Below are 57,671 nucleotides of genomic sequence, written 5' to 3'. Positions count from 1 at the left end.
GTGAATAATTTTGTTTCTTAAGATGTTAAGGATATTAAAACAATCGGTGGTTTTACGGATGAAAAAAAATCTAATCAGAGATTCAAAAGGTAATGAAAGCTTTTATTAAAGGACTTTGGTATCATCGAGACGATGAAATTCAATCTTTAAATGGTTTGCGAGCCTTTGCGATTATTTTGGTTATTTTAAATCATTACGCGCTTGCTTGGAAAAAGCCTGGCACGTTTCAATCTGATTCTCTTTTTTGGTCGGGAGTGGATTTATCTTTTGTTCTCAGTGGTTTTTTGATATCAAAAAGTCTTTTGAGTGATTGGACTCGAAACGGAACGATCGATTTTAAAAAATTTTATTTAAAACGTTCTTTTAGAATTTTTCCTGCTTATTATGTTTTTATTACGTTTAGTTGGATTGTTTCTAAGCTTACACTTAAAATTGCGGAAGAAAAAGGACTCGAAAAAGAGGCATATTTTTTTTCTTTTAAACTCTCTGATGCGTGGGGAGATTTTGTATTTTTAGGAAATTATTTTCCTGGAATCAACATTCATACTTGGTCTTTGTCTATAGAAGAACAGTTCTATTTGATCTTTCCATTTTTTTGTAGTTTGATCTTATTTAAAATGTCTTCAAAATACAGACAACTTTTGCTTTGGAGTTTACTTTTAGTTCCTACGATCAACCGGGTAATCGTTTATATGACGACTCCTTTACCTTTGACCCCTCAATATTTTAATGAGATTTATTTTCCTTTTCACACTCGATTTGATTCTTTGGTGATGGGTGTGATCGTAATGGATCTTTATACAAATCAAAAGGGTTTGATAAATCGATTAAAAACGGATCATCTTTTGTATTATCCACTTTTATTTTTATTTTTTTCTTTCTTATGTATTTCGCATTGGGCAAATATACATACGGAAAGTTTTTTTACTCATACGTTTAAATATAATTTTTTGAATATAGGATTTGCTGGAATTTTATTGTGTGCGATTGTTCGTTCGAAAGATTTTTTAGGACGTTTTTTAAGTTTAAAACTTTTTGTTCCTGTAGCTAGATTGAGTTTTACGATTTATCTTTGGCATTTGGTGCTGATTGCAGTTTCTGTGTCGATTTTAAAAATTCGAACGGAGCCTAACTCTACGTTTGAGCTTTTATTTCAGTTTATTTTCGTGTTGACTTTGATGATTTTTCTTTCGATTCCTTTTTATTTTTTATTTGAATATCCGTTTCAATTTTTAAGAACAAGAATTCTTTCTAAAAAAAGATCGCACGAACAATTACTTTCGATTCAACCCAAATCTTTTTGATTTTGTTCTATATAATTCGTTATCAGGGCGATTAAAAAATCTATTTATTTTACAACAGATCTTACAAATCTCATAGTAATTCCGAAAAAATTTCTGTTTGTCAATATTAGAGTTGTTGAAAAATTCCATAGTTCAATGTAAAAAAATCAGGGCGAATCCGGCCAGCCGGACCGGGCTCTCCTCTCTGGTCAATAAATTGTATATAGAAAACGTAATACGATATTTCAACTAAAGTTACAATTTATTTACCTCGCATCGATCCCTTTCGCGTTAATTCAAATTGACAAAACTACTTCAATCCACCGTTTCAATAAAACAGAGACAGAGATTCATTTTTCAACAATTCTATTGTTTTGAAAGAACTCGTCGCGGTTGTTCAAAATCGGCAGAAGTATTTGCAGGTCTTTCGAAGTTGCGGTAAAACTGGGTCTAGGCTGGAGCCCGGTTCGTGATAGTAATCGATTTCGCTTAACAAAAAGTTTTATAATGTATGAAAAGCAAGATTCTTATGATGAATCTGGCTCGTTAATTAAAATTCATTATGATTCCAGTGAATTCGAAGAAAAAATTGTAGAGCTATTTCGTAAGAAAGTAACTATTCATTTCGAAAAGGAAAGTGGTAGAAATAGATACCAGGTTGTAAAAAACTCTAAATAGTCGTTCCATTCAATTAAGCTTTTACTGCACATTCTTACTTCTGGTAATGCTCGGGGACATACTGGATCAAGCTATTCTAAAAATCTGAGAAATTTAAATACGTTCCACGACTGATTTTATAGTTAGTATATTAGAATATAATTATTTTTAAATATATAGGAATTATTTTGATGAATAGTTTGGCCTGGACTTGTATTCTAAGTAAATGAGTTTCTATAAAACGAACTTTTAATTTGTAAGGTTTTTAAAATAACGATTACATGGAAATTTAATTTTTGCGTAGAATAGATTTTTAAATTTGTGGATGAGTTCTCGCTTAAAACTAAATTTTCGACAATTATTATATTCTCTCTACAAGCTATCTCAAAAATATCTTAGAATAATCAGGATCGGTATTTTAAGGAAAAATAAAGTTTTGAAATAAACTTCTAATTTTAGAGGTATCGATTTTATTTTAAGAATTATTTTTCACTTTTTAATTTTTCGATTTCTCGAATGAGTTCTTCTTTATTTACGTTTGGATCGGATTTTATTTTTTGAATAAGTTCATCCGCAGCAATTCGTTTATTGATTGCTTTTTTATCTACATTTCCTTTTAAAATTACCGGGTCTCCTACGGATACTTGAAGATTTTTCTTGCCGTCGATCGGTTCTAAAATTCCGGATTGTTGAAAAATTTCCACAATTTTGCAAGGAATTTGATCTTTCCCCACAAAGAAAATCATTCCGAGTTTGATAGTTTCCGTTTTTGAAAAGATAGAAACAACACCTTCTTTTGTTTTATAAAATACGGCTCCCGCAATTTCATTATCTATGATTACATTTTTTTGATTTACATTTGTAGTGATTCTTCCTTGAAATGAATCTCCTATTTTAGTAAATAAGATATTCGAAAAATTTAAAGTTCTTCCGTCGGGAGAAATTTCCCCTAATATACTACCACTCAAAGCAACGTTTCCAACTTCTCTTACTTTGGAAGCGACTCCCATCTCGTTCAGTTTCCAAAGTTTTGGATCCGATTCCCTGGTTCCTAAATGTGGTTGGTGAAATTCCTGATAAAGAGATTCTTGTAGTAGAATTTCATTTTCTCCGGTTACAACTCCACCGGTTCTGATCCTCCATTCTTCTCTATTTTCGCTTGCAATAAAGCTGAGTCTTACGATGGTTTTTCTTTCGAAATAAAGTTCTCCGTTTGATTTGGGAAAAATACTCAGTACTTCGATTTTCATTTTATCGTCTTGGGCCCATCTTTGTGTTTCGGAAGAAATATAAAAACCGGCTAAATTTGGATTTGGAGATATTGGTTTTCCTTTGAGATTTTTTCCGCAACCGATTAATACAATGGTATATAATAAAATAAGAATATATTTGATTTTTTTCATTACGCAAGTCTCTGGTGATAGAATTTATTTTGTTTTACTCAGAACATATAGCAAAGGATTCAATATTTTTTGCTGAAACAGTGTTTGCAATAAAAATTTACTATGTTTAATTTTATAGGGAGCAGTAATCATGTAATAAGAAAAAGTTTTTTTTGAGTTCGAATTTTTTTATTTTAAAGAATCATATCTAATTCTATGGATAAATTTTTTCTCGTATTGTTTTCAAATTTTTCATAAAAAAAATTTGTTTTGTATATTTTCTCTAAACTCAGAAAATAATTTAGTACTTTTTTTCTTCCTTTGTAATATTTTTCGTCCATATAGATGGAATATTCCATTCTTATGTTTTTATAATATTTTGAATATATATTCCAATCCTGTCCTAAAATAGATAAATCTGCATCTGTAAATAAATTCGTATCCGGGTCATTGCTTTGTAAATGTGCTTTAGTAGCCAAAATTTGTGATTTGCAATTAGAAATTTTTTTCTCAGGAAACGAAATTGAATGGAGTCTTTTTTCTGCGAGACTTGCACTTTTTTCCTCGTTGTCATTTTTAGATACGTCGTATATTACATTGTAAGAAGAATGAAGTCCTAATCTTGAATCATATCTCGAGTTTCTTGAATCATACAATATAATATTTCAATATGATTTAAGTTGTGATAGTATCTATGTGGTTCTCTGTAATGATCTTCAATTTCTTGCCATAAAGTTTTTATGATTTGTACATTTTCCGAGTATTGGGAAAGAATTTTTATGAATGTTTGTTTTAGATTCATTGTGTTTATATTCTTGATTATTGTTTTTAATGAATTTTTGTTTTTAGATAAGATTGTTAGAATGGTTTTATTTAAAGCTATATTAGGATGATCTAATTTTCTGTTTTACATTAATTTTTGTCTGATCATTTTTAGATAAAAATTCGAAAAGTTTTTTTTCAAAAAACTGTATAATTGCAAACGAAAAATTTTAGTGTCGTAGTTACCACAACTAAAGGAAGATCTTGAACTTTGCAGTAGTTCCCACAATTTAAAGGAAGATCTCGAACTTTGCAGTAGTTCCCACAATTTAAAGGAAGATCTCGAACTTTGCAGTAGTTCCCACAATTTAAAGGAAGATCTTGAACTTTGCAGTAGTTCCCACAATTAAAGGAAGATCTTGAACTTTGCAGTAGTTCCTACAATTAAAGGAGGATCTTGAACTTTGCAGTAGTTCCCACAATTTAAAAGGAAGATCTCAGACTTTGCAGTAGTTCCCACAATTTAAAAGGAAGATCTCGAACTTTGCAGTAGTTCCCACAATTAAAGGAAGATCTTGAACTTTGCAGTAGTTCCTACAATTAAAGGAGGATCTTGAACTTTGCAGTAGTTCCCACAATTTAAAAGGAAGATCTCAGACTTTGCAGTAGTTACCACAACTAAAGGAAGATCTTGAACTTTGCAGTAGTTTCCTCGTACAGAAAAATGGTAGGAACTATTACAATTTACAATCTTTCAAAAAGCCAGTTCTTAAGTTGACTGACAGAGATTCTTTCCTGGGACATGCTATCTCTTTCCCGAACCGTGACCGTATCATCCTTTAGAGTATCATAATCTACTGTAATACAAAAAGGAGTTCCGATTTCGTCTTGTCTACGGTAGCGTTTACCGATGGCTCCGCCGTCGTCGTATTCAATATTTCCGAGTTTAGAAAGATCCGCAAAAATTTCTCTGGATTTTTCAGGAAGCCCATCCTTTTTCATCAAAGGAAAAACGGCAGCTTTTACTGGAGCGATTTTAGGAGAAAAACGAAGAACCGTTCTAGTTTCTCCATCCGGAAGTTTTTCTTCTTCGTAAGCGTTGGTAACAGCTGCGAGGAAAAGTCTATTTGCACCTAACGCAGGTTCAACGACAAACGGAACGTATTTTTTGTTTTGAACCTGATCTTGGTATTTAAGATCCTCTCCAGAAAATTTTTGGTGTTGATTTAGATCGTAGTCGGTTCTAGAGGCAATCCCCCAAAGTTCACCCCAACCGAAATTATATTTAAATTCGATGTCAGAGGTTCCTTCGCTGTAAAAAGACAATTCTTCTTTTTCGTGTTCTCTGACTCTTAGATTTTCCTTTTTGATCCCTACTTGTTCTGTGAGCCAACTCATACAATAATTTACCCAGTGGGAAAACCATTCTTTCTGGGTTCCGGGTTCACAAAAGAATTCCATTTCCATCTGTTCAAATTCTCTGGTTCTAAATACAAACTGACGTGCCATGATTTCGTTACGAAATGACTTTCCGATTTGTGCGATTCCGAAAGGGATTTTTCTTCTCGTGGTAGAAACAACGTTTTTAAAATTTAAAAAGATACCTTGAGCCGTTTCCGGTCTTAGATAAATATCTAAAGAGTCTTCTGCGTTTGCTCCATGAGAAGTTTTGAACATAAGGTTGAAGTCTCTAGCTTCTGTGAATGTACCTCTTTGTCCACAACTAGGACAGGCAAAATTACTTTCTTTGATGACCTGATTCATCTTTTCAAGAGTAAGTCCAGTTGCGAACCCTTCTCCTTTTTGGTCTTCAAGGAACTTATCCGCGCGGATTCGGGTCTTACAGTTTTTACAATCGATCAAAGGATCATTAAAGTTAGAAACGTGACCGGACGCTTCCCAGACTTTTGGATTAAGAAGAATAGAGGAATCAAGACCAACCACGTCTTCTCGAAGATGTACAAAATATTTCCACCAGAGTTGTTTTAGATTTTGAAGAAGTTCAACTCCATAAGGACCGTAATCGAAGGTATTGGAAAGTCCTCCGTAAATTTCAGAACCTGGATAGACAAATCCTCTTCGTTTACAAACGGATACGATTTCCTTTAATGAAGAATCGAGACTTTCTTTTTTTTCCATGAGCCCAGGATTCTGTTCAGGACTTCGGAATAAAGTATTTTAATTCTGAACCGAGAAGGATTTCTTGTTTGCCTGTGCTCCTCGTTTAGGTCCAATGGTTGATAGAGATCCGAGTCTAAGGAGATCTTGTCTGAAAAAGAAATTAGTCATCTTCGGCGTCAATTTTTTGTCCTGGAGTTCCCCCTTTCTGGGACTGGGAATTTTTTTCCCTCTCGGTGTACTCTTTGCCTTTCCTAAAGGTAAAGAAGTTCGTTCTTCCGCCTTTGGGTCATTGCTCTTTCAAATTGTCTGTTGGGTAGTTCTTTATCCGTTGGAAGTTTCGGCGATTTTATTTCCTACCGTAGAGGCTTTTGTACGCGCCCTCGTTATGAATGTAAGAGAATGGCTGATCGCGTTCTACGTTGTTGTAGGATTTGGAATCTTAATCGCCCATTCTTATTTTCTCAAAAAACAAAGAGAACGATTGTCGAAACTTAGTATTCGCGTTTTTGCTCCGGAAGAGAAGATAGAAAGAATTCATTATAAAATTTTAGTACTTCTTGTAGCAGGGTATCTAACTTCTAAACTCGTTTTCCAAGATCCTTATCGATTGGAATACGGACAGATTGGAATTTTAGAAGATAGTTTTCTCTATTTCTTTTCGGTTTTAATTGCAGGGGATACTCTTTTAAGTAGAGGAAAACAATTCTTTTTATTTAGAAGACCTTGGAAACTTTTTGAAAAACAAACTCGGATCGCTCGTTATTCTGGCTTTCAAGGGAAATGGGGACTTCTAAAACAGAAAAATACAAAGTTGAGAGATTGGATTTTTCCGGGTTGGGGGCATATTTATATCGGAAATCTTTGGAAAGGTTTTTCGATTTTATTTTTATATCTTCTTCTTTTATTATTTTTTGCCACTTCTTTTTTCTCTTGGCTTGAACCTGCAGACGGAATCCGTTTTTTAATGTCGATGGGATTAAAACCCGGGATTCGAGATCAAACTTTTTTTAAAATCACTTCAAGCATAATTCCAATTTTAATTTTTATAGGGGGAATTGTAGGAGTTCACGTCGTTTCTAAGTTTTTACTCGGTAGAACTTTTCGTTTAGAATCAGACGACACAACTCCTAAAGACACATTTATTAGTAATTTATCATATAGTGTTTTACTACATCTGATACTGATGTCTTTAATTTTGATCATACCAGTAACTCTTCAGAGAAAGAGTAAACAAAAGGAATTGGAAAGACAAAGAACTCATTTTACTCCTGAAAATTTAGAATTCTATTTTATCGATCCCAATCTTCCGAATGAAGTGAACGGTCTAAACGGAGGGGTTGTATCTGGAACGGAAACGCCTACTCAAAAAGAGGGAGAAAAAATCCCCGAAGAGAAACCGGCGGAAGAAGGAAGGGTCAAGGGGGAAGTCAAACAGGTTCGAGGAAAAAAATTACCTGCTACTTATTCCAATTATATTTCTGCAAAGATGAGAGGTCCAGAGTCTTTTATGGAATATTGGAGAAGGGCTCCTCGAAATTATTCTTCTGTTGTGGCTTATACGGTGACCCCGGATGGAGAAGTAGTGGATGTGGATCTTGTGGAAGCTTCTGGTTATCCGGAACAAGATCAAATGACTTTGGAACTCATTGAAAGTCTTTCTCCTATGATGCCTCCACCTGGAACCAAAGGTTATGTTCGAGTTACGGAACTTTTTTGGAACGGAAGTATTGATCCGGATGCAATGCCAACCCCACTTCAAAAAGAACTGGTTACAATGTATGACGGGCGTTATATGGAGGAGTTATGAGTTTCGATGTTGCGTTACTCGGCTTTCTTTCCATTCTTCCTTGGGGATTTTTTTTGATTTTACTTTTTCCTGGAAAAAATACTCCACAAAGAATTTTGCTCATTCTATTTGCACTTTTTTTAGGTTATCTATCCACGGAGATTGTTTTAAAATTACACCCTATCTTTTGGCCGGACGTAAAAATTCCTAAAAAAAGCGGACATATACTTACCCAAACGGCGCATATCGCATTCATCCAAGCGGGAATGATGGAAGAATTTTGCAAAGGGATTTTGATCCTTTTATCAGGATTACTTTTTGCGTTTGATTGGAAGACATACCAGTTTAAAAAAGAAATAGTTTTGATCGGAGGATTTGTAGCCTTAGGATTTGCTGGAATTGAAAACGCGAATTATATTTTTTCCGCAAAAGAAGAGGATCGAATTTCCATGTTTGTGGGAAGGACGATACGGTCTTCGAATGCGCACTTTCTAATCAATTTATGTTTTGCTTTGGCGTTTGTAAAATCCAATTTAAAAGAAACCAGGGAAAGACCTCTAACGCTATTTTTGGCTTTTTTACTCGCTGTATCTCAACACGGGCTTTTCAACTTTTTTGTACTTCCTCAGTCTAGATTTGGGTCTTGGCTTTCTATGGCTCTTTTTGTTGGAATTTGGGTTTGGATCGTAAAAGACTTTCGAACTTTCATACTTGAAAATGAAAACTTAAATGACGCGCCAGTGGATGCGGAAATTCTGGACGAGACTTGAGATATAGAGAAATCATATTAAGTATTCCTAAAGAGATTGCGGAAGATTTTACCTCTTTTTTGGATGAAATAGGTGTTGCAGGATATTATGAAATCTTGTTTGACAGAGAAGTTCCACGCGCTCCTGACGAAGAAATCATTTCAGACGATACTAAGTTCCGAGTTTATCTCGCAGAAGAAGATAAAGAAAACGAAACTAAAGTTCTAATTTTTTTAAAAGCGAACGCTGGAGAATCTTTATTTTTCGAATCAAGATGGATTGAAACGAAAGAATACGAAGAGGCTTATAAAGAATTTTATAAACCTTTTATCGTAGGTTCTTATAGAGTGATTCCTACTTGGGAAAAAGATACTGCGTTAGGCACAACGCCGAAAGAAATTTTTCCGTTACTTGTCAATCCTGGACTTGCATTTGGAACTGGACATCACGAGACTACACGTCTTGTTTTGGGAAGAATGGGGGATTTAAATCTTTCCGGTAAAAAGGTCGCTGATGTGGGAACTGGTTCTGGAATTTTAAGTCTTGCCGCGGCAAAGTCTGGAGCATCCTTAATTTTAGCGGTAGACGTGGACCCGAACAGCGTGAGATCTGCCTCTTTTAACCGGGACGAAAACGAGATTTCTTCGGAAGTTTTGGTTGTGGAAGAGGGTGGTTTCGATCATAAAAAAATTCAAGAACAAACTTGGGATTTATTGATCGCCAATATCACGTTTGCAGTATTAAAATCGAATATTCAAAAAATTGCATCTATTAAAACAGATCATTTTCTATTTAGCGGAGTAATTACCGAACGAAAGGAAGAATTTTTGGAACTTCTAAAAAATACGGTGAGAGGGGAATGTGTATTTTTTAAAGAAGATACAGGCTGGGAATTGATTGAATGGAAAAGAAAAGGATAAATCGATGAGACACTATGACGTATTTGGAGTTGGAAACGCACTCGTGGACATTTTAGTCCCGACTGAGGACGTATTTATCAAACGTTTGGGATTTGAAAAAGGAATTATGACCTTGGTAGAATCTGAAAAACAAGCCGGGGTTCTAACCGTTCTGGAAGGAAGTAAAAAGGAACTTCGTTCCGGAGGAAGTGCGGCGAATACTATGATTGCTCTTGCAAATTCCGGAGGAACCGGAACTTATACCGGCAAAGTTTCTAAGGACACTTACGGAGAATTTTATAAAAAGGATATGGAAAAAGCTGGGATTTTTTTCGAGGTGACTCCCGAAGATCAGGGTCATACAGGAACTTGTGTTGTATTGACTACACCAGATGCAGAAAGAACGATGCTTACTCATTTGGGGATTTCAATTACATTACAAAAATCAGATATAGATTTAGAAAAATTAAAATCTTCTAGTATTTCTTATATTGAAGGTTATCTTTGGGATGGTCAAGGAACAAAAGAGGCTTCTCTTTTAACAATGGAAGAATCCAAAAAAAATGGCGTAAAAGTAGCTTATACTTATAGCGACCCGTTTTGTGTAAATCGTTCCAGAGAAGATTTTGTTCGTTTAACAAAAGAATATTTTGACATCGTGTTTTGTAACGCGGAAGAGGCAAAGGCACTTTCTCAAAGAGAAGATAAGTTGGAAGCTCTTAAGTTTATTTCTGGTCTTACTAGTCTTGTATTTATGACAGATTCCGCAAACGGAGCTTACTTTGCAGAGAATGGAAAAATTTCTCACGTAGACGGTTTTCCGGTCAAGCCGATCGATACGACAGGCGCGGGAGATTGTTTTGCGGCGGGAGTTCTTTACGGATTGACTCATGGTTTTAATCTGGAGAAGTCCACTCGTTGGGGAAACTACGTCGCCTCTAGGATTGTCCAGGAAATTGGTCCTAGGTTAGGAATTAAACTAATGGGGCGTCAGGACGAAATTTTAAAGTAACCTTTTAGTTTGACGTTTTTCTAATGTAATGGAGTCCGGCGTTGCCGGACTGCGGCTTTCAGCTATAGTCAAGTTATTAGAGTTTCTATAGTGGATATTACCAAAACTGCTTCAATTATCCATTTTAATACAACGGAAGCAGATAACGAATTACTCTTTCAACAACTCTATTCTGTATTTTACATTTGTACATTAGATTTTTGTAATTCTACTAACTTGATTCTAAAACACAACTTACTACTTGGACGTATGAAAATAGTATGACTCTTAAATCTGTTTCAAAATTTTAAATGTGAAATCTTACACAAAAAAGCCAACAACTTCAAGTTAGATATAATTTTTTGAGGATTTTTGCGTTTTTGTAAAATCGCTAATTCATTTTTTATTATTATTTTCATACGTCCGAGTAGTAACACTGTGATCCTTATCGAGCAGTGTTATTGAATTCGAGACGTTCTACTGAGTGTAGGAATTCCATCTAAATTTTGAAATCTGCCAAAGCTTATAAAGTGCAAAGAAACATATTCTGTGGGAACTCTCGTATTTTCTTAGACATTTGTCTTATCTTTATATTTTTTTTAAGAAAAGATAAACTCTTAGTTTGATAAGAATCGGTAAGGGTGATAACTTTTGGGGATTGTTTCTGAACTCAGTTTTTATCAAATATAAAAAAATAATTATGTTCTTATGTATCTTGATTGTGTTTTAAGGTTTAATTGGTTTATCGAAGAAAATCCAACGTCTGGATTTAATGACAGGGATACCCTGCTTCCACTTTTACCAATCGTTCGTTTCGAAAGCTAAAGTAAAAACCGCAGTCAGGACGTGCTGACTCCGGACAATTGGGGATTACAGAAACGTTATATACTATATTCTTTTTTTTCGAAGAACTACTTTTTGTACATTCGAGCGAATTATTTCGATTGCATTTTTTGGTAAACTCTGAAATGGTCATTCCTTTTGGAAAATCTTCTCTAAGTTTGAGTAAATTAGAATATTCGCAAGACTCAGTAATGTGATAATCATTTTTCATCTCCATGCCAGCATAATGATCATACCAAATTAGGTTTGTGAGTATAAAACCGGAAAATAAAAAGATGTAGAGAGTGGATTTTTTCATTTAGACTTGTTCTTAAAAACTTGGGTTTAGTGAAATGATTTTTGTTTTCTGAAACTAAAGTTAGTTCTATGCAAAAAATAACTTGTGGGAACTCATATCTGAACTGGATTACAAAAAGATGAGAATTTGAAAATTTGTAAAGGAATAAAATCTGCGGGAACTACTGTAAATAACGTGAGTCCGGTATAGTTAATGCGAAAGCAGCATTGAGGTTTGAAAATTCCGAAGGAATTGGAGTGAAAAGAACTCAATGAAACGTTTTTTATGAAATCGTTTTGAAACTCAGTAAAACGCTCTCTACGGATTGCGTTAACTCAGCGTCTCGCTTCTATTGGCGCTCGACAGGTCGCGAGCCATTATAACTTTAAAATATGCGACGTTCTAGGAAGTTGTGCATTGATTTTCTTCACGAATTCACGTTAAATATGAAAATGGTCGTTGAAGCCCCTTAGTTAATCTGAGATATGCAATTTTTCAAAAATTCTATTTTATTTTTTAAAGTGTTTTTGCAAAAGTGAAATTACTTGCAAAAAGTATAATTTTTTAATAAAGAAAAATCTCCCGAGTTTTCACTTAAACGCAGAAGGGCTTTTGGGGTATCACAGAGGTTTCGATAGGTTTATTTTCAGATTCGAACTTGTAGAGGTTTTCTATAATTGTGATGAGTTCTCAGAACACTGTTCTCTTTACGGATTTGAAAAAATTATCTTGCTTCTATCTCTATCTTTTCGTCTTTTTCTTCTTCCGTTAAGATAGGGCTGTCTAATTTATCTAAAAGATTTTGAAGTAGAAAAAAATACGGATTTACTTTGGAGGCGATTTCTTTTCCGTAAAGTTGTGTATATGTGTTAACCAGAGATTGATTTTCTTCTATATTTTTAGAATAAGAATTTTCAGCTAAGGCCTCCCATAAAACTTCTCCTTTTGAACATTTTAACACTTTGCCGAGCGCACTAAGTTCAACTTTATCAGAGGTTTCTTTTTCACGGATTTTTAATTGAAAAATCGCCTGAACTTTTTTATCGGAACTACCACAGATTCCATTTCCAGAACGAAACGGATATATGATAAATTCCTTATGATGAGAAAGATAATTTTCCGTAATTTTTGCGGCTAACTGTTTTTCCGAATTGCCCGCCTCGCTTTCCAAAGGAACGGATACTACTATACGTTTGAACGTGTTTAGATCTTTTTCCCAGGTTGGGCCTGCCTTTACGTATTTGATTGTACAATTTGTAATTGTAAAAATGAGGGAAAAAAATAGTACAGAATATCTTAACATTCTAATATAATCCTTATTTCTTTTTGGGAATGGTTTTTTTGGGGACTGTCGTTTTTTTCTTAACGGATTTCTTTTTTTGGGTAACCGTTTTAGAATTTTTAATTGTTTCCGTTTTTAGGTCTTCGACCTCTTTCGTTTTAGGCGCGAAAGATAAATTACCAGAAGAATTTGATTCTTCTTCATTAAAACCGATAGGTTTAGATTCTTTTTCCTCTTCTTTTCTAGAACGATATACGATTTCAAGAACCGCTGGAACTAAAGTAAGTGCTATGATCAGAGAAGAACCGATTCCAATACTTGCTACGATCCCAATCGATTTGAGTCCTTTTTGATCTGCGATTAAAAGAGAACTCCAGCCTACAAGGGTGGTTAACGTAGATGCAATGATTGCAGGACCGACCATTGCCATGGCACGAATTACGTCGTGGTCTTCTCTAAATCTGTAGTAGATATAAATTCCATTCTGGATTCCGTAACCTATAATTACAGGAAATACTAATACGTTCATAAAGTTCAGTTGGATTCTAAACGCAGCCATAATTCCTAAAGTGACAAAAATTCCAAGAACCAGAGGAATCAAAGAAATTAAAGCGGGAACAATTCCTCTGAAGAACAGAATCAACACGATAACTACAAGAACTAAGGTGCTAAGAAATGCAACCACACCTTCTCTTTGAACAATTTTGATTAGATTTGCAAAAAGAATTAAACTTCCTGCAGTATTAGAAATATATTTATGAGATCTTGCCTGTTCTAAACTAGAAAAAGGTCTGGTTTTTAAAATAAAAGAAATTGTACCATCTAAAAGCCCCAGATTTTTAAATTGAGAAGCAGAATGTGTATTTAAAGTATTTACGATCAAACGTTCCTCATTTTGAGTCCATTTGTCTCGGATAGGATTTACGGTTATATGTCCATTTGAATCGTAGAGTAGAGTATTCAGTACTCTTCTGGATAGTTTAGGATAATGTAATTCTCCTACTGCGTCAAAAAATTTGAGAAGTTTTTGTCCGTGCCAAAGAGCTACTTTAGGATAAATGAATACAAGATGTCCTTTTTCCTTAGATCCTTTTACTTCCGTAAACTGAGAACTAAAATAAATTGGAACTTCGGAAAGGGAATATTCTTTTACGTTTAGATATTTTTTTACTACTGGAAGATATTTTCTTTGTTCCGGTTTTAGAAAACTGGCTTTGACAGGTTTCATATCCGACTGTAGTTGTTTTAAAATTTTTAGATTTGCCCTTTGTTGTCCTTTGGGAGGTACAAAGTTCCAAAGAGAAACCACTTGATCTACGGAGCCCGCAATTTCGTCGGGAACGGGGGTCATATAATCGAAAACAGCTTCTGATTCTTCTAAAGTATCTACTACGATTACTTGTGGATCTGAACTAATATCAAATCTATCTCCAATCTCATCATATAGATTGACCGAATCCAAATTATCTACCATTAGATCTCGCCCGTTGTAATTGAACTGAATTCCAGGACTAAAGTTGAAAAATGAAATCATCAAAACGATTACAATGACGACTAACGTTAGTAACCCTGGTTTTTTGTAAAAACGGTATAGAAAAGGAGAAGTGGATTGTTCCTTTACCGAAAGAAGAAACTTGCTTTTTATAGAAGGGAATAAACGAAAAAGAAGAGTAATTTGAAGAGCTGTCACTCCGTACATCGAAATTGCTATGATCAAAATTCCGTATGTAGCGATGATTCCAAATTCGCTAAAACCTCTAAACTCCGAAAACGCAAGTACTACAAATGCGGAAGTAGTCGTCAGAGCAGAGATAAAGGATGCGATTCCAGTGTGATAGATCGTGTCTTTGATAGAACGAAGAGTGTTTTGTTCTCTGGTAAATTCTTCTCGGAAACGATATAAAAACTGAATTCCGTAGTCGATTCCGAGACCCATCAAAATGGAAGCGATGATACTGGTTACAGAGTTGAGTTGACCGATTACGATCGTGGTGAGCCCAAAAGAGAATAAAATTCCAGAAAGAAGAGAGATGAGAAGAATTAGAATAAAAAGTGGATTTCTAAAAAAGAAAAGTAAAAGTAATGCGATACCGATAAAGGAAGTGATCGCGATTGGCTTTAAAGCCGCCATCAAAGTTTCGTAGTCGTCTAAATGAAGTCTATATGTTCCGGTATAACCGACTTGAATTCCATTTTTGTCTAGGTTAAGATTGGCTACGATTTCTTTAATTTTTTTGTCTAATTCTATATTAAACTCTATGTTGGTAAAAGAACCGGCGGGTTTGATCAAAAAGATTAACATCCCCTTATCTGGAGAAATATTATATTCGTCGAATATATCTCTTTTTGCAAGCTTTTGATACTTAGAAAGAATATCGTTAAAATCCGGATTGTATTCTTCGTTTGAAAGTTTGATAAAAAATGGATTGGCCCTTTCTACTTCTTCGTCGATTTTTCTTTTGACTCTTTTTCTGACTTCGACTAAGTCTTCGGTTTTTAGAAATAGAGGAAGTCTATCCTGTAAAAAAGATACGTTGTAACGATAAGAAATGTATTGAACAAATTTTTTCTCTTTTAAAAGTCTTTCGTTTAAAATATCCGAAGCCTTTTTAATTGCATTTTCTCTTTCTTTGTAATAAGAAACGTTTTGTTGTTTTACCTTTTCAGCTGCTTTCAGTTCTTTTTCGGCGATCTCAGGTTGTCCTTTTTTTCTTGCGGCAAAGGCTTTGACTAGATGATCCGTCATTCCTTTTTCGTCTTTAAATTTGATACTTAGGATGTAGAAACCGTTTCCTCCGATCATCTCGATTACTTTTTGAGTTTTGACTACAGAAGGATTATCTTTTGGAAGAAGATCTAAATTGTTACTGTTTACTGTAAGTTTAGAAGCTTGCCAAAAAGAAAGAAGAAGTAAAACGGCAAGTATGCTACAAGAACGAATCGGATTGAGTAAAATTGAATCTGTGATTCTGGAAAGGAATTGTTTCATTTCGGTTTAATTTTTTGCTTCTTTTTTGATCAGAGCGATGGTTTGTTTGATTCCGTTCTTTTTGATAGAAGGATCTATAGATTTGACTCGATTTGTTTCAGAAGCGTATTTGCCTTCGTTTAAGAAGTCAGTTACATACCAGTTTCCTTCTATCTTCATTAGTATCCAAGAAAATGTAATTCTTTCCGAACCGTTCCAAATGATAGAAGAAGCAAGAGTTGCGTTATCTCCTTTTAAAACTGGTTTTTCGTAATTGATGTCTATTTTATCAAAGTATTTATGAGCGATTGGAAAACTTCTGTGAATGATAAATTCGCTAATCGCTTCTTCAAATTCTTTGCGGTCTGAGTCTCCGATTTTGCCTGAAGATTTTAAGAGTTGATTGCTAAACTGTTTAACGTGTATGAGGACAATCGCCTTATCGTTTTTTTTATAACGAATAAAACCAATGAGCTTTTTAACAGCAGAAACGATTTGTTCTTCATCGGAAGGAATTGTTTCGTTTGTTGCAGGAATGTTTCCCGTTTCGGTCGAAGTAGAATTATCCGTCGAAGTTTGCGCAATTAAGGAGGGGAATAGTAAGGATAAAACGAAAAGAACAAAGATTATTTTTTTCACAAATTGTACCTTTATAGATTGAAGTTTATGTCTTAAGGAATTCATACAATCTTTCGGATCAGTAAGAGGAAGTCAACGGAATAAAATCTCTCAAAACAAAAGAGCGGCTTTTCTTTTAGAGCAATAAGATCCATCTATTTCAGTTTAAGTTAGGAGTCATCTTTGTAAATCTTTCTATAAGAGTAGAATCAAATTCTATGATAGTATCGTTTTTTGCTTATTTGTTTTTGGAATTTTTATAAAATGAATCTTGAATTTGATTTTATACGGAGGTTGTAGTTTTGATTTTATAAAGTTGATCTTTTTGAAAAATGGAATGAGCAGTTTTATTTTAGGACATATTTCGAATCGTAACGACAAATTGAAGTTATACGAAAATATATGTTACTTTTTTGTATGATAAATAATGTGAATGCCAATACGAAAGAGATTATTCTGTTGTGCCTCATTGAAACACTCGTAGGAGTGAAATGTTAAGTTTTTGTTCGCGGTCAACTTTGTTAAGTCATTGTATGGCGGCCGTTTAGATTTATTTATAGATCGGCGTGAAACTTAGAAAATGTCTTTCTGACTCAGTGTGTTGCGGGCCTGCTGTCTGAATTCAACTCGGCACATTTGTCTCAACGTAGGATTGTGATTCAGAAAATACATTGGGTTTTTTATTCGCCAAAACTTTTGACACAGAACTGACGTTAATTATTATTTTCCTTACAAAAATAGATGCTGTAAAAGACACATGAAAGTAATGCTATGAGTTTGTTTGATAAGAATTTCCTCTAAAAAGTATTAATTTATTATATTAAAATATATTACTATTTTTAATTATTTATATAAATTATTGAGAGCTTCTGTGGAAAAGAAATTCAGTTTGGTTGATTTCTGTGAAATTGATCGCCGTTGATTTTTGCTGCAAAACGCTATTTTAATATAAAATATTGGATGCTCATTTATTTAAACCTAAATAGTGCGGCTAAAAGTGGTGTTTTGTGTAAAGGTCTGGTTTTATTGGTTTCTGTAAAGTTGAGCGCTTTGAATTTTATCTCAAAACAAAATGCCCGTTGTATATAACTTTCAATAAGATGATTCTTTTTGGGTTTGATTGAGAAATTTAGATTTGAACTGAATTGGTTTTGAAGATTTCTGCAAAATTCAGAAAGGACAATCGTCTGGTCAAATTTATTCATATAATCTTTGTTTTGCGATTTCTATCAAATTAATAGCTATAATTTATAAATACTTACTTTTGGTATGATCTACTTGGGTAATTGATTTACTTATATAATAGATTACTAAAGTTCTAATGTATGTATATGATAATTTGTGTAGAATTAATTTTTTATTTGATGTCTTGTTAGTTGTACATAACGTGTCTATAGTTTTATTAGAATATTCTAAATAGTATAAAATTGATTATTTAGAATCAAAAGAACGATAAAAATAAAAATGACGTTGTATGTTCCCTTATTCAATTAAGAGACCTAGCTGCTACTATAAACTATAGAATAGAGTGATGGAGTTTTATTTCTAAAGGGAGGCTCGTATCAAAATTTATTCTATAGAGATTGGTAGTGACACGTGCAGAATAACTAGTTCGGACAGAATTCGTTAGGATGTCGTGTTTGTCCTATGTGTTTATGGTTGCATACAACGTCTTAATTTTTCAAAAGAATGGAGAGTATAAAATGAGTCGTTGTATCGCCCTAAGGGTATTTTTGTTAGCCTTGATTGGAATCGGTTTTGAGTATGGAATCAATCATACATCAGTAGATGCCTCATCAAAGAGTGGTTACTCGATAGCTCAAAAACCTACAGATCAACCAAAAGATAAACCGATCAAAATTGTTGTAAGTAATAAGGGAAAGTATTGTTATTCTCCTATTTTTACCAAAGGTGAAGGTTACGTTTGGATTGATAACTGTAAGGATAACACTGCTAAAGCAAGATACGATGTGTTTCAAAGAATTTCTTATTATATCAATGACACTTGGTTATGTATTACTGCTCCAGAAACAGTTATTCGTGCAGAGGAAAACTGGGACTATGTGAATCTCAGACCTTGTACAATCAATGATCCTCTACAAAGATGGATCGTAAAAGACAATTCCTTTTGGACTGCAGATGGGCGTTACCGATTAAAAGATACAAATTGGTATGGTTATATTTCTAGAAACTCTGGAGATAAATATGATCATACATTAGATTCTTCGATGGATGATTGGGTTAAAACAGTAGCCACTCCTGGAAACATCAGTATCAAAACTTCCATTGCTTGGGATTTACAAACTACTCAAGGAAATGAACGCTACTTCGTTCGTTGGGGAGGTTCGGATAAAAATACTACGCCTCTCTACTACAATCCTGAAAGTGGGCATATTGCACAGTATTATCCTTCAAGTGGTTCTCTCTATTGTATGTATTCTAAGATGGATGATAATGATCAATGGGACTGGGTGAAGTGGGCATCCTGTAGTGATGCACCTATTAAAAAAGATAATCCAGCTTTTTGGAATATATTTTTTGAAACCGACAAAGAAGGGACGATCACAGACTACAAAGGCAATGTGCTCAGAGTTACCAGATACGGACCCAATTGGGGAGTTGTATATACAGTCCAACCTTCTTATTTAGAAAAGGACACTACCAACAGTCCCACTTCTTTGTTTGTTCTTGATAAAAGCTTATTAGATTGGACACGTTATACGGCTTCTAATCTTGGTAAGACAGATCAGTATTGTCCAGCTGGTAAGAACGAAAGTTTTGGACATAAAAGAGTCAAAAGGACCTTGACCTTACCTTCTGACTTTCAATTAACGATGCAGTGGATTCAAAGGTTTTATGATATTGCTAGATCGAGTATATCTCGTACGATTCCGAGTCGTGGGATATGTGGTGTTTGTATGCTTCATAGTTACCAAATGATAGCAGAGTTACTTCAATATCATTCTAGAGAACCTCTTACGAGTGGAGGATATTTCTTCGATACGGCCCCAAATAGGAATCCTTTTATCTCGTTTGGTCAACGTTATCCGGAATTGAGCAGGTTGCTAACAAGTGTGCCCAGTTATGCTAGCAGGCTCGGATTCGGATCTACTCTGGTCATGTTACCTCAGTATGAATGGACGTCTTCTGACACAATCACTACTCGGTCTGGTAGATTATTGCATGCTAGATCTCTCATCAACTCTCCTCCCGGAAGCATTTGGTTGGGATTATTAAGAGGACGAAGTGCTGACGGGTCTACTTGGGGGCATGCCGTTCCCATTCTGAGAACTTCTCAGGGAATAGTGATAATTACAACGAATTCGCCTACGATCTCGTTTAATGACTACGTTCAATCTTTAAGACCTACTATGGATCCGAACGAGGTAATAAATAGGTTAGAGGCGGGAGATGAAATGACGGAACTTATAACCATACAGCCTGTAAGGCTTTACGATGTTCCTTTTAGCCTCACGGTTTCTAGTAGAGATTGTACTGGAGATGGGGACGGCAGAAGGGGTTCAGGCAGATATCCAACCAGTTCATTGATAAATCAGTGTAAGGGAGGCAGATGTATTTTGCAGTAAGCCATTGAAGAAAGAAGAACAAACTTTCTGGATGCCTTAACAAAAAGAGCTGTTGACGTAGATAACAATTTTATAAATAGAAATCTGCGTCAACGCTACAAGTAAACTTTTATAAATAGAGTTGTTGAAGAGTTCAGAATGACAAAATTGCTTCCATCGACCGTTTGTATAAAACAAAAATGGATGGAGAATTCATTTTTTAACAACTCTATTTAATTATTTAAACAACTATTATATTCAAAAAGTATAAATACAAGTTAGTATTCAGATTTGAGGAGGATTTGAAACAATAGATCTGTTTGTTCTTGTCTGAGTTTTTCTGAAGTAAAGCTGGATTTGGAAAGTTATAAACCTAATAATTGATGTGGTAGTGTGGTTTTAAAAAATATGTCTGTTTATTTTTTATTCTGAAAAGTTACTCGAATCAATTGATCGTGGCGATTATTGAATCAAATTTCTGTTTTGCGATCTCTATCAAATTAATAACTCTAATTTATAGAGACTTACTTTTGGTATTTTTTTGTTTAATCTTTCTACTTGAGTAATTGATTTGGATATATAATAGATTACTAAAGTTCTAATGTATGTATATGATAATTTGTGCCTTATTGAATTTTTATTTGATGTATAATTAGATGTGTATAACGTGTATATATTAAATAATTTTTATTAGAATATTCTAAATAATAGAGAATTTCTTATTAAGAATCTAAAAGAACGATAAAAAATAAAAGTGACGTTGCATGTTCCCTTATTCAATTAAGAGACCTGGCTGCTACTTAAACTATAGAATAGAATGATGGAGTTTTATTTCTAAAGGGAGGCTCGTATCAAAATTTATTCTATAAGATTGGTAGTGAACACGTGCAGAATAACTAGTTCGGACAGAGTTCGTTAGGATGTCGTGTTTGTCCTATGTGTTTATGTTGCATACAACGTCTTAATTTTTCAAAAGGATGGAGGTAAAAAATGGGTCGTTGGATCGCCCTAAAGGTAGTTTTGTTAGTTTTGATTGGAATTGGTTTTGAGTATGGGATCAATCATACATCAGTAGATGCCTCATCAAAGAGTGCTTACTCGATAGCTCAAAAGCCTACCGATCAGCCAAAAGATAAACCTATCAGTATCATTGGGTATGGTGAAGAAAAATATTGTTATTCTCCTGTTTTTACCAAAGGTGAAGGTTACGTTTGGATTGACAAGTGTGGAGATAAGACTGCTAAAGCAAGATACGATGTGTTTCAAAGAATTTCTTATTATATTAATAAAACGTGGTTATGTGTTACCGCTCCAGAGGCAGTAATTAAAGGAAATGCAAAATGGGATTATGTAAATCTTAGGCCTTGTGCTATCAATGATCCTTTGCAGAGATGGATCGTAAAAGATAAAGCTTTTTGGACTGCTGATGGAAAATATCGTTTGAAAAATGTGAATTGGTACGCCTATATCACAAAAAAATCCGAGGACAAGTTTGACCATACCTTAGACTCTTCTATGGATGATTGGATTAAAACAGTAGCTACTCCTGGAAACATCAGTATCAAAACTTCCATCGCTTGGAATTCAGGTTGGGGAAATGGAATTTGGAATATAGATATGGCGCCTAGTACCTACTATATTCATTCCAAAGGTTCAAGTAAAAATATTACATCTCTTTACTACAATCCTGAAAGCGGACATATTGCACAGTATGATCCTTCAAGTGGCTTTCTTAGTTGTATGTATTCTAAGATGACAGATAAATATGATTGGAATTGGGTTTACTGGGGATCATGTAGTGACGCGGCTATCAAAAAAGAGAATCCAGCTTATTGGAATGTGTATTTTGTAGCGAATGCAGGAGGGATGATTACAGATTATAAAGGAAATGCTTTAAGGGTTACTAAGGAAGGATCTAATTGGGGAATTGCCTATACAGCTAAACCTTCTTATTTAGAAAAGGATACTACTCATAGTCCTACTTCTTTGTTTAAAGTCGATGTAGATTTACTGAATTGGATACGTTACACAACTAGTAATCTTGGAAAAACAGACCAGTATTGTCCAGCTGGTAAAAAAGAAAGCCGTATCTATAAAAGAATAAAAAGGGAATTACCATCCGATTTCCGACTAAGTGTTGCTTGGATTCAAAGACTTTATGATATAGCTAGATCGGCTACATTTCAATCTGTGAATCCTAGTGCAGCTCCGCAGAGGCATGGGGCATGTGGTGTTTGTATGCTTCATAGTTTCCAAATGATAGCAGAGCTACTGGAATATCATTCTAGAGAACCTCTTACGAGTGGAGGATATTTTTTCGATACGGCCTCTAATAGAGATCCTTTTATTTCGTTTAGTCAACGTTATCCGGAATTGGACAGATTATTGACAAATGTACCTTTAGATTATGCTAATAGAGGTAGGGTGCTTGCATTCGCATCTACTATGATCATGTTGCCTCAGTATGAATGGACGTCTTCATCTCCAATCACTACTCGGTCTGATATGTTATCTCATATTAGATCACTTATCAATTCTCCTCCTGGAAGTATTTGGCTGGGATTAATGAGAAGACGACGTGCAGACGGATCTACTTCGGGGCATGCCGTTCCCATTCTGAGAACCTCACAGGGAATAGTGGTTATTCCAACGAATTCTCCTACGATCTCGTTTAATGATTACATTCAATCTTTAAGACCTACTATGGATCCGAACGAGGTAATGAATCGATTAGAAAATGGAAGGACTCTGACAATACTTACGACTATACAGCCGGTAGGACTTTACGATGTTCCTTTTAGTCTCACGGTTTCTAGTAGAGATTGCTCTGGAGATGGGGAGGACAGAAGGGGTTCAGGCAGATATCCGACTAGTTCATTGATAAATCAATGTTCTGGAGGCAGATGTATTTTGCAGTAAGCCATTGAAGAAAGAAGAACAAACTTTCTGGATGCCTTAACAAAAAGAGCTGTTGACGTAGATAACAATTTTATAAATAGAAATCTGCGTCAACGCTACAAGTAAACTTTTATAAATAGAGTTGTTGAAAAGTTCAGAATAACAAAATTGCTTCCATCGACCGTTTGTATAAAACAAAAATGGATGGAGAATTCATTTTTTAATAACTCTAATATAAAAAGCCGACCTCTATAAAATCAAAAGACAAATATTATAAAAATAAAATATACCTAAAATTGTCGTTTGGAGGATGATTCTATGAATGAAAAGATTTATAGAAATAATAACCGTATTTTCTGCAGTAGCCGCAATAGGTTTCCAATCTAGATTAAAGTTGTTGGATGAATTCATATTAACAAACAATTTTATCCATTTGTTTTAATGAAAAAAACAAAAGAAAATTAATTTTTTAACAACTCTATTCAATTATCTAAACAACTATTATATTCAAAAAGTATAAATACAAGTTAGTATTCAGATTTGAGGAGGATTTAAAACAATAGATCTGTTTGTTCTTGTCTGAGTTTTTCTGAAGTAAAGCTGGATTTGGAAAGTTATAAACCTAATAATTGATGTGGTAGTGTGGTTTTAAAAAATATGTCTGTTTCTTTTTTATTCTGAAAAGTTACTCGAATCAATTGATCGTGTGGATTGTTGACTTCAATCATGGTTATTATTTACTTTAACGTGAATTAACGCGAAGAGGATCGATATATTATGTTTCGACTGTAGGAACAATATGCAATCAATAGAATATTTCTATTTACGATATTACTTCAGGTGCTTTGCAGATTAAGTTGAGAGGTCGGTCACGACTACTCGTGACAGCTGATTCGCCCAAATTTTCCTTAAGTTGAACTTGCATTACTTTAGATTTTTATTGAATCCATTGGATTTTACAGAATTTGAAAACCTAATTGTATTTTATCACATCTGGCTTGAGTTCAATCCAAAACAATTTATTTGGTGTTAGTATTCGATTTACGATTACATTTTAAAAAAACTATCTATTGTTTTGTAACAAATCTAGGTAGTTTTTAAAAAGTTTTAAATTCAAATTTATTAAATAATAGAATCCTGATTGACTGTCGTTGCCGTTTAGGTAATTTTACCGGAATCTATTTTCCAAAGTAGAAATTGCAAGGATAAAACTTTTTAATAAAAAGATCTCAAAAATGAGTTAAAATGAAACATTACTCGGAACTATAATAATAGAGTTCCCCAATATTTTATATTGAAATGGGGTTTTACGATTAAAATTCCCGGTACTCAGTTATAGGAATTGATAGGTCAAAAAACTTTTTTAAGATTGTTTATAAAAAAAATTAAACTTTGTACAAACTTTCAATGGAACTATAGAATAGAAGGTACAAAAATTTGCGTTGTGAGTGGAAGATTCGTCTCAAAATTTATAACGTTCTATTGTTATGGTTTCAGAAAAATGAATGTTCTATTGAAAGTTGAATTTGGAAAAGTAATCGAATTTGAGGGAGATATGTATGAAAATTTTTCATAAATTGTTTTCTGTGGGAATTTTTACAGTTGTATTGATGAACTTTTTGTTTATCGGAGCTTGTAAGAAAAAAGAGAATGACGACGATCAGAATAACGCGATTCTACTTTGGTTAGCAACTAGGCCTTATGTAGAACAAAGTAAGACTGGTTTTTTTATTATCGTTCCGAAAGGCATTGCCGAGTGAGGATTCAATGAAAAGATTACTTTTTATTTTTGCGTTAGTCGCCTTTTTAGGATTGGGACTTAGTTTTCGTTCGGACAGAGTTCCTTTTTTTGTGAGAAAAGATTCTCCTAAACCGTTTCCTGTAAGTTTAGAGTTATTACAACCTTTGAAAGCGAATGCAGATAGTTGGGGATTTGTACGTCAGTCCGCAACTTGGGCCAGGGGAAATTCTCTTTTTATGGATGAATTGATTGCTGGGATTCGAAAAACTTTTCCTGCGGGAAGTACCGCGAATATCACTTTAGCGAATCAGAATTTTAACGGGCAGTCTTATACTCTACGTTTAAAATTGAATTCGGGAGATGTATCATATCAACCGAGTACTTTGGGAAGTGCTGCTTCTTATACGAACTTTTTCGAACTTCGTTCTTCTTCCGATAATCAACCGGCTCTTCAACTTTTTTTCGATGACGATCCTAGAAACTCATCCGGAGATGGGGCCGTGCTTGTATATCAATTGAGTAGACTCGATCCGACTCAATGGGTGGGGGCGACTGCAATTATAGAAAGTTATGTGGTTCAACCGGTGATCACTGGATTTTCAAATCAGGGTTTGATTCAAACCTATTCTTGGAAAGGGTCTTTGGGTGCAGATGCGCTTGGACAAGATGCGGACACGGGTAGGGTAATTTTGGAAGAGATGGATAATCGAACCGTGTTTTGTTTTAAATCTGTTGTGAGTTTTCATGGAACCACCGATCTAGTTCCGATCAATGCGGGAACGCAGTCGCTTGGTTATGGGCATAATCAAGGGCTTTGTCCGGGAGCGGGAAGAGAATATTATAAACTTGCTTATAGTCAAAAATTGGATGGAAGTTTGAACGTGACTGCTAAAGCGGGGTTGGAACAAACCACAATAACTTCCGGGCAGGCGATTACTTGTAATTCGACCGTAAATCAATTTGTGAATTTTGCTCCTGCTTATGGTTTATTTAACTTTAACGGATTTGTTTCGGAAGGAGTTGCGGCGAATGCAATTCCTTCGGACTTCATTCAAGCGACACGAGTGGATGGGTTGTATGATCGAGTTGGAACCGTAGGTAAATCTAGTGCGACTACAAGTCCAGCTGCTTCTAACTGGGATACTTTAACAAAAGCTTATATAGATTCAATTACGATTAGTTTCGCAAACGTTCCTTAGAATTAAGAAAATCAGACCCAGTCCGGGCGGCCCCGGACTGGGCTTTTCAGTTCTGGTCTATAAATTACATGCAGAAAACATTATGCAACATGTCATCATCAATTTCTGTTTTATGAAAACGGTAGATTGAAACAGTTTTGTTAATTTGAACTTTCAACAACTCTCTATTGGATATTTGTTAGTAGTTCAAGGATTCAACTTTTTACAAAACTCAGTATTATAAAAAGTTAATTTTTTGCCAAACTCACGTAAAAGTAAATTCTATATAATAAACTTCTAAAATACCATTTTCTACTCGGAATTATATAATAGAATTGTTGAAAAATTAATTCTCTATCTGCTTATGTTTCATGGAAACGGTAGATTAAAGCAATTTTGCTAATTTTCACTATGAAATTTTTCAACAATTCTAATATAGTTTCCAATATTTCGTATTGAAACAGGGTTTACGATTAAAATTCGCGGTACTTAATTTTATAGAAATTAGTAAAATGTCCTTCAACTTTTAGTCATCTAACAAAAATACTTAAGCGGTTCTTCTAAGAATTTCACCTACCGGGTCGATTTCCTGAGAAAAAGCGAAATAAGTTCTATACGTAATAAACCAAATTGTGGAAATTACACTGAGAGCAAGAGTGCCTAAAGTAATACTCATTTCCGACGAAAGAGCATAAGCGCTTCCTACTAAAATGACTAAACGAATCGGTTCTGCAAAAAGAGCCCAACGTCTTTTTTCTAAGATTCCACCAATTGTCAAAAGAGAAATCAAAGAGACAAAACTAATGACACTTATATTAAACCAAGGAAGGGATTGAACTTTAACGAGCATTCCGAATGTAATTACTACGGAAAGGATAAACCAAACGAGAGAATATAAACTCAAACCTTTAGGAAGGTCTATATCAAATTTACGGAATGTTTTTGTGGAAACTTCAGGAATCGGATATTGACCTCCGAGTTCTTTTGGTCTCCAACCTGGAACTGCAAAAAAGACCTTAAACTTATCCGACCAGCGAGGGCAATTCCAAGCGAGTTCAATCATTTCCCACCAATAATGAAGATTGGCCCAAATCGGATTAAAACTTTGGAGAGGTTTAACGGTTCCGTAAACAGGTTCTTCGGATTCAGGCTCAAAGGTTCCGAACCACTTATCAAAAACGATCAGAGTTCCTCCGTGGTTTTTATCAATATATTTGGGATTAATTCCGTGGTGAACTCTATGATGAGAAGGAGTATTAAAAATTGCTTCGAACCAACGAGGAAGTTTATCTATTGCCTTAGTATGAATCCAGAATTGATAAATAAGATTGAGTTGTCCGTTTAGAAGCATTACGACTGGAGAAAAACCGATCAAAGCCAAAGGAAGATAGAAAACCCAAGTAAAAAGACCGTGAAAACTTGCCTGTCTGAGAGCGACTGTGAGATTGTATTCTTCGCTTTGATGATGCACAACGTGTCCCGCCCAAAGAAAGTTGATCTCGTGACTCAGGCGATGCACCCAGTAATAGGCTAAGTCGTAACCGATAAAACAAAAAATCCAAACTACTACTACAAGAGCCCAGGCCCAAGTATAAGAGCTAAGTCCTAACATTCCATTTGGAAAAATGGAAATGGCTTCGCTTGGCCAAGAAGGAAGATTGAAAATCCTAAAATTTTGATAAACGTAAAAGTAAGCTGCTAAAGTAATGGTTTTAGAAAAAACTCCTACAACCTGGCTAGCGGTTCCTGCAGACAAATCGTTTATGGAATCGTTCAAGCGATAGAGTTTACGTTTGTGATATGCGGAGAATCCAATTTCTAGAAAGATCAGTAAAAAGAAAAATGGAATTGCGATCGTGACAAGATTGATTTCCATAGAGCCATCCCAGTAAGTTCTACTTTAAGTTTATTCTTCTAATTCGTTCAAGGTCAATTCAAAAACATTGTTTAGGAATGATCATTTTAATATCACGATCGTTATATGAAATGTGGATATTCTAATTTCGAATGTCGTGTAACAAATTTTAGGAGATCACCTTAACACTAGTTTGGTGTGAACCCTAAATTTGGACCTGAAAATTTTCACTTACTACTCGATGTATAAAAATAATACTATGCTAACGTGAAGTTCGATGTAAAAAATCAAGGCGAATCGACTTGCTACAGTCAGATTGGGCTAATTGTATATAGGAAACGTTATATAACAATTGTCTTTAGTTTTAATTTATTATAGAGCGCGATCTGTCGAACGACCTGCAGAGTGAGCGACCCATAGGAAGCGATGTATTGAGTTCAGGGAGTGATACGCTTTAGTTTGAAAGAGCGTTCTGCTAAGTTCCCTTTCGTGTTTGTTTAAGAACTATATGGGTGTGGGATTTCCTTTAAAAAAACAATAGTTCTTGAGTTTGATATTATTTTTTGAAAACTTCTACGTCTTTGATAAAATTGATCGTTCATTTTAGTGATCGTTTTTATGTATCCGGGTAGTAAGTCGATATTTTCTAAGATTCAGTCTGTTTTTGATCGTGGCATTTGGATTATCCTCTTCAATTACTTCACCTCGTGAAACCATTGGCGCTACCGATTCAAGCACTCTACCACGATTGTAGAACGAATCTTTCAGACCGATTCGTTTTACAAGTTCCGGTAACGTCAACACACCTCCTGCACTTTCAAGTTCTTGGCGAATCAGCGGTTCGAATTTTTTTCTGCGTCGGTTTGTCACCATCTTATGAATTATCAATTCCCAAACAGACTGAATCATTTTTATAATGATTGGATCCATGATGAACTCGCATTAAAATAGATTTTAATTTTTATGAGAATCGAAAAACTAAACGCTTATTCTTTTAGGATTTTATAGAATTCCCTTGGAATCAGCGTTTTATAGACGGTCCGTGTCAGAAAGATTTTAGTTTTTAGAATCAGTTTTCATTCAAATTTACTTTAGTTCTAACGAACATAAAAAATTGAATCAATCTAAACGAAATTGATTCATAGGAAACTTTTGAGTCATTTCTTGAATGCCACCTTTGACTTTCGTTTTGTTTTTATCATCGTTAGGATGATCTAAAAAGTCGCAGATTAAATTTCCCACAGTTTCCATATCTGTCGGTTTTAGGCCTCGAGTCGTAAGCGCGGGAGTTCCTAGGCGAATTCCAGAAGCGACTGCAGGAGGATTTTTATCAAAAGGAATCGCATTTTTATTTACGGTAACTCCTACCTCATCTAGTCCATCGGCCGCCTGTGCTCCTGTAAGTCCTTTTACGGAAACATCTAAAAGAACCAAATGATTGTCCGTTCCGCCGCTTACTACTCTGTAACCTCTTTTTACGAAAACTTCCGCCAAAGTTTTAGCGTTTGCAAGAACGATTTCAATATATTTTTTATAGTCTGGATGAAGGGCTTCCTGAAACGCCACCGCTTTAGCGGCGATCACGTGCATTAAAGGTCCGCCTTGGATTCCAGGAAAAACACGAGAGTTTAGTACTTTCTCATTTTCTAATGTAGAAAGAATTAAACCTCCTCTTGGACCTCTCAATGTTTTGTGAGTGGTAGTAGTCACAAAATCAAACATACCAATCGGAGAAGGATGATAACCAGTAGCAACAAGACCCGATATATGAGCGATGTCCGCCATCAATTTGGCGCCTACTTCTTTTGCAATTTCCGCAAACTTAGAAAAGTCGATCGTCCTTGCGTAGGCGGAAGCTCCCGCAACGATCAATTTCGGTTTATGTTCTCTGGCGAGTTTTATGATCTCGTCGTAGTTGATGGTTTCAGTTTTTGGATCGACACCATATGGAATTGGTTTATAAATTTTTCCGCTTACATTGACAGGAGAACCGTGAGTTAAGTGACCTCCGTGTGCGAGATTCATTCCTAAAAAAGAATCTCCAGGTTCTAAACAGGCAAGAAAAACGGCCATGTTTGCTTGAGCACCGGAGTGAGGTTGAACGTTTGCGTATTGAGCACCAAAAAGTTTTTTCGCTCTTTCTATGGCGAGTGTTTCCACTACGTCAGCGTTATGACAACCGTTGTAATATCTTTTACCTGGATAACCTTCAGCGTATTTATTTGTAAGTGTAGATGTATAAGCTTCCAGAACGGCTCTGGAAACGAAATTTTCAGAGGCGATCATTTCCAGGTTATTTTCCTGTCTTTCGTCCTCTTTTTTTAACGCTGCGTATATCTCTGGATCTGCTTTTGGAAGAAACTGCATCTGGGCCTTCTTTCTAATAATTCCGAGTAAAAGTCCGATTTAGTCTCTGAAGATAAAATCCATCCTAGAATATTTGTTTTCGAAAAGCAGTTTTGCTTCTTGAAATACAACTTTCTGAAATCGGAGATCACTCTCTGTGCCCATTTTGGAAAGACCCAAGGATTCGGCAAATACATGAGATAGATCCTGGCTAAATTTTACGGTAGAAAAATCTTTCGGAAGAGAGGTTACAAAATCGGAATGTTTTCTATTTTTTCTGTATTCCGGTTCTTCGGGGGGATGTTTGAGGAGTTTAGAAACCCTTTCGATCAGGGAAGGTTTTAAAATTAAGGTTCCATGATGAACGACCGCACCTTTTTTTCGAAACTGAGCGTTGCCTGAAATTTTTTTTTCCAATCCGTTTTGTAATACTGTGAGATCTGATTTTCCACGGAAAGAGGCGTCTAACGTTTGTCTTTTTAATGCTCGTAATACCAAACTTAGAAAATAATCGTAGGATTCTTTTACCTTGTAGAGTTCTGGTTTTACGTCTAAAGAAATAAAAAACGTAAAGTTCAAATTTTCTCTGGGATGATGAACTACGGTTCCGCCTCCGCTTGCCCTTCGTACAATCGATGGAAATTCTTTTGTAAAATTGTTTTGGTCTTCTATTTTAGATTTTAGATCTTCCGACAAAATTTTGGATTCTTGAAAATGTTGTAGTATTTCCGGTAGTATTGTATCTTCCGCTTTTTCGGAAAGCCCGAGTATAATGGAAAATGAATTTTTCCAAATCCTAAGTCCAGCTCCATATCCGGAAGATACTAGATGAAGCCCAATTGCTTCTTCGATTGCAAGGTTAAACGCCGCGGGTCGGAGCGAATTTTGAATGAATGAAAAAGTACGCATCGTAAACGGTTTCTATTTGCAAGTTACAGACTCTTAGATTTTTATGCAATCGGAATGATTCCAATATGGCTGTGGTTCCGACCAGGGGATTTCTGCTAAGATCTTGTTACAACAAACACTAATTCTTCCTAAAAACAAAAATAAAAGAAAGAGTAAAAAGAAATCCTAATATAGCGACTAAACCTAAAAGAGAACGTTCTGTAGACCAGGTTCCGTTTTCTATCTTTCGATTGACTTTTTGTGTTTCCATGTCAAGAATCGGCGCTCCGCCAGAAACCGAAATAGAAACTTCAAATTTAGGAGAAGGATAACTTACCTTAAATGCTTTCATGTCGGAAGGCGCGTCTTCTTGGATTCTTTCTTGTTTAGAGGCACCTATAAAGGAAATTTCCATATCCTGTGGCTTTGAAAAAATGGCTCTAAAACCTTCTTCTTTTTCAGTGAGCATTCTATCTTTGAACGTAACCGTGGAAAGATTACTTGCCGGAATCGTATAAGAAATTTGTAATTCAGAATTTCCTGGAAGAATTGCTCTATCTAACAATTTTCCGTTTGGTCCGTCTCGAAAGGAAAGAGGAATTGGCATTTTAGAATCCCCTTGGGTCAATTGACCTACAACTTCTGTCGCTTCGGAAGGAACAAAAATTTCAAAAGGATTTTGTTCATCCTGAAAACTTTTAGGAGGAATTGTATTATTAGATATTAGAAAAATCTTAAATACTCTCAGAAAGTCTCTTCCTCTGGAAATTTGCATAGCCGATCTGGTTCTTAAAAAAGATTTATCTTTGGTTTTGTCGTAGACTACTATTTCCTGAATTCCGGAACGAAGGACGGGAACCGGAGGGATCATCTTGTTATAATTTACACCAGCATATTTGGCTTGAAGAAGGATTGGAGTTTGATCCGGAACGGAAAGTTTTGGTATAACGAAAGAACCATTGGAAGATCCGATTTCTTTAATGGGGATCATACCTTGTTGAAGTGCAATAACTCTAAGAGATTCTATGTTACCTTCTTTACCGGTCGTACCGTTTTTGATACGGATTTTGAGATCAAGTTCTTCCGAATCAGTTGGTGTTTGTATTAAAAAAAGAAGGAATAAAATCTTAAAGAATGTCTTCATTTTAGGCTTTAGAACCAATTTAATTTTACCCTTTCAAAAAGAAAATCCTTTACACCCGCTTTTCTTTTCCTTAGTTGTATTCTCTTTGAAATGTGCATCTTCCGTTTAGAAAATTCTTAAGGAGATTCCAATGGGTTGGTTGAAAAAAATAACGGCGATATTAGGAATTCTTTTCGGAAGCCTTTTGATTTTGATCTATGTAATCACATATCATCCAGATCAGGCGGAGTCTGCAGAAATTGTATGCAATGAAAATGCCCCAATCTTAAAAGAGAATTCTAAGATCAAAGTGTTGGTCTGGAATGTACAATACCTCGCCGGAAAAAAAAGAATTTTTTGGTATGACCTGCCTAAGGGAGATGGGCCGGACACTGGACCTTCCAGAGAAGAAATTGAAGAAACACTTAAAAAAATAACCGATTACATTCGTTCGGAAGATCCGGATGTGATACTTTTTCAGGAACTTCACGACGGAGCAGAGAATACGTTTCGTGAAGATCAGTTGGAAAGAATTCTTTCTAAGATCAACTCCGCTTATGTTTGTAGAAGTGAGGCCTTTTACTGGAAATCTACTTTTGTTCCACATCCTAAAATTTTAGGAAGTGTAGGTATGAAACTGGCAACGGTTAGTAAATATAAAATTTCTGATGGAATTAGACATTCTTTGCCTCTGATGCCTGCAGATCCTATTTCTACTCAATTCAATTTAAAAAGGGCAATTCTTCAAAACGATTTACCGATCGAAGGTGGGGATAAGTTTACGGTATTGAATACTCATCTAGATGCGTTTTCGCAAGGAACGGACACGATGCATAGACAGGTGGAAACAATTACGGGATTATTAAAAGAACTGGATCTTGCAGGACATTATTGGGTTTTGGGGGGAGATTTTAATCTTCTTCCTCCTGGGTTCGATCGAAAGTCTATGCATCCTAATGGAGCTTTCTTTTATTCGGACGAACAAGAAATAAAACCTCTTTTTGACAGATGGAATTCTGCCGTTCCATTCAAAATTTTGAATGGACCTGAAAAAGAAAAATATTATACATATTATCCAAACGATCCTGCAATTGGAAAGCCGGATAGAACCATCGATTATATATTTTATTCTTCTAATTTGAAACAAACTGGGTATAAAGTAGATCAGAAAGAAATACTTTGGACCGTTTCAGATCATTTTCCTCAGATAGGAATTTATCAAACGACTCATAGGGAGTGAGTAGCTTGAGCAAGTAGCAGTCTCTTAAGAAGTTAGGTTGTAGGCGCGAAACAAAGATGAATGAACCAGTAAATTCAGTTGATTGCAAGTCTAAGAATGTTTGAATATAATAGAGTTGTTGAAAAATTCCATAGTTCAAATCAACAAAACTGCTTCAATCGATCGTTTCCATGAAACGCAAACGGATAGAGATTCATTTTTCAACAATTCTAATTTTAATCTCATCGTGTTCAAACGCTTACGGTTGACAATTTTCTTTTGTTTGGTGAAATTCACTGTTACGACTTCAAAGTCAAAATAGATTTATATGAAATTATCTGTTGATCACTAAACTAACGTGAGTTCGGCATAACAAATGCGAAAGCGATTATTATGCTGCGATCCATAGTGAGCAGCATTGAGTTTGAAAAATTCCGAAGGAATTGGAGCGAAAAGAACTCAGCACAACGCTTTCCTATGGGTCGCGTTGTGGGTCGTGAGCCATTTTAACTATGAAATTTGCGAGCGATTCGCCCCGATTTTCTTACGTTGAACTCACGTTAAACTAAGTCGGGATACTGGAAAGTCTGATGGCTATATCACAAAGTAAAAAAGCTGAGATATTCCGTAATTTGCATGAGCGGGGTACTTTCATTATGCCAAATGCCTGGGATGCGGGAAGTGCGCGTATGTTGGTTGGTTCCGGATTCTCGGCGATTGGAACTACCAGCGCGGGGATCGCTTTTGCTGCTGGTTTACCCGATCACCAGATTCTGGATCGCGACGTTATGCTTGAATGTATTAGAAATATCGTAGCTTCGGTTGATGTTCCAGTAAGCGCAGATTTGGAAAGTGGATATGGAATAGAACCGAATAAAGTTGCTGAAACCGTTAGGCGGGCAATAGAGGTAGGCGTAGTAGGTTGTAATATTGAGGATTTGAGTAGTGATCATTTATTGTTGAATGCCGAGTTGGCTACCGAACGTATTCATTCTGCGCGCCAAGAAGCAAACGCAGCCGGTTTCGCATTTACTCTAACTGCTAGAACTGATACGTTTCTAACGAATCATCCTCACGCTTTAGACGAAACGATTCGTCGAGCCGATATGTACCGCAAAGCAGGCGCAGATTGTATTTTTATTCCGGGAGTCAATGATCTCGAAACGATTGGTAATTTAGTTCGTTCCATCGATTGCCCGCTCAATGTTGTTATGGGACTCGGTAAAAATAATTTCACCAAAGTCGACTTACAGTCTTTAGGCGTAAGACGAATCAGTATCGGGGGAAGTCTTGCCCGCGCTTGTTTTTATTTGATTCGCCAGGCAGCGCTTGAGATGTTCAGCCGGGGCACTTTCAATTTTGCAGAAACACAGCTCACTCATAAAGAACTTTGTGATTTTTTTGCAGCATTTGAGATAAAAGAAAAATGAAATCTTTTGTTGTAAAGATACGCGGTTTATCTAACTCGTCATATTAAAATTACGATATTGAACGGTATAACTCTCAGCTATAAGATAAAAATAAAATGATCCACTTTAAATTTACAAGAACCGAAGTGATTGATCTGTTGAGGAGTAAGCAGATTTCTTTGAAAGATTCTGGCTTTTAGAAAGTTTGATTAATTTTGCATTTACTCATCTTATGATCGTTTTACTTGCTGCGGATCGTTCTAAAGATTGAAGTTGCCAACCCGAACGAAAGGAATTTTTTGGAACAAGATAAGATTGATTCATTGGAAGGAAAATCATGAGACCTTTTAAAATATTAGGAATTCAACAGATTGCGGTAGGCGGAGAAGACAAAAAAAAATTAGAAACGTTTTGGGTGGATATACTTGGACTTGAAAAAACGGGAACGTTTCGAAGCGAAAAAGAGAATGTAGACGAAGATATTCTCAGAATAGGTAAGGGTGCCTATGCCGTTGAAGTAGATATTATGCAGCCGATTGATGTAAATAAAAGCCCGAAAGTACACGAGCCAAAACTCAATCATATAGGACTTTGGGTGGATGATATTCATAAGGCAGTGGAATGGTTGACCGTAAAAGGAATTCGTTTTACTCCGGGTGGGATTCGCAAAGGTGCGGCGGGATACGACGTATGTTTTATTCATCCTAAAGGAAACGAAGAATTTCCGTATTCTTCTGAGGGTGTACTCGTAGAACTTGTACAAGCCCCAGTAGACGTAATTAAGGCGTTGAGCTAAAAATTTAAAACGAAGTCGCTTATAAGTTTCCGTTTTTATTTTTTGCGAATTTTGACGCCGTAGTTATTATGATTTTTAAAATATTTGAATTTTATAATATATTGATTTTTTGTAGATAACGATTTTGTTTGAATGGTCTTATTTTGTGTGGTCGTCGATTCTTTTTTTTGACGTGGATTTGTATGGAGAATTTATGATTTATTAAAATGGATGCGGGAACTCTTACAAAGTTCGAGTGTTAGAACACAAAAAATCAAAAAGCTGGCTATGAAAACCAGCTTTTTGATTAGATTTTTTTGAATCGCCAAAAAATAGATAAACATTTTGGCGAGTATTTTAGTAAATTAGAATTTACTATTGTAGATTATCTGCAACTAACTCTGCGATGTCTTTTACCTTTACTTCTTCTATTTTTCCTTCGTGTTTTACCCCGTCGGTAATCATAGTTACACAGAAAGGACAAGCGGTTGCGATCGTAGTTGCTCCCGTATCTAAAAGTTGTTTTGTTCTCTTTATATTTACTCTGTCATTGTTTTGTTCTTCCATCCACATCTGAGCCCCGCCCGCACCGCAACAAAGCCCTTTTGTGTGATGATCGGATGGTTCAGCCAGTTTGCCACCGGAAACTTTTTTGACTACGTCTCTAGGATTTTCATAGTTATCATTGTAACGACCGATGTAACAAGAATCGTGATAAGTATATTTTCCAGAAGAAGCATCCTCAGCGGTTTTGACGTCCAGTTTTTTCTCTTTGACAAGTTGGTTGATAAACTCTGAGTGATGAACTACTTCAAAGTTTCCTCCAAATTGAGGATATTCATTTTTAATTGTATTGTAACAGTGGGGACAAGCGGTTACTACTTTTTTGACGTTGTATCCGTTCATTGTATCCACGTTTGCTTGTGCCAGAGTTTGGTATAGATATTCGTTACCACCTCTTCTTGCAGAATCACCGGAACAATTTTCTTCAGTCCCAAGAATACCAAATTTAACATCTGCTTTTTGTAGAATTTTTACAAAAGACTTAGCGATATTTTTGTTTCTATCATCAAAAGCGCCTGCACATCCTACCCAATAGAGAACGTCTACATTGGAATCTTCTGCCATGGTTTTAACACCTAGACCTTCCGCCCAATCCGCTCTTGTATGCGCCCCCACGCCCCAAGGATTGGAATTATTTTCCATATTTACGAATGCATTTTGAAGTTCTACGGGGAATTTGGATTCTGCGAGAACCAAATGTCTTCTCATTTCCATGATCGCATTGACTTGATTGTTTCCAACGGGACAAGCTTCTACACAAGCATAACAAGTAGTACAGCCCCAAAGAGCTTCCTCGGAAAGACCTTCATAACTATTGATTACTCCCGTATCTAAGGCTGCTACTTTTTCGGCTGCAACCGTGGCATCTGTTTCTTCTGATCTGATTTTAGCAACCTCAGGCATTTTATCCAAAAGAGCATGTTTGAGATCCGCAATGATTGCTTTTGGATTCAAAACTTTTCCAGTTCTATTGGCAGGGCATTGAACTTGGCAACGGCCACATTCGATACAAGACATTCCGTCTAAAAGATTGGGCCAAGGAAAGTCTTCTACACGATTTACTCCCCAGACTACGTTTTCATCTTCTAAATTGAGTTTGGAAAGGGCGCCTTTAGGAGTGTCCGATTGAAGAAAATAATTAAAAGGAGCAAAGATTAAGTGCGCGTGTTTGGAGGTAGGAACATAAAGCATAAAGGAGAACACAGAAAGAATGTGAACCCACCACATGATTTGAAAAACTATGTCCGCTGTAGAATATTCTACATTCATCGATCTCCAGATGGAACCGATTCCAGCAGCTAAGAAAGAAGCGTTTTCCGTTGGGCTATCATAAACTGCTCCTACGGATTTGGCGCCTTCTCCTAAAAGGGTGGAAATCATCAGAATAGAAATCATTCCAATTACAATTGCGGATGCTGGAGAATGAACATCCAACCCTTTTGCTTTTTGAATCCATCTTCTCCAAGCAAAAAAACCTAAACCGATCAATACTAAAATTGAAACGACTTGAACGATAGACTCATAAGTATGTCCTACACTTTCTCCAAATAAAAAGCCGATTAGAGAAAATTTATATGGATCATCCATTCCATATCCAATCAGGCCCGCGATCATCTGACTTGTTGTATGGATTGTATAAACTACAAAACCATAAAAGATAAAAGCGTGCATGATTCCACGAAGAGGTTCTTTAAAATTCTTTTTTTGAAGAATCACGTTTTGAATAAAACTGTTGATTCGGAAAAACCAGTTCGGATTTTCTAAAAAGTTTTCCGTTCCGGTTGCTTTTCTAGCGCTGAAAATTAACCGAAGGCGGTATAAAATCGCACGAACAAAAACTACATTCGCAATTACGAATAAGACTGTGAAAATGAGATGAAAGGCGATTTGTGAAATTGCCATATGGATCAAGTACCCTTTCTTTTGGATTGATGAATGAATTACAGCGTAGGAATAAAGAACCTACCTGTCGAGGAATTTTCAAAGTAAGGCTTGGGCCTTGTTATGATTGTTGAGTTTCAGTCTCGTTAAAAATAGTCCATTCCCTTTGTTTGTAGAAGATCCGTTTTAACTACAAAAGAATCCGTTAGGTGAGAAATCGGTGATAGGGTTGATCTTATTCTATTGTTGGAATTAAAACCATAAATTGGATTTTGTAGAGTTGAAATAAACATTGTTTTTGAGTTATAAATACTATTTTCTGTGAATTTTTGTTGTTTGGAATTAAAGATTTCTTTTTCTCAGTTTTATTCAACGTGAGTAACAAACTTAAATGCGGACATCAATTATACTGGAAATTCTAAAGGAATCAGAGTAATTGGGGTTCACGGGATCATTGCTTAAGTTTTATTTACCCAGATTTTCAAATGCTAAATTCACATTATTTAAAATTAGAAGTATCTTGCTCTGGAGTTATAAAATGGGGTTTATTTTTCTCATACTAAGTTTCTACGGTTATTTAGTTTTTTTAATTCGTTATAGCAAATGGTCCACAGCAAGTATGCCTTTGTTTATTATATCAACGGGTATAATTGTACTTTTTGCTTCTGGTTTTTTTGATCTTTTGCTGCCAACTTTATGGTGTTTTATAGGTCTTGGGATATGTTTAGGGTTTTTAGGTCTGTATGCCGCGCGCAGAAATTTGATTCAACTGTTAACGAATCTTTTAGAGCCTGGGCCGGTGATCTTTTTTCTTTTAGCATGTTTTTTTTACATTAAGTTATCTGGAGCACAGTTCGAATGGTGGGATGAATTTACACATTGGGGTTTTTCAGCTAAGGAAATGTTTCATTTAAATTCATTTACCAAAGTGAATAGTCCTCTTATGTTTAAGAGTTATCCACCTGGGACTGCATTGTTTCAATATTGGATAACAAAAAGTATAGGTTGGTCCGAAGGAAACGCGTATTGGGCACAATCTTTATTAGTTTTAGCAGCTGCGGTAGCTATTTTAGAAGGATTGATTTGGCGTCAATGGATTCGAATCATTTTGACTTTGAATGTTGTTTTTCTTGCGATTTTTATATTCGGTTACAGTTTACAAAGTCTTTATGTAGATCATATACTTGGATTTTTTTGTGGAGCTTCCGTTATATCTTGCATTCGGTCTAATACTTCGGCACCAATAACAATTGTAAGGTTGCTTCCAATTTTATTCATTTTACCACTTATAAAAGCAGTCGGTTTGATGTTAGGAATTTTTGTCGCGATTATTTTTGTATTTGATCAGATTTTTAAAGAGAGGAATACTTTTTTAGGTAATCAGTCACTTAAGCAAAAACTTATATTCGGTTTTCTTGTAATCCTAATTCTTGCTACACCTATAATTTCAGCTAGGATATGGGGTTGGCACGTAAAAAAGTCTGGTTTTTCTCAGGTATTTGAAACTTCGTTTTCGATTTCTCAGATAAAAAAAAGTTTTTCTTTAACAGAAGCAACTGATCGCGATAAAGAAACGATTTCTACCTTTAAGAAAGCATTTCAAACCTATCAGATAAATCCTGAAAATGTACTTCAAATCTTTTCTAGAAGATTTGTTTTAAAGCTAACTCCTCTTAAATCTTTACTTTTTTTAATGGTTTTTGGTATTGCAGCCATTGTAATAGAAACCAGGCGACAGGAGAGACGTATTGCAATTGTAGGTTTTTTAACCATGTTTTTAGGTTATACTATATATTCATTTGGTCTTCTGCTAATGTATTTATATTCTTTTGGTTCTTATGAAGGAACTAGAGTTGCGTCTTTTACGCGTTATATGGGAATCTTTCTTCTCGCGTGGACTGTAGTAACCTGGGGATTTATGCTTAACACTGGTGAACAGAAAGAAAAGAATTCACCTAAAATTGCTCAGGGTCTTTTAGTTATTTTCATTTTGTTTTTAACTCCTATAAAAGCTGCCTTATTCGCATTTACTAAACCTAAACCGTTACCCGTAAGAATGGAAATTAAGGAAATTCTTTCCAATACGATTCCAAATCTGAAAAGAGGTGAAAGAGTTTATGTAATTTGGCAGAATACAACAGGCTTTGAACCTTGGATTATTTCGTATGAATTATCACCCCGCAATTTTACGAGTGTGGCTAGTTCAGGGTGGTCACTTGGTCGTCCATATTATGAAGGTGATGTTTGGACTAGTGATATACCTCCAAAAACTTGGAGTGAGAATATATTAGTGAATTATGATTTTCTATTATTGGCTTCGGTGGATGAATCTTTCTGGTCTATATATGCTTCCATTTTCAAACCTACTTTAAATCTAAAAAGTAATAAGCTGTTTCGCATAATAAAAAAAGAAAATGGTAAAATTAATCTGGAGGCAGTTGATTTAAATCCTAAAACCGATAATCAAATTATTAACTGATATTACATTGTTTGTATTCGTAGAATTCCTTGTTTTGTGGGTATGTTCAATTGAAAGCAATAGATTAAAACATTTATCTTTGGAATTTTGAAACAAACTTTTGTAAATAATTCTATTTAACATATCTTAAATAGAATATTATCAATATGAATTGACAATATTCTACAGGACATTTTCTGTCGCTTATGGGGTGCTGCCAGTAAATTCTATGCGCAAAAAATCATTTTCTATACCAGTCATAATTCCTGCTTATAACCCTGATGAACGATTAGTGCAACTGGTTGATGAACTAATTCAACAGGGTATTGTAAATATAGTAGTGATCAATGATGGAAGCGGAGAATCTTGTGAGCCTGTTTTTAAGAAACTAACAAAGTTTAAACAATGTCATATTTTGCATCATGCTACAAATTTAGGTAAAGGTCGCGCATTAAAGAGCGCGATTAATTATTGTATACTTACGTTTCCCAAAATGTTTGGAGTTGTTACAGCGGATGCGGATGGACAGCATAAAGTATCGGACGTTATTAAAGTGGTGCAAAGTCTTTTAAAATACCCTGATCAGCTAATACTTGGTTCACGTAAATTTGACAAAGATGTTCCATTTCGCAGTCTTCTTGGTAATAAAATTACTAGTATTGTTTTTACATTTTTAATTGGTCGTCGTCTTACAGATACACAAACTGGGCTACGTGGAATTCCTACAAAATTTCTTTCTACGTGTTTACGTTTGTCTGGTGAAAGGTATGAGTATGAAATGAATATGTTGATTTCTACTAAGGAACACCGTCTTAGAATTTTTGAAGAGTCAATTGAAACACTTTATCTAGAAAATAATAAATCATCTCATTTTAACCCTCTCATTGATTCTGTTAGAATTTATTTCCTTTTTTTTAGATTTGCATTTTCCTCAGTGTTAACTTCTGCCATAGATTTCTGCGTATTTACAGTGGTTTATCTTTCGGTTTCAAATCTTTTAACAAGTATCATTTTTTCAAGAACGGTTGCGGGCATCTTTAATTTTTTTGTAAACAAACGATTTGTTTTTAGAGATCCTGGAGGGATTGCTATTGAATTTGTTAAATATGCTTTGTTGGTATTTGGGTTAGGACTATTGGCTTTTACTGCAATTCGTTATTTACATTCTCTTTATGGATGGAATATAATTGTTGCTAAAGTTTTTATAGAAACAGTATTGTTTCTAGTTAGTTTTGCGATTCAACGTGAATTTGTATTTGGTGATAACAGCGAAGAAGAACGGTAGATGAGGCTTTTAAATAATTTTTTCTAAAAGGATTGAATTAAAGTTTGCCCGAAAAAACGGACATAGTTATGCAGAATTTTTTCTCTGAACTAGGCAAGACTGAGAAAGTCTAAGGCCGAATGTCTTTTCTTTCTATTATAATATCTTTCAATAGAGTTAAACAGAAAAAATCTTGCCTCTTGAGTTCTATTGAATCTCTCTCCGTAAGTCCTCTACTTTCAAAGTTTTAAAGAATGAAACTCAATGGAACGCTTTTCTATGGATTGCGTTCCGGATGTATTGTTATAGCAGTTACCTTTTCGACTCATACTCTGAATGAACTCATTCGTATTTAATACTTTTCTAAAATCATCACTTGTATATTGAACTCTTCGATTCGAATGAAATATCCTCTGCTCGAAGTTCATCTTGGAACGGACCGTCATCTGCCAGATACTTCTCTTCCAATTGATTAAGGTATTCCAAAGAGACTTCCAAATCTTTTGATAATTAGGTCATTGATTTCCTTAACTTTATCACGAGCTCAATCTTGCTCTTCTTAAAGTCTTTATCATAGCGTGTTTTATGTGGAATGCTTTTTTATTCTTTTACTTTTGCACGAATCCGTTCACTAATTTGGGAACTCCATCTCAGAAGATCCGTTTTAACTACAAAAGAATCCGTTAGGTGAGAAATCGGTGATAGGGTTGATCGTTAATTATGTTTGGGTTTTATTACAAAGACCATGAAAACGGTACTAAAAATAAACGATCAATTTTTATGAAGATAGAAGTTTTCGAAAGATGAGTTAAGCCCGGGAATTTACGTCTTTTTTAAAGTAGATTTTGCATTCTAACTTTTTAACAAACCCATAGTATTATTTTTATAGTATCTTCGTCATAAGCCGTAATTTTTCAAAATTACTTAGGATAAAAAGATAAGAAAGTTTTACAAAGATACATTAGAGTTGTTAAAAAATTAATTCTCCATCAGTTTATCTTTGATAGGAACGGTCAATTGAAGCAATTTTGTTAAACTGGACATAGAATTTTTCAACAACTCTATTTTAAAAAAGACTTAGAAATTTACCAAGACTTAAAAATGTAAAAGCTGCCAATTAGAACAAATCGATCCATTTCACAAAGAAAGAATTGGATCGATTAAAAATTGGGACAAATTCTCTTTTACAACTAAAATTTTGTCATTCAAAAGTTCAGTCATTTATAGAGTTAGAAGTAAAATGGAAACCTAAAAAGAAGGTGCAAAATTCGGAATTGGTCCAAAGATTGAAGTGTGATCATTTAAAGTCTGTATTTTTTAAAGTTTTAGAAAAAAGATTCAATTATTGAAACCATTTGGATCTTTTTTAGATGACTGGATCCTAAGGAGTAAACGTGGCTTCTATTTTTTCATCTCAACCCACAGATCGTATATTGGAAAAAGCATTGGATGGAAATCGGATTTCTCCCGAAGAGGCCTTGGCTTTGTATCGAGAAGGGGATCATCTTAAGATCATGGCGACTGCGCGTTCGCTCCGAGAAAAAATTCTATCTCATCAATACGCTAGTTATACAATGTTTCGGGTTGTGAATTATACAAATTACTGCAATGTAGAATGTAGTTTTTGTTCTTTTATGGATGAGATTGGAAATGGTAAAGGTTATGTGTTATCTGTAGAAGAAATTTTAGAGAAGATGGACTATGCGGTCGGTGAAGGTGCTGATCAAATGTTTTTACAAGGAGGGGTCTATCCAGATCTGCCTTTCGATTATTATCTGAGTGTCATTTCAACTGTAAAAAAGAAATATCCGTATATGCATATTCGTGCATTTTCTCCGGTAGAAATTATCAACTTAGAAAAAATTACCGGACTTCCGCTAAAGGAAGTGCTTCAGGTTTTAAAACAAACTGGGCTGGATTCTGTTCCTGGAGCAGGAGCAGAGATTTTAACGGACAGAATGAGAAATATCATATCGCCTAAAAAAGCGACCACAGAGGAATGGGTCCGTGCGATGGAAACTTGTCATGAAGTTGGGCTTCCAGGAAGTGCAAATATAGTATTCGGTTCGGAAGAAACTCAAGAAGAAGTGATCGAACATTTAAACGTTGTGCGAAATCTTCAAGATAGAACCGGAGGATTTTTATCTTTTATTCCTTGGACCTTTCAACCACAAACCAAACGATTCAAAGTACGTGCAGTTTCAACACAGGAATATCTAAAGGTTCTTGGAATTTGTAGAATTTTTTTGGATAACATTTTACATATTGAAACTTCGGTGATGGTACTTGGAAAAGGAGTCGGGCAACTGGCTCTCACAAGCGGTGCGGATGATATATCTTCTGTGGTTATAGAAGAAAATGTTTTGCGTTCTTACGGACTAAAAACCGAAAAAGAAGCGGTGAAGTTTTTAAAAGAAGGTGGGTTTGTCCCTAAACGAAGGGATCTTCTCTATAACTATGACCGATACGAAAACGAGCTGATTGTAGATCTTGTTTAGAGTTGAAATATATAAATGGAATTCATTTTAGCGTTTCAATCGAAAGTTTGAATCTCACTTGTCAGATACAAACCTGGATCGACTTTTATTTTTGCTAAAAAATTGATATGTAAATATTTCGAAAACACTTATAAAGGAAGGAAAGATGATAAGAATTTTAAATAGTATTCTTGTGTTTTTGCTAGCGTTCGGAGCTTGTACAAAACAAGTCAAAGAACATATTCATGTAGATACTGGAGTCACCGTAGAGGTGTTAGGCGCTCACAAATACAAATTGATTGCGATCGGCGGAGCTTCCTCAACTTCTATCGAAGAAAATGATACATTCAAAATGAAGAATACTTCCTGCACCGCCGCAAAATCCATAGCAGCGCGCAAATTAGAAGAACTAGAACCGGAACAAAAAAACAGACTATTTTTTATGGAAACCGTGGACACGAAATACATAGACGACGGGGCTTATTGTGAAATTACATATCACTATGAACTTCCGACGCCTAAGAAGCAGCAGTAGTTCCCGGATATTCTCTGGGAAAGTAACGGATCGGTTCTATAAAAGAAACTCTGTTTCTTCCCTTTTTTTTAGATTCATAAAGAGCTGAATCTATGGAATGATAGATGTCGTCAAAACTGAATTCTTCTCCGGGACCAAAGATACAAGCACCGATGGAAACCGTAATTTTAACCGGACTTCCTTTTTGGGTCCGATAGGATAATTCTTTTTCGGCGACTTCCATTCTTAATTTTTCGCAGAGTTGAACCAGGTCTTCTTTTTTGATCGCATCTAAAAGAATACAAAATTCATCTCCACCAATTCGAGAACAGATGTCTGTAGCTCTGACTCTTTGTTTCATCACGTCTGAAATTGTACGAAGAGATAGATCTCCAGCTAAATGTCCGTAAGAATCGTTGATCTCTTTTAGATAATCCATATCTAAGATGATCATCGCGAGAGAAAAACGATAACGTTGTGCTCTTTTAAGAAATAATTCAAATTGTTCGATCAAATACCTTCGGTTGTAAAGACTAGTGAGTTCGTCCACCTTGGAAATTTTTTCGATCTGAATATTTTTATCTCTGAGTTTACTTACAACTTTCTGAAGTTTCTTTTTGGCTCTATGGTCCATTACCCTCCAAAAATTGATCAGAAGGTTTCCAAAAATTCCAGTAAAAAGATAAATGAGTACGTTTGCAAAATCGTGTTGAAACACGTTTTTGTTTCCGGTTAAAGACGTACATACAACCAGAGAAAAATAAAAGAGTGCGTTAAAAATGACTACGGTTGTTCCGGTAAGCCAAAGAAGAATATTTCCACTTACAACTAAAGTTGTATAAAAATGAAAGTAGAGTTCCATTCTTTCTGGATCCAAAAAAACATAGGGGAGAATGGAAAACACGATTACTCCTGAAGACAAAATACTGTATCTTTCGATTCTTCTTCTAAAAAAAGGCCTCCATTTTATAAGCAGAAATGCGAAGAATGTAGATAAAAGTAAAACAGTTAAACGGGAATATACTAAAATTTGGTTTTCTTTCCCAAACAAAGAAGCTCCGTCTGGAATTAAAAAAGAAAGAAAGCTGATCCCGATACAAAAAAAGAAATAGATAGTCGTGGCTCTTCGAACGTCCGGTTGATAGATTCTCAAATAATCGTCTGGGAACGGATTGAAGAAAACTCTTCTAGCGAGTAGTTTTATTTTTTGGTTATTTCCCGAAGAAAGTCTCATCTGTTTTACAAAAGATCGGACGACCTAACTTCCTTATTTTCAAAAATGGTTTTGTATAAACAATCAGGATTTATAATTCTATCATGTCCATTTGTTGTTACTCGTTTTTTGACGATTAAAAAACGACTATCTTTCTAGGGTTTTTTGTCAGAAGAGAGGGTAATGGCAATCCTTCTCCGCCTAAAGAACGTACAAATCTACCATTAATTTTAAGTTGAACTCCCTGGATGGGAAGATTTTCCATAAGACTATAAGTAAGTTGGTCAATTCTATCTTTTAGAATTTCGGGACCGGCTTCTTTTTCCAGATCGTTGCTTAGGGAAAGTTTAAGAATTCCTTTCTCAATTCTATAATTATCGTCGTAACGTAAACTTTGTGGAATAGAATTCAGGATCCCTTTTTCTTTTTCTTGAGAAACAGGTCCGGCGATCAAAGAATTTAAGATCAATTTCACCCGATCTCCGCCTTTGGAAAGTCTAAGCACCTTTACAAGTCTGGAATGACTTTTACTACCTTTACCATAAAACTTCAGAAAAAAAAGAGATAATTCTCCTTTTTCGGAAGGAATCGGAAAATCGGGTTCGTTTGTGGAATCGATAGAAATTGCGGGAGGTTCTAAAACTGGAACGTCTTCGTTTAAATCTTCTTCGATGGAGTTGGATAAATCTGCAGAGGTTTGTATATCTCCATTTCGAAGAAGTTCTTCTAGAATTTCTTCTTCTGCCTGGTCCATCATTTCTTTGTGATTGAAATTTTCTTTTGAAGACGAGTAAGATTTTGGGTTCAATTTTCCTATATTATTAAAATTAAATCCTTCACCGGAAATAGAAAATCCGGAGCCCGTGCTTTTATCCAAGAGCACTAACGTAAAAATAATTCCGGTGAGAATGAAGATGATATTTTTTCTTTTTTCGGAATCCGGCACACTTTCATTTTCGGAAAAAAAACGGATTCTATGCAGGTAAAAATCAGAGTACTTCGTTCAAATCTGAAAGGTTTTTAAGTTTTAAATCGAAGTCCGGAATTTCTCCTTCGGGAGCATGTCCATAGGTACAAAACGCAAAAGGACAACCATTTTGTCTGGCGGCTTCATGATCGGAAAGTCTGTCTCCAATCATTAGAATTTGGTTTGGTTTAAGATGGTAGAGTTTTATATACTCTTCTAAAATTTCTGCTTTGGTGCAGATTCGTTCGTTATCTAAAACCAAGATCGGCTCGAATTTAGAAAGAATTCCAGAAACTTCAAGTATGGTTTCGATATAAGGCCTTCTTCCGTTTGAGGCTGCTAAAATCCGATAACCTTTTTGAGCCAGAGTTTCTATCGTTTCCGGAACATTGGGATAAAATTCTCCTTCTCCTTTTTTAATTCTATCGCAAAGAAAACGAAGCACACTATCGGAGATACTGTCTCTTTGTTCTTCATTCAGTTGAGGAAGAAGGTTCAAGAATATGGTCTTAACCGGTTTGCCTATTTCTGACATGATTCGATCTCGAGAGGGAAGTTCGATTTGGATTCCGGAGGTTTTGGAAAAATTTAGAATCGAATCTCGATAGACTTCAAGAATGATCCCTTCGGACGAAAAGAGAGTACCATCTACATCGAATGCAAGAGCTTGGAGAGATTCTCCTGAAAAAACAGCCATCTAAGGACAGTTTTAGAAAACGAATCCTTTTGACAACCTTTGCTTGATTTTCCTCGGACTCGAAGAAAATAGGAACAACCAGGATGAATATTTCCCATTCTTTTCTACAAAAATCTAAAGGAGAAAGTTTTGTAAATCGTTCTCAGTTGTTTTCGTCTTTTGATTGGACCGATTACAAGGCGCAACTTCAAAATAGAGTAAAAGGTTTTGAATTGGAACGCTACTTCGATTTAACGGAAAGCGAAAAAATCGGGATTGAAAGTACAATTCGATTAAATGTTTCCGCGACCCCATATTACATTTCTCTTACGGATCCGGAAGATCCAAATTGTCCGATCCGCAGGATGATTCTTCCTAGAGAAGACGAATGTATTTTTTCTCCGGAAGAATCCCCAGATCCTTTACACGAAGAACGATTGTCTCCCGTGAAAGGTTTAACACATATGTATCCGGATCGAGTTCTTCTTTTTACCAATCATGAGTGTTCGGTTTATTGCAGACATTGTATGAGAGGTCGTAAGGTTTCTGATTCCAAAGAAAGAATGTTAACTGAGGATTTGGAAATTTGTTTTGAATATATTGAGTCTCATCCGGAAGTCACCGACGTCGTGTTATCTGGAGGAGATCCTTTGAATCTAAGTGATTCTAAAATCGACTGGATTTTGGAGCGATTAGAAAAAATAGAACACGTTAAAATTTGTAGATTAGGGACGCGCAATCCCGTCACACTTCCGTTTAGAATAACATTCGATCTTTGTAATATAATAGAATCCCATAATACCGACAGGCTTTCCATTTTTTGTAATACTCAGTTTAATCATTCGAAAGAATGTACTTCCGAAGCAAAAGAAGCGATCTTAAAACTTCTGAAAGCGGGTGTGAACGTAGGTAATCAATGTGTTCTTCTAAAAGGAATTAACGATTCCGGACAAACTATGTTAGAACTTCATAAAAAACTGTTGGAATTACGAGTTCGAGCTTATTACATGTACGATCCAGAGTTGATTCCTGGTTCTAGAGGTTTTAGAACTCCACTTGCTAAAGGAATTGAAATTATAGAATTTATGAGGGGTAAAATTGGGGGAATGGGAATTCCACAGTTCGTGAACGATCTTCCAGGAGGAGGGGGAAAGATTACTTTAACTCCGAATTGGTATTTGGGTTTTTACAAACCGGAGAGGACGCACGTTTTCAAATCTGCGTTACGCGGAACCTATCATTTCAGCCCGGAACCAATTAATTCTAAAATGGAAGCATATTATCCAGAAATTTCTTCAAAAACCTGGAAAAGAATTTTTTCGAATTCTTTCGGAACCAAAGAATATAAATGAATCCTACTGTTCTAGTTTACGCAGATCTGCACGAGTTTGAGGGAAATTTTCCGAAAGTTTATAAACAGGAATGGGAATCTAAAAAGTCCGTGGATGCAATCTTAGAATTGTTAAACGAAGTAGGAGAAAACGTAGAGTTGGTAGTAACTCCGGATGAACTTCTAGAAAAATTAAAACGTTATTGCGACTTGAATTTTTCCGAACGTCCTGTAATTTTTCATTTGATGGAAGGGTTTTGTTCTAGAAATAGAGAATCTTTAATTCCTGCCGTAGCGGAGTTGTTCGGTTTTCCTCATACTGGTTCGGATTCGTATTCTCAAAATGTTTCTTTAGATAAAAATTTAACTCGAATTTTTGCGCAATCGATAGGTGTTCCCATTACATCCGGGTTTTTGATTCGTTCTAAGAATGTTCTATTTGAAGAATTACAACGATTGAGAGATAATTCTGAAGTTAAAAAAGGGTCGAAAGAGAATTCGGAAATTTTTTCTTTTCCCATTTTTGTAAAACCAGCGGGAGAAGGTTCTAGTCTTGGAATCGGAGAAAAAAATATCATTTATAGTTTTGAGGAACTGAATAACTTATTGTCTGAAGCTCCGGATTTTTTTTTTCCCTATCTTTTGGAAAAATACTTAACTGGAAATGAATATACTATTTCTGTAATGGGTTCCGCAACTTTTGGTTATAGAGTGAGTTCTGCTGGGAGATTGATACTACGAGAAGATTTAAAAGTGGAAGATGTCTACGGAGAAAAAACGAAATCTAAAAGTATGATGCCTGAGACTCTCGTATTTGATTGTCCCAAAGACTTGGAAGTTATAATTCAACAACAGAGTTTGTTGTTTTGTGAATCACTTGGAACTTCTGGACCTGCCAGACTTGATTGGAAATTGGATTCTTTAGGGAATCCTTTTTTTTTAGAAATGAATCTTACTCCTGGATTGTCTCCGTTTTATTCCACGTTTCCGATTTGTTATCGTCAGAGTCTAGGGGACGAAAAAAAATTGTTTCAAGAGATTTTAGAATTGGCTCGTTTGGATTTCGAGACCGATCGATTTTTATATTCTAAAAATAAAATTCGAAATCTAAAGTAAAATTATAGATTTATGCAGACCGTAACTTCCGCTTCTTTTCGAAACATTTTGGAAGAATTAGTCCGAAATCATCCGGTGTTAACTACCAATCGTTGGTTGGAAAAAAAAGAAAGTAGAATGGAAAAAGAAGATCTACTTCTTTGGCTTCGTCAGGAATATTTTGTCAGTGTAGACTTCGTAAATTGGTTTTTAAATACAGCTGCAATTTGTGATTCTGTGGAAGCTAAGATTGTGCTCGTCTCCAATATCTGGGAAGAATTGGGAGAAGGAAACGTTGAGGATTCTCACGTTTTTATTTTGAAAAAATTTCTTTCGGACATGGGAGAAGTTGTTCATGAAAAACATATACTTCCAGAAACGATTTTTTATCTTGATCTGATGCAGAAGATTACTACTTCAGATTTTTATTCCGCATTGGGCGCTCTCGGACCTGCAAATGAGTATTTGCTTAAATTAGAATATTCTAGAATGTTTAAATCTTACCTGGATCTGAGGGAAAGGATTGTTTTGCCAGAAGGAAAATTCTTTCAGGTAAATCTTAATGCGGACGAATCCCATTCGGAAAAACTATTTCGTTTGATCGAAGCCGTAGCGGATACGGAAGAAAAACGTAATAAAGTAATGGAAGGAAACCGTCTAGCTTTGGATGCTAGACTTATGTTTTACGAAGGTCTAACGGCTTTTCAAAAACTTTAAAAAGATCATTCCTATCATTCCGAAAATCGGAACCAAAGGAAGATAAAGAAAAGGGGAAAACCAGCGGTATCCTTTTAGAGAATGACTTAGTTTTCGAACCGCAAAAAATCCTGGGTATCTTCTTCCGTTTGCGATCATTTGGACGTTTCCTTCTGCTATGTGTGTGTTTAGGGTAGGATGGATTTCTTTGAGTTCTTTTTCTGTAAAATCTCGAAAAGATCTAAATCTAATTTTAGAATTTAGATTTAGACTTTGTAACTTTGTGGCTAAGTCTGTGCAAAAAGAACATTCTCCGTCGTATAAAAAAACTAATGTTTGCATAGTAAGATTCATTTTTTTGAATCTTATTTAAAAAATTCAACTGCTTTATTTTATTGATGTCTCTATATATGAGTGGAGTATCATAAATTTTGAGAGGAATGTTAATTTTAGAGATAGAATTTAGATTTTCTATAATAGTTTTGAGTAATTTTATGAATCAGTTTTATAATTCCCGACAGATTTATTTTTAGATTCAAATATTTATACGTAAATTTGATCACTTACAGAATTCAAGCGCTTTATTATTGCAGCTAACTCTGAGAAACAACGCCGACATTTCTTTGCGGCTTTTGTTTGTCTCGATTTCTATGGATCGTTCGACATATCTTCCGGGAGGTTTTTAAGAAAAGAACAAATATTAGGAACGTGAATTTCTTGAACTCCGATCCAGAAGTAAATCCAAATTCCTTCTTTTTGCATACCGTCGCATACCTTCATATACCATTTTGAAATCGTATTTTCTTTTCTTGCTCTCCAAAATAAAATTGGAAATCTATAAATCAGTTCGTCCCAAATATCTCTTCCAACTCCTTCTCCTCTTGCAATTTCATCTACCGCAAACTTAGAAAGAAAAGTACCAAAAGAAGTATTTTTTACTAAGGCACATCCTTTGAATTCAGATTCTAAAAGAATTCCAGAGAATTCCTGATTCCAAAAATTTTTTTTAAGAGATTTTTGAAATGCCTTTTCGATCAAAAGATTTAACTTTTCACTTGAGACGGTAAGAGGATTTTCAAAAAAATCGATACGATTCTTTCTTCTTAAAAGAGTTCCACTTCCTTTGATTGTAAATAATTCTTTAAGAAGCGAAGACGCAGAAGTTACCGCGATTTCAAAATCCTTATCCTTTACATTTTTATAAAGTTCTAAACAAACAGATAAAATAGATTTGTCTTCTGGATCTGGTTTTATGGAGGAATTAACGTCGAAAATGGAAATTTTATTTCCTTTTAAATAAATCCCACCTCTAGAATAAAGATGAACCAATTTTTTAGTATGAAGAATCGAACAAAGTTTAGTCAAAAAATCTAAAAGAACCTGACCTTTTTCCTCAGCGATAAAAACAGGAAGTTTTTCTTCATTCAGAGCGGAGTGAACCGCATCCGTTAAATTCTGGGGATGTCGGAATAATTTTCCTGGTAAAATTGAGGGTGTATCATCTTTATTTTGATTTCTATAGAATAGATTGGTATAAGAAATTCCATCCTTATCTAAAACTACAACTGGGAATAAATCCAACTTGTGAAGTAGTTTAAGGTTATAAAGAAGAGCTTCTGCCGATTCCATCAGAGTAGCGGAATCTGCATAGATCACCGCAAACTTTTCTGGTTCGATTGAACGGAATCGTTTTAAAAATTGAAACGAATCTTGAGTATTCTCAGTGACTTCTAAAAGTTTCAGTAGAATTTCTTGATGATTCATTTTGAATCGATTGGATTATCTACCTAAGGTGTAGGCAACTAATTTTCCTTTTAACTTTCCAATCGTCAAAGATTGTTCTTTATTTTTTTTTAATTTTAGAAAACCTAAAAGAGAAGTATCTCCGCAAACGATCGCAAGAACATTTCCCGAAAAATGATCTTTTAATTTTTTGCCCCAATCCAAGTAAGTTTCTTTGGCTTCTTCCTTAGTTCCTAAACGAACTCCGTAAGGAGGATTGGTCACTATAAAACCTTCGTAAATTTTTTTATCGTTTTCATAAATTTTCGCATCCGATTCGAAAAAATGAATCAAATGATCCACTCCCGCATTTTTTGCGTTTAACTTAGCTAATCCAAGGGCTTTTGGATCTAAATCGGAAGCAAATATTTTTACTTCCGAAGAAAAATTTAAATTCTCATTAAAATTTGGTTGTCCGAAAAGTTTTTGAAAAGGAAGGGAAGAAGCCAAACTTCTATAATTGGTATGACCTCCGTATAGAAGTTTGAGCGCTGCCTCAACGACTACGGTCCCAGAACCGCAGAATGGGTCGTATAACGGTGATTTGGCGTTCCAACCAGAATAACGAATCAAAGCGGAAGCAAGAATTTCTCGAATGGGCGCTTCTCCTCCGATTCTACCGTGTCCTCTCTGTTGCAGAGGTCTTGTGTTTAAACCTAAAGAAAGTTTTGCGTGGTCAGAATGGGAGCGTAGATAGAATAAAAAATCTGGTTCTTCCCTAGAAATTTTTGGAGGTTCTTTTCCCTTAGAACGAAAACGATCAAAAATTGCGTCTTTCAATTTGTATGTCGCATAACGTGAGTCCTTTAACGAATCCTTAGTAGTCGAATCGATTCTTAAAGAATGTTCTGAACTTAGAATTTTCTCAAAAGGAAATTGAAGTGCTTGATCGTAAAGATCTTCCGGGTTTTCTACTCTCCAATATTTTAACGAAATGCTAATTCCGGACGCGATTCCAGTAGAAAGAATAAATTCCTTTAAGGACCTTGTGGGACCTTGAAAAAAAATTCCACCTCTGTTTTCGGAAAGAATCTTCAAACCGGCTTCTAATACTTCTTCTCGCAACAGCCCAGAAAGACCATCTGGACAAGAAGCGTGATATTCGAAAGAATCCGGTTTTGAAAAATCCCATTCCGATTTTAAAGGATTTTGTTTTTGCTTTGGATCGTTCGGAAAATTTTTTCTATCAGATCTTTGTGATTTTAACCGGAGGGATTTTTTAGGAATTGGTTTTTTAAAATTTGTCACTCTATTTGTTGTGCAAGATAGTTTTCAACGCCGACTTGACGAATGATTTCTTGTTGGGATTCTATCCAATCGATGTGTTCTTCTTCAGAGATCAATATTTTTTCGAATAACTCTCTTGTGCCGTTATCGTTGTTTTTAACCGCGATAGCAATTCCACGATTGAATCTTTCCACCGCGGCGTATTCTAAATCTAAATCTACTTTCAAAATTTCTTCTATATTATTCCCTACGTTAATCTTCATGTATCTTTGAAGATCGGGTACTCCATCTAAATAAAGAATACGATCAATCACTTCGTCAGCGTGTTTCATTTCGTCTATCGATTCACGTTTCATAAAGTCTGCAAGTTTTTTAAAACCCCAGTTCTTGTTCATCTTAGCGTGTATGAAATACTGATTGATTGCAGTCAGTTCTGCAGAAAGCACTTCGCCTAAAATTTCGAGTACTTCTTTGTTACCTTTCATTTTGTTTCTCCTTGTGATCATTCAGTATAAAAATCATTCTTAATTTTGCAAGGATAGTTTATAAACATGAATGAAAAGTCATCTTACTTGTGTTATTTAATTTTTTTTGATTTTCAATCTCACAATTTTTAAAAATATAGACCCGATGTATTCATCAGCTTTTATCATTGATTCAGAACTCAGTCATTTCGGAAAGACTGAACTTGATTATCATTCTCTTTCTTATCAAACTGCAATTCAACTTTTAGAAAGAAATCCTGAGTTTGAACCTCAGTTTCTTATTTTTGCGGCGATGGCTCCGGAACGTTATACGGGAGAGGTGTTTGTTTCTGCTAGGATCAAAGAAAGTTTAGGTTTGAAAAATTTATTTACGATTCGTACGGAGACTGCTTCTTCTTCCGGTGCGAGTGCTCTTCATACCGCTGTTTATTTACTTCGTTCTGGAGCGTTTCAAAGAGGAATTGTAATTGCTACCGAAGTGATGAGTCGTCTTGAAAGAGAAGAAAACAATCTTCTTTTAGGAAGTGTTCTATCTGAACGTCAAAAAGGTTTTGCGATGTCCATGGCTCAAGGAGGTGGAATGATTGCTACGCGTTATCTGCAGCAATACGGATATGATCGTAAGGACCTTTATACACTTTCTAAAAAGTTACACGATAACGGACTCAAAAACGAAAAGGCCCATATCAAAAAAAATATTACAGAAGTAGAATATTTTAATTCTCCTATGTTTACAAGTCCACTTTGTCTTTATGATATTTCTCCTCTTTCCGATGGAAGTTGTGCGGTTTTACTCAGTTCCGAGAAAACAAAATCTTCTCGATTGTTAGAAATACTTGGAATTGGGCATGGGATCGGAAATCTTTCCAACCCGCCGGGAGATTTAAGCTTTAGTTCTAGCGTAACCGCGTTTCAAGGTGCATACAAAGAGGCAAATTTAAAACCGGAGCAAATTCAAATTGCGGAGTTACACGACGCTTTTACACCTTTTGAATTAATAGGCGCAGAGGATGCGGAACTTTTTCCGAGAGGCTCAGCATTACGTTATGTGAAAGAGGGAAAAACTCATCCAGAAGGACAACTTCCTATCAATGCTTCTGGAGGTTTAAAAACCAGAGGTCATCCGGTGGGAGTTTCTGGACTGGCACAAATCGCTGAATTACAAAACTGGATGTTTAAAGAAGAACGTTTCCAAAATGGTTTGGCTCTTTCTATTGGAGGATTGGGTGTGAATAATTTTGCTACGATTCTTTCTAAAGTTTAAAACGGAATTGAACGTGATCGAAAAAATACTTTTGATTCAAACCGCTTTTTTAGGGGATTTGATCTTAACGACTTCTTTCTTTAGGGAAGTTAAAAGAAAATATCCAAACTCACATCTTACGGTTGTGGTTAATAAAGGAACCGAAAGTGTACTTGAGGCAAATCCTTATATAGATCGACTAATTCCTTTGGATAAAAAAGAATTTAAAAAATCTATTTGGAAATTTATTTCCTTTTTGTTTAGCCTTAGAAAAGAAAATTATACACTTTGTATTTTGCCTCATTTTTCTTTTCGTTCCACTTTGATTGGATTTGCTAGCGGCGCCAAAGAAAGAATCGGATATAAATCCGCGGGTTTTTCTTTTTTACTGACTAAAAAAATTCCAAGACCTATTTTAGGAATACACGAAGTAGAAAAGCTGTTTTCCTTATTATACAGTAAAGAAGAATATTCTAATATTCCAAAACGCCCTGAACTTTATTGGAAAGATGAGTCCATTTTCAGAATTTGTGGTTTGATGAAAGAGAACGGACTTGAACCTGGAAATTACGTCTTACTTGCGCCTAGTTCTGTCTGGGAAACCAAACGGATGCCTGCTTCTAAGTTTAGAGTTTTAGGAGAACGTATTTTCAAGGAAACCGGGAAAAAAGTGGTTCTGATCGGATCGAAAGCGGACTTAGATCTTTGTGAAGAAGTAGGTTCCGGTTACGGAATTAACTTTGCTGGAAAAACAAATTTACCCGAACTTTCATTTTTAGTTTCTAAAACGGCTTTAATGATCAGTAATGATTCTTCTCCGATTCATTTTGCTTCTGCATTTAATATTCCTACTTTAGCAGTTTTTGGTGCTACGGTTCCTGATTTTGGTTATACGCCTCTTGCTGATCTTTCTTTTATTTCTGAAATTCATGGGCTTTCTTGTAGACCCTGTGGAATTCACGGAGGTAGAATTTGCCCCGAAGGACATTTTCGTTGTATGAAAGAACAAGATACAGACAAAATGTTTAAAGTGGCGGTCCAACTAGAAAAAGGAAATGTAAAATGACTCCATACATTTACGCGGAACGAATCAAAAAAGTTCAGAAAAAATTAAAAGACGGAGAGGTTTTGATCGTCTTTGCGGCTTCTCATTTAATCCGAAATCGGGACGTAGAATATAAATTCCGTCAGGATTCCGATTATTATTATTTAACTGGTATTGAAGAATCGGACGGAATTCTAATATTAAAAAATTCTTATAAATCGATTTTTGTACTTCCAAAAGACAAAGAAAAAGAAATCTGGACCGGAATTAGAATCGGGAAAGAAAATGCAAAGGAACTGTTAGATTTGGACGAATCCTTTGATATAAACGAATGGGAATCGAAGCTGGACGAAATTTTAGTTAATCAACATACTTTGTTTCATTTTTTTGGAAAGAATTTAGTTCGTGATTCTAAACTCATAGAATGGATTTATTCTCTCAATCAAAGATCCAGAGAAGGTAAATTCGGTCCTAAAAGAATTGAAACTCCGGATTTTCTACACTGGATGAGGATGTTTAAATCTACTGTGGAAATTGAGGCCCTCCGAGAATCTGTAAGAATCACTGCTTTAGGTCATGAAAGATTGATGAGAGAATCTAAACCTGGAATGTATGAATACGAACTTGAAGCAATTTTGGAATCCGAATATTTAAAACATGGGGCTTGGGGGGGTGGTTATGGACATATCGTCGCGAGTGGAAAAAACGCCACTATTCTTCATTATACGTCTAACAACTGTCAGTTGAAAAAGGGGGAGCTTGTACTAGTAGACAGCGGAGCTGAAAAAGGATATTATACTGCGGATGTGACTCGTAACTTTCCTGCGGGAAAAAAATTTTCTTCCGAACAAAAGGCAGTCTATGAAGTAGTTTTAAAAGCGCAGAAAGAAGCCATTTCCAATACGAAGGAGGGAGTGGAATTTGTTTCGATTCATAATCAAGCTGTTAAAACTCTTGTAGAAGGTTTGAAAGATTTAGACCTTTTAGAAGGTTCTATGGATTCCATTTTAGAGCAAAATACATTCAAAAAATATTATATGCATAGAACCAGTCACTATCTAGGCATGGACGTGCACGACGTAGGTTCGTATTATAAAGATGGGACTTCCTGGTCTTTGCAGGATGGTCAGGTGATCAC

42 protein-coding genes and 3 pseudogenes (1 of these 45 running past the window's edge) are annotated in these 57,671 nt (G+C 35.4%); 23 read left to right on the top strand and 22 right to left on the bottom strand.

From position 1 onward, the window contains the following. Positions 1-92: 92 nt before the first annotated feature. Together LEP1GSC059_RS11010 and LEP1GSC059_RS24685 are read left to right on the top strand one after the other, a co-directional pair. The gene (locus LEP1GSC059_RS11010) at positions 93-1,304 is read left to right on the top strand and encodes an acyltransferase family protein (protein ID WP_020980839.1); all 1,212 of its coding nucleotides are present in this window, start codon (positions 93-95) and stop codon (positions 1,302-1,304) included. A gap of 399 nt (positions 1,305-1,703) precedes the next feature. Continuing rightward, positions 1,704-1,961: pseudogene (locus tag LEP1GSC059_RS24685) on the top strand (hypothetical protein); the annotation flags it as partial. A gap of 461 nt (positions 1,962-2,422) precedes the next feature. Here LEP1GSC059_RS24685 and LEP1GSC059_RS11000 read toward each other — a convergent pair. The 3 genes from LEP1GSC059_RS11000 to LEP1GSC059_RS10990 all read right to left on the bottom strand — a co-directional run bounded on the left by LEP1GSC059_RS11000 (position 2,423) and on the right by LEP1GSC059_RS10990 (position 6,223). Beyond that, positions 2,423-3,343, bottom strand: coding sequence for an LIC12353 family lipoprotein (locus LEP1GSC059_RS11000; protein ID WP_017215729.1), 921 nt, complete (start codon positions 3,341-3,343; stop codon positions 2,423-2,425). A 173-nt stretch (positions 3,344-3,516) separates the two neighbouring features. After that, a complete protein-coding gene (locus LEP1GSC059_RS24215; RefSeq protein WP_017215728.1) occupies positions 3,517-3,978 on the bottom strand; it encodes an HD domain-containing protein in 462 nt (153 codons plus the stop codon). Between the two features lie 850 nt (positions 3,979-4,828). Then, entirely contained in the window at positions 4,829-6,223 is a 1,395-nt protein-coding gene (locus LEP1GSC059_RS10990; RefSeq protein WP_017215727.1) for a glycine--tRNA ligase, read from the bottom strand. A 64-nt stretch (positions 6,224-6,287) separates the two neighbouring features. Between LEP1GSC059_RS10990 and LEP1GSC059_RS10985 the strand changes: the two genes are divergently transcribed. Genes LEP1GSC059_RS10985 through LEP1GSC059_RS10970 form a run of 4 tightly spaced genes read left to right on the top strand, consistent with a single transcriptional unit; the run spans position 6,288 to position 10,651 of the window. Then, positions 6,288-8,012, top strand: coding sequence for a TonB C-terminal domain-containing protein (locus LEP1GSC059_RS10985; protein WP_017215726.1), 1,725 nt, complete (start codon positions 6,288-6,290; stop codon positions 8,010-8,012). Then, on the top strand, positions 8,009-8,761 hold the full coding sequence (locus LEP1GSC059_RS10980) for a PrsW family glutamic-type intramembrane protease (RefSeq protein ID WP_002177365.1): 753 nt from the start codon (positions 8,009-8,011) through the stop codon (positions 8,759-8,761). Before LEP1GSC059_RS10985 ends, LEP1GSC059_RS10980 begins: the two co-directional genes overlap by 4 nt. Next, positions 8,758-9,660: a 50S ribosomal protein L11 methyltransferase gene (locus tag LEP1GSC059_RS10975; protein ID WP_002177380.1), complete on the top strand. Its 903-nt coding sequence runs from the start codon at positions 8,758-8,760 to the stop codon at positions 9,658-9,660. Before LEP1GSC059_RS10980 ends, LEP1GSC059_RS10975 begins: the two co-directional genes overlap by 4 nt. 4 nt (positions 9,661-9,664) lie before the next feature. Further along, a complete protein-coding gene (locus LEP1GSC059_RS10970) occupies positions 9,665-10,651 on the top strand; it encodes an adenosine kinase (protein WP_002177371.1) in 987 nt (328 codons plus the stop codon). Between the two features lie 748 nt (positions 10,652-11,399). Here the strand turns inward: LEP1GSC059_RS10970 and LEP1GSC059_RS10965 are convergent. From LEP1GSC059_RS10965 to LEP1GSC059_RS10950, 4 genes are all read right to left on the bottom strand, one after another. Further along, positions 11,400-11,771 (bottom strand): hypothetical protein, encoded by a 372-nt coding sequence (locus tag LEP1GSC059_RS10965; protein ID WP_017215724.1) that lies wholly within the window; start codon positions 11,769-11,771, stop codon positions 11,400-11,402. A 703-nt stretch (positions 11,772-12,474) separates the two neighbouring features. Then, the gene (locus tag LEP1GSC059_RS10960; protein ID WP_017215723.1) at positions 12,475-13,053 is read right to left on the bottom strand and encodes an MXAN_6521/LA_1396 family lipoprotein; all 579 of its coding nucleotides are present in this window, start codon (positions 13,051-13,053) and stop codon (positions 12,475-12,477) included. Positions 13,054-13,066: 13 nt separating this feature from the next. After that, positions 13,067-16,021 (bottom strand): efflux RND transporter permease subunit, encoded by a 2,955-nt coding sequence (locus tag LEP1GSC059_RS10955; RefSeq protein WP_002177370.1) that lies wholly within the window; start codon positions 16,019-16,021, stop codon positions 13,067-13,069. A 6-nt stretch (positions 16,022-16,027) separates the two neighbouring features. Continuing rightward, positions 16,028-16,684 carry a toluene tolerance protein Ttg2D gene (locus LEP1GSC059_RS10950; protein WP_004422120.1) on the bottom strand — a complete coding sequence of 219 codons (657 nt, stop codon included), beginning with the start codon at positions 16,682-16,684 and terminating at the stop codon, positions 16,028-16,030. Between the two features lie 1,637 nt (positions 16,685-18,321). On the opposite strand from LEP1GSC059_RS10950, the gene LEP1GSC059_RS10940 reads away from it, so the two are divergent. Next, positions 18,322-20,205 (top strand): DUF1561 domain-containing protein, encoded by a 1,884-nt coding sequence (locus LEP1GSC059_RS10940; protein ID WP_020980816.1) that lies wholly within the window; start codon positions 18,322-18,324, stop codon positions 20,203-20,205. A 257-nt stretch (positions 20,206-20,462) separates the two neighbouring features. On the opposite strand, the pseudogene LEP1GSC059_RS24875 reads toward LEP1GSC059_RS10940, so the two are convergent. After that, positions 20,463-20,513: pseudogene (locus LEP1GSC059_RS24875) on the bottom strand (hypothetical protein); the annotation flags it as partial. A 661-nt stretch (positions 20,514-21,174) separates the two neighbouring features. Here LEP1GSC059_RS24875 and LEP1GSC059_RS10935 point away from each other — a divergent pair. Beyond that, a complete protein-coding gene (locus tag LEP1GSC059_RS10935; protein WP_020980847.1) occupies positions 21,175-23,103 on the top strand; it encodes a DUF1561 domain-containing protein in 1,929 nt (642 codons plus the stop codon). Between the two features lie 533 nt (positions 23,104-23,636). Here LEP1GSC059_RS10935 and LEP1GSC059_RS24680 read toward each other — a convergent pair. Then, positions 23,637-23,810, bottom strand: a pseudogene (locus LEP1GSC059_RS24680) (Rpn family recombination-promoting nuclease/putative transposase); the annotation flags it as partial. An 831-nt stretch (positions 23,811-24,641) separates the two neighbouring features. Here LEP1GSC059_RS24680 and LEP1GSC059_RS10925 point away from each other — a divergent pair. Next, positions 24,642-24,842 carry an LIC12338 family lipoprotein gene (locus LEP1GSC059_RS10925; RefSeq protein ID WP_017215718.1) on the top strand — a complete coding sequence of 67 codons (201 nt, stop codon included), beginning with the start codon at positions 24,642-24,644 and terminating at the stop codon, positions 24,840-24,842. Positions 24,843-24,849: 7 nt separating this feature from the next. Then, positions 24,850-26,022: an LIC_12337 family protein gene (locus LEP1GSC059_RS10920; RefSeq protein ID WP_002180261.1), complete on the top strand. Its 1,173-nt coding sequence runs from the start codon at positions 24,850-24,852 to the stop codon at positions 26,020-26,022. A 526-nt stretch (positions 26,023-26,548) separates the two neighbouring features. Here LEP1GSC059_RS10920 and LEP1GSC059_RS10915 read toward each other — a convergent pair. From LEP1GSC059_RS10915 to LEP1GSC059_RS10895, 5 genes are all read right to left on the bottom strand, one after another. After that, complete coding sequence (locus LEP1GSC059_RS10915; protein ID WP_017215717.1) at positions 26,549-27,877, bottom strand: sterol desaturase family protein; 1,329 nt, start codon at positions 27,875-27,877, stop codon at positions 26,549-26,551. Between the two features lie 582 nt (positions 27,878-28,459). Continuing rightward, on the bottom strand, positions 28,460-28,786 hold the full coding sequence (locus LEP1GSC059_RS10910; protein WP_017215716.1) for a hypothetical protein: 327 nt from the start codon (positions 28,784-28,786) through the stop codon (positions 28,460-28,462). Between the two features lie 189 nt (positions 28,787-28,975). After that, a complete protein-coding gene (glyA, locus tag LEP1GSC059_RS10905) occupies positions 28,976-30,223 on the bottom strand; it encodes a serine hydroxymethyltransferase (protein ID WP_017215715.1) in 1,248 nt (415 codons plus the stop codon). 39 nt (positions 30,224-30,262) lie between these two features. After that, positions 30,263-31,111, bottom strand: a complete 849-nt coding sequence (locus LEP1GSC059_RS10900) for a lipoate--protein ligase family protein (protein WP_002180271.1) — start codon at positions 31,109-31,111, stop codon at positions 30,263-30,265. A gap of 118 nt (positions 31,112-31,229) precedes the next feature. Beyond that, complete coding sequence (locus tag LEP1GSC059_RS10895) at positions 31,230-32,234, bottom strand: hypothetical protein (RefSeq protein WP_017215714.1); 1,005 nt, start codon at positions 32,232-32,234, stop codon at positions 31,230-31,232. A gap of 130 nt (positions 32,235-32,364) precedes the next feature. Here LEP1GSC059_RS10895 and LEP1GSC059_RS10890 point away from each other — a divergent pair, with 130 nt between their 5' ends. The 3 genes from LEP1GSC059_RS10890 (at position 32,365) to LEP1GSC059_RS10880 (ending at position 35,637) form a co-directional block, all read left to right on the top strand. Next, positions 32,365-33,453, top strand: coding sequence for an endonuclease/exonuclease/phosphatase family protein (locus LEP1GSC059_RS10890; protein WP_002180260.1), 1,089 nt, complete (start codon positions 32,365-32,367; stop codon positions 33,451-33,453). 569 nt (positions 33,454-34,022) lie between these two features. Beyond that, entirely contained in the window at positions 34,023-34,862 is an 840-nt protein-coding gene (locus LEP1GSC059_RS10885) for an isocitrate lyase/PEP mutase family protein (protein ID WP_081099857.1), read from the top strand. Positions 34,863-35,178: 316 nt separating this feature from the next. Continuing rightward, positions 35,179-35,637 carry a VOC family protein gene (locus LEP1GSC059_RS10880; RefSeq protein WP_002180270.1) on the top strand — a complete coding sequence of 153 codons (459 nt, stop codon included), beginning with the start codon at positions 35,179-35,181 and terminating at the stop codon, positions 35,635-35,637. A gap of 354 nt (positions 35,638-35,991) precedes the next feature. On the opposite strand, the gene LEP1GSC059_RS10875 is transcribed toward LEP1GSC059_RS10880, so the two are convergent. Then, positions 35,992-38,082: a heterodisulfide reductase-related iron-sulfur binding cluster gene (locus tag LEP1GSC059_RS10875; RefSeq protein WP_002180262.1), complete on the bottom strand. Its 2,091-nt coding sequence runs from the start codon at positions 38,080-38,082 to the stop codon at positions 35,992-35,994. A 517-nt stretch (positions 38,083-38,599) separates the two neighbouring features. Here LEP1GSC059_RS10875 and LEP1GSC059_RS10870 point away from each other — a divergent pair. From LEP1GSC059_RS10870 to LEP1GSC059_RS10850, 4 genes are all read left to right on the top strand, one after another. After that, a complete protein-coding gene (locus LEP1GSC059_RS10870; protein ID WP_017215710.1) occupies positions 38,600-40,540 on the top strand; it encodes a hypothetical protein in 1,941 nt (646 codons plus the stop codon). 208 nt (positions 40,541-40,748) lie between these two features. Continuing rightward, on the top strand, positions 40,749-41,804 hold the full coding sequence (locus LEP1GSC059_RS10865) for a bifunctional glycosyltransferase family 2/GtrA family protein (protein WP_036057446.1): 1,056 nt from the start codon (positions 40,749-40,751) through the stop codon (positions 41,802-41,804). A 1,373-nt stretch (positions 41,805-43,177) separates the two neighbouring features. Continuing rightward, complete coding sequence (mqnC, locus tag LEP1GSC059_RS10855) at positions 43,178-44,281, top strand: cyclic dehypoxanthinyl futalosine synthase (RefSeq protein WP_017215707.1); 1,104 nt, start codon at positions 43,178-43,180, stop codon at positions 44,279-44,281. Positions 44,282-44,426: 145 nt separating this feature from the next. Beyond that, the gene (locus LEP1GSC059_RS10850; protein ID WP_002178022.1) at positions 44,427-44,795 is read left to right on the top strand and encodes an LIC11299 family lipoprotein; all 369 of its coding nucleotides are present in this window, start codon (positions 44,427-44,429) and stop codon (positions 44,793-44,795) included. Here LEP1GSC059_RS10850 and LEP1GSC059_RS10845 read toward each other — a convergent pair. From LEP1GSC059_RS10845 to LEP1GSC059_RS10835, 3 genes are all read right to left on the bottom strand, one after another. Continuing rightward, positions 44,779-46,008: a GGDEF domain-containing protein gene (locus tag LEP1GSC059_RS10845; RefSeq protein ID WP_002177813.1), complete on the bottom strand. Its 1,230-nt coding sequence runs from the start codon at positions 46,006-46,008 to the stop codon at positions 44,779-44,781. The two genes, LEP1GSC059_RS10850 and LEP1GSC059_RS10845, sit on opposite strands and share 17 nt — an antisense overlap. A 115-nt stretch (positions 46,009-46,123) precedes the next feature. After that, the gene (locus LEP1GSC059_RS10840) at positions 46,124-46,933 is read right to left on the bottom strand and encodes a GerMN domain-containing protein (RefSeq protein WP_004432359.1); all 810 of its coding nucleotides are present in this window, start codon (positions 46,931-46,933) and stop codon (positions 46,124-46,126) included. 43 nt (positions 46,934-46,976) lie between these two features. Then, positions 46,977-47,651 carry an HAD family hydrolase gene (locus LEP1GSC059_RS10835; protein WP_017215706.1) on the bottom strand — a complete coding sequence of 225 codons (675 nt, stop codon included), beginning with the start codon at positions 47,649-47,651 and terminating at the stop codon, positions 46,977-46,979. 83 nt (positions 47,652-47,734) lie between these two features. Between LEP1GSC059_RS10835 and LEP1GSC059_RS10830 the strand changes: the two genes are divergently transcribed. The 3 genes from LEP1GSC059_RS10830 to LEP1GSC059_RS10820 are packed head-to-tail and all read left to right on the top strand — an operon-like array spanning position 47,735 to position 50,772. Next, entirely contained in the window at positions 47,735-48,982 is a 1,248-nt protein-coding gene (locus tag LEP1GSC059_RS10830; protein WP_017215705.1) for a KamA family radical SAM protein, read from the top strand. Beyond that, a complete protein-coding gene (locus LEP1GSC059_RS10825) occupies positions 48,979-50,076 on the top strand; it encodes a D-alanine--D-alanine ligase family protein (RefSeq protein WP_002177856.1) in 1,098 nt (365 codons plus the stop codon). The genes LEP1GSC059_RS10830 and LEP1GSC059_RS10825 overlap by 4 nt, the downstream gene beginning before the upstream one ends. 12 nt (positions 50,077-50,088) lie before the next feature. After that, entirely contained in the window at positions 50,089-50,772 is a 684-nt protein-coding gene (locus LEP1GSC059_RS10820; protein ID WP_017215704.1) for an iron-containing redox enzyme family protein, read from the top strand. Here LEP1GSC059_RS10820 and LEP1GSC059_RS10815 read toward each other — a convergent pair. From LEP1GSC059_RS10815 to bfr, 4 genes are all read right to left on the bottom strand, one after another. After that, positions 50,749-51,093, bottom strand: a complete 345-nt coding sequence (locus LEP1GSC059_RS10815; protein WP_017215703.1) for a DCC1-like thiol-disulfide oxidoreductase family protein — start codon at positions 51,091-51,093, stop codon at positions 50,749-50,751. The two genes, LEP1GSC059_RS10820 and LEP1GSC059_RS10815, sit on opposite strands and share 24 nt — an antisense overlap. A 306-nt stretch (positions 51,094-51,399) precedes the next feature. Further along, a complete protein-coding gene (locus LEP1GSC059_RS10810; protein ID WP_017215702.1) occupies positions 51,400-52,515 on the bottom strand; it encodes an acetylglutamate kinase in 1,116 nt (371 codons plus the stop codon). A 15-nt stretch (positions 52,516-52,530) separates the two neighbouring features. Further along, entirely contained in the window at positions 52,531-53,781 is a 1,251-nt protein-coding gene (locus LEP1GSC059_RS10805; RefSeq protein ID WP_020980803.1) for a THUMP domain-containing class I SAM-dependent RNA methyltransferase, read from the bottom strand. Then, positions 53,778-54,245 carry a bacterioferritin gene (gene bfr / locus LEP1GSC059_RS10800; protein ID WP_002177916.1) on the bottom strand — a complete coding sequence of 156 codons (468 nt, stop codon included), beginning with the start codon at positions 54,243-54,245 and terminating at the stop codon, positions 53,778-53,780. The genes LEP1GSC059_RS10805 and bfr overlap by 4 nt, the downstream gene beginning before the upstream one ends. 145 nt (positions 54,246-54,390) lie before the next feature. Here bfr and LEP1GSC059_RS10795 point away from each other — a divergent pair, with 145 nt between their 5' ends. The 3 genes in view from LEP1GSC059_RS10795 to LEP1GSC059_RS10785 are tightly spaced (at most 13 nt apart) and all read left to right on the top strand, a layout consistent with a single transcriptional unit that may run on beyond the window. Continuing rightward, on the top strand, positions 54,391-55,509 hold the full coding sequence (locus LEP1GSC059_RS10795) for a thiolase family protein (protein ID WP_036057443.1): 1,119 nt from the start codon (positions 54,391-54,393) through the stop codon (positions 55,507-55,509). 13 nt (positions 55,510-55,522) lie between these two features. Continuing rightward, positions 55,523-56,554 (top strand): glycosyltransferase family 9 protein, encoded by a 1,032-nt coding sequence (locus LEP1GSC059_RS10790; RefSeq protein WP_020980748.1) that lies wholly within the window; start codon positions 55,523-55,525, stop codon positions 56,552-56,554. Beyond that, positions 56,551-57,671, top strand: partial view of an aminopeptidase P family protein gene (locus tag LEP1GSC059_RS10785; RefSeq protein ID WP_017215700.1) — the 5' portion only. The gene runs 169 nt beyond the window's last position; only the first 1,121 of its 1,290 coding nucleotides appear in the window; its start codon is at positions 56,551-56,553; the stop codon falls past the right edge of the window. The genes LEP1GSC059_RS10790 and LEP1GSC059_RS10785 overlap by 4 nt, the downstream gene beginning before the upstream one ends.

Origin of the sequence: Leptospira noguchii serovar Panama str. CZ214, assembly GCF_000306255.2 — a bacterium.
Classification (GTDB): Bacteria; Spirochaetota; Leptospiria; order Leptospirales; family Leptospiraceae; genus Leptospira; species Leptospira noguchii.
The sequence above is the reverse complement of the archived record's forward strand: the minus strand, read 5'-3'. Positions and strand labels throughout refer to the sequence as shown.

Coding starts and splice junctions, on each gene's coding strand:
- LEP1GSC059_RS10815 (WP_017215703.1), bottom strand. CDS start 51,093: ATGCAAACATTAGTTTTTTTATACGACGGAGAATGTTCTTTTTGCACA.
- LEP1GSC059_RS10965 (WP_017215724.1), bottom strand. CDS start 11,771: ATGAAAAAATCCACTCTCTACATCTTTTTATTTTCCGGTTTTATACTC.
- LEP1GSC059_RS10990 (WP_017215727.1), bottom strand. CDS start 6,223: ATGGAAAAAAAAGAAAGTCTCGATTCTTCATTAAAGGAAATCGTATCC.
- LEP1GSC059_RS10835 (WP_017215706.1), bottom strand. CDS start 47,651: ATGGCTGTTTTTTCAGGAGAATCTCTCCAAGCTCTTGCATTCGATGTA.
- LEP1GSC059_RS10845 (WP_002177813.1), bottom strand. CDS start 46,008: ATGAGACTTTCTTCGGGAAATAACCAAAAAATAAAACTACTCGCTAGA.
- LEP1GSC059_RS10885 (WP_081099857.1), top strand. CDS start 34,023: ATGGCTATATCACAAAGTAAAAAAGCTGAGATATTCCGTAATTTGCAT.
- LEP1GSC059_RS10935 (WP_020980847.1), top strand. CDS start 21,175: ATGGGTCGTTGGATCGCCCTAAAGGTAGTTTTGTTAGTTTTGATTGGA.
- LEP1GSC059_RS10955 (WP_002177370.1), bottom strand. CDS start 16,021: ATGAAACAATTCCTTTCCAGAATCACAGATTCAATTTTACTCAATCCG.
- LEP1GSC059_RS11000 (WP_017215729.1), bottom strand. CDS start 3,343: ATGAAAAAAATCAAATATATTCTTATTTTATTATATACCATTGTATTA.
- LEP1GSC059_RS10960 (WP_017215723.1), bottom strand. CDS start 13,053: ATGTTAAGATATTCTGTACTATTTTTTTCCCTCATTTTTACAATTACA.
- LEP1GSC059_RS10950 (WP_004422120.1), bottom strand. CDS start 16,684: ATGAATTCCTTAAGACATAAACTTCAATCTATAAAGGTACAATTTGTG.
- LEP1GSC059_RS10970 (WP_002177371.1), top strand. CDS start 9,665: ATGAGACACTATGACGTATTTGGAGTTGGAAACGCACTCGTGGACATT.
- LEP1GSC059_RS10920 (WP_002180261.1), top strand. CDS start 24,850: ATGAAAAGATTACTTTTTATTTTTGCGTTAGTCGCCTTTTTAGGATTG.
- LEP1GSC059_RS10795 (WP_036057443.1), top strand. CDS start 54,391: ATGTATTCATCAGCTTTTATCATTGATTCAGAACTCAGTCATTTCGGA.
- LEP1GSC059_RS10810 (WP_017215702.1), bottom strand. CDS start 52,515: ATGAATCATCAAGAAATTCTACTGAAACTTTTAGAAGTCACTGAGAAT.
- bfr (WP_002177916.1), bottom strand. CDS start 54,245: ATGAAAGGTAACAAAGAAGTACTCGAAATTTTAGGCGAAGTGCTTTCT.
- LEP1GSC059_RS10900 (WP_002180271.1), bottom strand. CDS start 31,111: ATGCGTACTTTTTCATTCATTCAAAATTCGCTCCGACCCGCGGCGTTT.
- LEP1GSC059_RS10875 (WP_002180262.1), bottom strand. CDS start 38,082: ATGGCAATTTCACAAATCGCCTTTCATCTCATTTTCACAGTCTTATTC.
- LEP1GSC059_RS10850 (WP_002178022.1), top strand. CDS start 44,427: ATGATAAGAATTTTAAATAGTATTCTTGTGTTTTTGCTAGCGTTCGGA.
- LEP1GSC059_RS10915 (WP_017215717.1), bottom strand. CDS start 27,877: ATGGAAATCAATCTTGTCACGATCGCAATTCCATTTTTCTTTTTACTG.
- glyA (WP_017215715.1), bottom strand. CDS start 30,223: ATGCAGTTTCTTCCAAAAGCAGATCCAGAGATATACGCAGCGTTAAAA.
- LEP1GSC059_RS10825 (WP_002177856.1), top strand. CDS start 48,979: ATGAATCCTACTGTTCTAGTTTACGCAGATCTGCACGAGTTTGAGGGA.
- LEP1GSC059_RS10820 (WP_017215704.1), top strand. CDS start 50,089: ATGCAGACCGTAACTTCCGCTTCTTTTCGAAACATTTTGGAAGAATTA.
- LEP1GSC059_RS10980 (WP_002177365.1), top strand. CDS start 8,009: ATGAGTTTCGATGTTGCGTTACTCGGCTTTCTTTCCATTCTTCCTTGG.
- LEP1GSC059_RS10830 (WP_017215705.1), top strand. CDS start 47,735: ATGAATATTTCCCATTCTTTTCTACAAAAATCTAAAGGAGAAAGTTTT.
- LEP1GSC059_RS10940 (WP_020980816.1), top strand. CDS start 18,322: ATGAGTCGTTGTATCGCCCTAAGGGTATTTTTGTTAGCCTTGATTGGA.
- LEP1GSC059_RS10880 (WP_002180270.1), top strand. CDS start 35,179: ATGAGACCTTTTAAAATATTAGGAATTCAACAGATTGCGGTAGGCGGA.
- LEP1GSC059_RS10865 (WP_036057446.1), top strand. CDS start 40,749: ATGCGCAAAAAATCATTTTCTATACCAGTCATAATTCCTGCTTATAAC.
- LEP1GSC059_RS10895 (WP_017215714.1), bottom strand. CDS start 32,234: ATGAAGACATTCTTTAAGATTTTATTCCTTCTTTTTTTAATACAAACA.
- LEP1GSC059_RS10890 (WP_002180260.1), top strand. CDS start 32,365: ATGGGTTGGTTGAAAAAAATAACGGCGATATTAGGAATTCTTTTCGGA.
- LEP1GSC059_RS10925 (WP_017215718.1), top strand. CDS start 24,642: ATGAAAATTTTTCATAAATTGTTTTCTGTGGGAATTTTTACAGTTGTA.
- LEP1GSC059_RS10910 (WP_017215716.1), bottom strand. CDS start 28,786: ATGGATCCAATCATTATAAAAATGATTCAGTCTGTTTGGGAATTGATA.
- LEP1GSC059_RS11010 (WP_020980839.1), top strand. CDS start 93: ATGAAAGCTTTTATTAAAGGACTTTGGTATCATCGAGACGATGAAATT.
- LEP1GSC059_RS10870 (WP_017215710.1), top strand. CDS start 38,600: ATGGGGTTTATTTTTCTCATACTAAGTTTCTACGGTTATTTAGTTTTT.